Raw genomic sequence first — 51,051 nt, 5'->3', positions numbered from 1 at the left:
CCGCCTCAACATAGTCGAGCACCGGCGTTACGCATGCGTCGGTGCCGGCAAAAATCGCTTCCCAAGCATCACGCGTCTTGGTGGCGAACACATCCTCCAGCATTTCATGCTGCTTCGCGAATGCGGCATGGTCATGCTGTGCACCGTAGGCCTCACGATCGATGGGCAAACGTTCCATCATCGCGGCAAAAAATTGTGGCTCGATGCAGCCAACCGCCATGAACTTGCCATCGGCCGTCATGTAGCAGCGATAAAATGGCGCGGCACCGTCGAGCAAATTTGCCTCACGCTTCGTCCGCCATTGGCCAAGGCCGGCCATGCCGTGGACAAAGCTCATCAGGCTATGCGTGCCATCGACAATCGCGGCATCGACGATATTGCCACGGCCCGTCTGCGCACGCTCAATGATTGCAGCAAGGATGCCGTTGACGAGGAACATGGAACCGCCGCCAAAATCACCGATCATGTTGAGCGGCGGAACGGGCGGCTGACCGTCTTTGCCAATCGCGTTCAATACGCCGGTCATACCGATATAGTTGATATCATGACCCGCCATCTGGCTCCATGCGCCGGTCTGTCCCCAGCCGGTCATGCGGCCATAGATCAAGCGCGGGTTAATGGCGTGACAGACATCGGGGCCAACACCCATACGCTCGGTCACGCCGGGCCGCAGACCTTCGATAAGGACGTCGGCAGTTGCGACAATCTTTAACAGCGCCGCGACAGCTTCCGGTTTTTTCAGGTCAAGAACCATCGACCTTTTGCCCCGCGCATCAATCGCCTTGGGAACAATCGAGCCGCCGGGCCGGTCAATCACAATGACATCAGCGCCCATGTCAGACAGCAGCTGGCCCGCATATGGCCCCGGTCCAATTCCAGCGAGTTCAACGACCTTAATGCCTTTTAAGGGACCCGTTTTTGCTGGAGAATCGGTCATGAAGCTTTTCCCAATATGGCGCATTTAATCGCGCGATTAACGCGTATCTGTTAAGGTGTCGCGGCACTTGACGCAAGCGTCAAGTAAAGGCGAACGCCGGAATTCTAACGCTTTGTCGACGTCACTGGTTTTGCCGTCCCGCAATAAGCGCATCGACAACATTTGGGTCAGCAAGCGTTGACGTATCCCCCAGCGCACCAAAATCATTTTCGGCAATCTTACGCAATATGCGCCGCATGATTTTGCCCGATCGCGTTTTGGGCAGTGCAGTGGTGAAATGGATATGATCGGGCGACGCAATTGGTCCGATTTCAACGCGCACCTGCTGCCGAAGTTCCGCGTGAAGTTCGTCCGACGGCTCTTCCCCGACATTCAGGGTTACGTAGCAATATATGCCCTGCCCTTTTATATCGTGCGGAAATCCAACGACGGCTGCCTCTGCGACCTTGTCGTGCAGCACGAGCGCGCTTTCCACCTCGGCAGTGCCCATGCGGTGGCCCGATACGTTAATGACGTCGTCAACGCGGCCCGTGATCCAGTAATAGCCGTCTTCATCCCTGCGGCAGCCGTCGCCTGTAAAATATTTGCCTGCATAGGTCGAAAAATAGGTCTGCACGAAACGGTCATGATCGCCATAGACGGTGCGTGCCTGCCCCGGCCAGCTGTGCGTAATGCACAAATTACCCGATGTTGCGCCGCCAATATGTTCATCGGCAAGTACGACGCCTTCATTATCCACCAACTGCGGCTGAATGCCAAAGAAAGGCCGCCCTGCGCTGCCCGGTTTCATGCCATGCGCACCGGGCAAGGTTGTGATCATCACGCCGCCCGTCTCTGTCTGCCACCATGTGTCGACAATGGGCAATTTCCCTTCGCCCACCGTTGCGTGATACCAGCGCCAAGCTTCGGGATTGATGGGCTCACCCACCGTACCCAGCAAGCGCAGCGACTTGCGCGAGCGCGCCAGAACCGGCGCATCGCCATCGCGCATCAACGCGCGCAATGCCGTTGGCGCCGTGTAGAATATGTTCACCTGATGCCGGTCAATAATGTCCCAGAAACGCCCGCTATCGGGATAGCTTGGAATGCCTTCGAATATCAGGCTGGTGCCGCCATTTTGTAACGGCCCATAGACGACATAGCTGTGCCCTGTGACCCAACCAATGTCGGCGGAGCAAAAGAAGACCTCTCCGGGACGATAGTCAAAGACATAATGAAATGTGCTCGCGGTCCATACCGAATAGCCACCGACGGTGTGCAGCACACCCTTTGGGCTGCCCGTTGATCCTGAGGTATATAATATGAACAACGGGTCTTCGGCGTTCATGGGTTCGCAAGGGCAATCATCCGACGCGCCAAAGTCGTGATACCAATGGTCGCGGCCAGCCTGCATCGCAACAGGTTCGCTTGTGTGCTGCACAACCAAAACGGCATCGACGCCGTCCACTTTTGTCAGCGCCACATCAATATTCGCCTTTAACGGCACCGACTTGCCACCGCGCAACGCCGTGTCTGCGCAGACCACAAACCGGCTCCCGCAATCTTCTATACGTCCAGCAATCGCCTCAGGCGAAAAGCCGCCAAAAACAACGCTGTGCACCGCGCCGATCCGTGCGCAGGCGAGCATCGCAACCGCGCCCTCAACGCACATGGGCATATAAATTGTAACGCGGTCCCCTTTGCCAACGCCAAGGGTCTTGAGCGCGCCAGCCATGCGCTTAACCTCTGCCAGCAGTTCGGAATAGGAAACCCGGCGCGCATCTTTGGCCGGGTCATCAGGCTCAAAGATAAAGGCGATCGCGTCGCCCTTCCCCGCGGCAACATGGCGGTCAACGGCGTTGTGGCAGAGGTTCAATACACCGTCTTCATACCATTTGATCGACACGGGGTCGAACGACCAGTTGCCAATTTTCGTCGGCGGCGTGAACCAATCGATCCGCTTGGCTTGCTCCGCCCAAAATGCATCGGGCGCGCTGATGCTTTGCGCATACATAAGGTCATAATCTGCAGCGCTGCATTGCGTGTTACGGGCAGCCGTCTCGGGAATTGGAAACCAGTCCTGATGCTCACTCACTTGCTCTCTCCCGTAACGCTGTTAATCCTTGTGGCCTGCTTAATTGGAGTAGGTCCAGTGATTCAAGGCTAAAGAGTGCAAACGCCCTTCACACGGCTCAGATAGCCGCCACACAGCGATGCAGTGGTCAAATATCCTTTGAATACAGGAAACGTACCGAATTGGCGGCGTTGCAATTGCCCTGATGCTCGCGTCCGATGACGCCACCTATATGACCGGAAGCGAAGTGCATCTGGACGGCGGCCTATTGGCGGGGTCTTCAGCGTCTCCGGGCGACTAAGCGTCAATCAACATCGTCGACGGAAACAGCCTCGCCTGTCACGCGCTGGGCCAATGCGGCGGCGATGAAATTGTCTAGGTCGCCGTCCAGCACATCGCTGGGTGTTGGCGACGTCACGCCGGTGCGCAGGTCTTTCACCATTTGATAGGGCTGAAGCACATAAGAACGGATTTGGTGGCCCCAGCCGATTTCGGTTTTGGCCGCATATTCGCCCGATGCGACTTCTTCACGCTTGCGAAGCTCCGCCTCGTACAAGCGCGCCTTCAACATGCCCATCGCGGTTGCGCGGTTCTTGTGCTGGCTGCGATCATTTTGGCTGGCCACGACGATGCCGGACGGTTTGTGGGTAATACGCACGGCGGAGTCGGTCGTATTAACGTGCTGCCCACCTGCGCCTGACGCGCGGTAGGTGTCGATCTTCAAATCGCCTTCGTTGATTTCAATGTCGATATTGTCATCAATGACAGGATAGACCCAAACGCTGGAGAAGCTGGTGTGGCGCTTGGCGGCGCTGTCATAAGGCGAAATGCGGACAAGACGATGGACGCCGCTTTCTGTCTTGGCATAGCCATAGGCATTTTCACCTTTGACCAGCAACGTCGCCGACTTGATTCCGGCCTGATCACCGGCCTGATAATCCACCATTTCGACTTTATAACCGCGCTGTTCGGCCCAGCGATAATACATGCGCTGTAGCATTTCGGCCCAATCCTGGCTTTCCGTGCCGCCTGCGCCAGCGTGAATTTCGATGAAGGTATCATTGCCATCGGCCTCGCCCGACAGCAGCGCCATGACCTTGTCCTTGTCGGCACGATCCGCCAACGCCTTAAGCGATGCGGCACCTTCGTCGCCCAGCTCTGCATCGCCTTCCATTTCGGCAAGCTCAATCAGTTCGACCGTCCCGCTCTTGTCGGCGTCAATTTCGCGCACGGTGCTGATGGCGGCATCAAGGCGGCGGCGCTCGCGCATAACCTCTTCAGCGGCTTTGGGATTATCCCACAAGGTCGGGTCTTCCACCTTTGCGTTCAACTCATCAAGGCGGCGCAATGCGCGGTCCCAATCAAGCGACATCTTGACCAGGTTAAGGGCAGCATCAATGCGGGCAACATAGCCTTCTGCGTCGGCGCGCATGGGGAAACTCCACGGGAATGAAAAATGTCAGGCGCGGCCTTTAACCGAAACGCCCGCGAAGTCAAAGCCAGCTAATTGCGCGAACGTTCTTCGGCTTACCAAATTGGCGCCCCAATATAGGACGAAACGCCCTATATTGGGCGAATGTTTAGTATATCCCGCCCTCTTGCTGGATAAACTCCTGATCGCGTTTTGTCCCGACGCTGGTGCTCGCCGATGTCGACGATCGCGTTGCACTATTGGACTGCGCCTCGGATGCTTCCTTGGGCTTGTCTTCGCGGGCCGCTAGCTCCTCTTGGCGAATGGAGCGCTTCGGTTCGGTCTCGGCCTTGAATGCTTCCCAAATCACCGCGCTCATGGGGTCTCTGCCCGGCCAAGCGCCATAGACGCGCTTGCCGCTCTTTCGGTCGATGCGCACCAGCCGGGTTCCCGCGGGCGCGATAAACGGTGTCTTTGGCATGCCGGCCATCGCGGACCGCGCAAATTGTTTGAAGATGGGGGCTGCAAGTGAACTACCCTGCGCATAGCCACCCATATTCCGCGGCTGATCAAAGCCCAAATAAAGCCCTGCAACCAGATGTGGCGACCCACCAATAAACCATACGTTGGTGGGGCCAGTTGTCGTGCCGGTCTTGCCAAATAACGGGCGATCCAGTTCGCGCAATGTAACCGCCGTGCCGCGTTCAATGACGCCTTCAAGCATGTGGACGACTTGATACGCGGTAATTGGGTCCATGACCTGCTTACCCGCAGCAGCAAAGCGCGGCATGGGCTTCCCGTCCCAATCCTTTGCGCGGCAGCCCTTGCAAGGTTTCCATTTGGCCGGAAAAATGACTTTGCCTTTCCGGTTCTGCGCAAAATCGATGAGCGTCGGCTTCAATTCGCGGCCGTGATTGACCAGCATCGAATAGGCATTGACCATCTTCAGCACGGTCGTGTCACCCGCGCCCAAGGCATAAGAAAGATAATCCGGATAATCGCCGATGCCGAAATCGCGGAAGGTGTCGGTCACATTGTCCATCCCCGATTCCGCGGCAGCACGCACCGTCATCAGGTTGCGCGATTGTTCAAGCCCCCAACGCATCGTTTGCGGCCCTGCACCATTACCGGTGAAGTTCCGGAAGCATTTTTGGCCGAGCGATGCCCCTTGCCACACGCAATATGGTCCATCGACGATGATGGATGTCGGCGTCATGCCGTTATCAAGCGCCGTCGCATAGACGAATGGCTTGATCGTAGAACCTGGCTGACGTTGCGCCTGTGTTGCGCGGTTAAAGCTGGAAATTCGGTTATCAAAACCGCCTTGGATCGCCAAAACGCGGCCATTCAATGGGTTTTGCACCACCATGCCGCCGCCGACTTCTGGAACGCTGCGCACGGCGTAGCTATTCGTACCATTGGGGGCGACAGCGATAACATCGCCGGCTTTCATCGCCGATGGCGCGCCGTCTAACTGCGCAATGCTGCCATCAGCAAAGCCCACTTTGCCTTTGCCCAAAGCAACACCAGCGCGCCATTGGGCGTAATCAATGGCAATATTGGTCGCTGCAAATCGTGACGCCCATTTGTCATCCGACACGTCAATCGTGCCCATATTGGCTTTCCACGCTTTGCCAGCGTTATAACGCAGCAAACCGTCGCGCAGTGCTTGGGTCGCAAGTATCTGGTAATCGGCGTTCATCGATGAACGTACCCACAGACCGCCTGAATAGACGCTATAGGGTCCGTCGGCATCGGTTTCACCAAAGCGCTCAATGAGCTGGCGGCGTACTTCTTCCGCGAAATAACCGCCGACATTTTTATATCCGGTACCGCGCTGGGCAACAAGGCCAAGCGGCTGGGCACGGGCGGCCACGAGTTGCGCGTCCGTGATCCATTCATTCTTGCGCATTTCGCCCAGCACCCAGTTGCGACGGGCAATGGCAAGCTGTGCGTTCTTTGCGCGACCATAACGTTCTGGCGCCTTGGGCAAGATGGCGAGAAAGGCCATTTCATGCAGCTGAAGCTGATCAACGCTTTTCGCGAAATAGGCCTGCGCGGCGGCTTCCACGCCGAACGCCTGCCGACCGAGCGCAATTTCATTGAGGTATAGCGACAGGATCTGCGGCTTGGTCAGCGCGCTTTCAATACGCTTGGCCAAAATCGCCTCTTTGACCTTGCGGGTGTAACTATACTCGTTGGTCAGCAAAAGGTTTTTGGCGACCTGCTGCGTTATTGTCGACGCACCGCGCGAGCGTTTGCTGCTGAAAATATTGTCAAAAATCGCCGAAACGATACCGGGATAATCGATACCGCCATGGCTGAAGAATGTTTTATCTTCTGCCGCGAGATAGGCCCGGACCAGTAATTTGGGGAAGTCGGCATATTCCAGCTGAACGCGCCGTTCGCGGGCGTAGCTGTGAAATGGTTCTCCATTAACGTCGCGTACCACCGTTGGCAGCGGCGATTCATATTCGATCAATGCCTCTGCATCGGGAAGATTGCGCGCAAAAAGCACCCAAAAGAGCATGAGAAACAGAACAAACGCGCCAACCCCGTAGGTAGCGCGCCGAAAACGTTTGCTTTGCCACCAGACCTGCCACTTGCCGATAAATCCTTCGGCTTCGCGTTTCAGCCTGTAGCTGATAGCAGTTGGCTCTTGGGTGGTTGGAGACGAGTTATCCATTATCGGCCCTCTCTAGCCGATTTGCCGGACAGGTCCAGAATCTTGTTCTGCAACTTGGCGCGATTTTTATCGCACCCGATGATTATCGGGCCACGATCCTGCGTGCAAAGTGGACCTGAATGGCATTCGCCACAGCCCGGGCGACTTTTTGACGTCCGGTCGATGATGCCAGAAAGCTGACATCGGATGCATTGCTCAGATAACCCGTTTCGAACAATACCGACGGCGTATCTGGCGCATTGAGCACAATAAAGGACGCAAAGCGGTGCGAATTTCCACGGATACGCATGTTCGGCGTTGCCTCACGCAGCAACAGCTTTGCGAAATCAGCAGACACATTCATGGTCTCGCGCTGCGTCAGGTCAATAAGGATTGACGATACATTGGCATCAGCACCGCCCAGATTAACGCCGTTGAGGATGTTCGCCTTGTTTTCGCGGGCAGCAAGCCGCTGCGCCTCGCGATCGGACGCAATTTCGGACAGCGTATAAACGGTGCCGCCGCTGGCTTGCGGATTGTCGGCGCTGTCCGCGTGAATAGAGATGAACAGGTCGGCATTCAGCTTGCGTGCGATCTGATACCTGTCCTGCAGCACGATAAATTTATCGCTGTCCCGCGTTAACGCAACGCGGACACGGCCGCTTTTGAGCATTTCATCACGCACCGCTTTAGCAATTGCCAATGTGACGTCTTTTTCGCGCTGCCCGCCATGTGGACTGATGGCGCCCGGGTCATGGCCGCCATGCCCTGCATCAATGACGACAAGGGGTAGGCTTGCGTCCGCAGGGCCGCTTATTTTCGGTCGGCCTTTGCCGACGTTCGAGCGAATGGGTGCGGTCACTTGGTAACGCCGCTGTGGTGGTTCAGAGCGAAATGCCATTGATGGCGCGATTTGGGTTGTTCGCGGCCCTACTATCCCCTGCACCGAAACGTGCTGAATGGCTCCGCCAATCGCGGGGGACGCGAAAACCGGCAAGGTGGCAAAAAGCGCAGCAGCGCGTATATAGTACTTAGGGCTTCTAGCCCTTGCCCTCGTCCAGAAAATTTTTTCGTCCACGCCCCGGCTCCGCCTACCTGATGAATGGAGAGTAAGGGGTGGGCGGGTAAACGCTGGTGTCCAGACGAGGTTAATGGCGCATTAAGGCTAAAAACCGGTTTTTCCGTCCATAATAGCAAGCTATTTCGCGCGATGCCCTTGCCGACAACCCGTAGGAGTGCTAGCGAATAGCTACAGGGAATTTCTTTTGATCTTCCCGCCAATCCGCCTTCGGTTCTTTTCCGCTCGGCACATTAACAGGTTGACGCTGCATGAGGCATGATATTTCCACCAACGCCGCCCGCACAGGGACTGGCGCATGGGCTGGAAATCAAGCGCGCGCGATACACGCCCGCCATGCACAAGCAGCAGACGCAATTCATACATTCCCACCATATCGCTTTGCCGACAGGAACGCTGTGCGTCCCGTCTGGCATTGCATCAACAATAAAGCGAGCGGCCTTTGGCTGACAACCGGGCGCCATGCTCGCTGGAGTAATATCAATGACAACGCGTATGCTAATCGATGCGCGGCACCGGGAGGAAACCCGGGTCGCAGTCGTCACAGGAAACCAGATTGAGGAATTTGATTTTGAATCGGCCGAGCACAAGCAGCTCAAAGGCAACATCTACCTCGCAAAAGTAACAAGAGTTGAACCCTCGCTTCAAGCGGCTTTCGTAGACTATGGTGGCAATCGCCACGGCTTTTTGGCGTTTGCCGAAATCCACCCCGATTATTACCAAATCCCACGCGAAGACCGCGAGCGTTTGTTGGCTGAAGAAGCCGAAGCCGCCGCGGAAGAAGCTGCGCTGCGTGAGCAGGAAGAGGAAGAAAGCGACGAGCCTTCGGACATCATGCAGGGTTCTGCAGAACGCGAAGACGACGTTACCGACCTGATTGAAGTCGATAGCGACGACAGTGTCGACACCATCGACATGACCGAGGGCGAAGAACCCGACCTTGGCAGCAATGGCGACGATGCGTCAGACGAAGGCGAAGGCGAGCGCGGCGAAAACGGCCGTAACAACCGCCGTCGTCGTGGCCGTGGTGGCCGCAATGGCGAAACCCGCGCACCAAAGGCCAGCGACGAAGTCCGTGCAAAGCGCATGAACCTGCGTCGCCGCTACAAAATTCAGGACGTCATTCATCGCCGTCAGGTTTTGCTGGTTCAGGTTGTGAAGGAAGAGCGCGGCAATAAGGGCGCTGCCCTGACGACGTATCTCAGCCTTGCCGGTCGTTATTGCGTTCTGATGCCAAATACGTCGCATGGCGGCGGTATCAGCCGTAAAATCCACAGCGCGGCGGACCGTAAGCGTTTGAAGTCGATTATTTCGGACCTGACGTTGCCATCCACTATGGGTTGCATCATCCGCACCGCCGGCCTTGCGCGCACGAAGCCTGAAATCAAGCGCGACTTTGATTATCTCGCGCGCCTTTGGGACGAAATTCGTGAACGGACGCTTCGTGGTGCAGCACCGATGCTGATCCACACCGACAGCGACCTCATCAAGCGTGCCATCCGTGATATCTATAATAAGGACATTGACGAGGTCTTCGTCGAGGGGCCTGACGGATATAAAGCCGCCAAGGACTTCATGAAGCTGCTGATGCCAAGCCACGCAAAACGTGTGCAGCATTATGCAGACCCGGTTCCGCTTTTCCAGCGTTACCATGTCGAAGATCAGCTGAACGCCATGTATCAGCCCATCGTCCAGTTGAAGTCAGGTGGCTATATCGTCATCAACCCGACCGAAGCTTTGGTATCGATCGACATCAACTCAGGCCGTTCGACCAAAGAACATGGCATTGAGCAAACCGCGCTTTCCACCAATTTGGAAGCTGCACGAGAGATTGCTCGTCAATTGCGCCTGCGCGACATGGCTGGCCTTGTCGTCATCGACTTCATCGACATGGAGCATCATTCGAACGCCCGTAAAGTCGAGCGCGCGATGAAGGAAGCTTTGAAACACGACCGTGCCCGTATTCAGGTCGGCCGTATTTCGAGCTTTGGTTTGATGGAAATGAGCCGCCAGCGTTTGCGCACCGGCGTGCTCGAAGCATCCACCCGCGAATGTCCGCATTGTGAAGGCACTGGCCTTGTCCGCACAGCATCATCTGCTGCTTTGTCCGCCCTGCGTCTCATCGAAGATGAAGCGGCAAAGGGTCATGGCAGCCAGATCGTTCTGCAGGCGAGCCAAGAAGCCACAATCTACTGCCTCAACAACAAGCGTGCCGAACTGGCCGCGATTGAAGAGCGCTACCACGTCCGCGTGCTGATTGTGCCCAATGGCGAAACCGAAGGCGCAAAGCTTGCCGTATCAAGCTCCGGTCCACGTCCAGAGCGGCCAGCCGCGCTGCCGCCGATTATCGACATCGAAGAAGATGATATCGACGACGAAATCGACGATTTCGACGACGAAGTCGAAGCCGAAGAGGCTGAGCGCGAACCACGCCGTACGCGCGAAGAGCGCCCACGCGAAGAAGGCGAAGGTGGTGAAGGCCGCAAGCGTAAACGTCGTCGTGGACGTCGTGGTGGCAAGGGTCGTGATCGCGATGGCCGTCCGGAAGGCGAAGATGCTGTTGCGGGTGAAAACAACGCTGCAGATCGCCCAGAAGGCGAAAGCAACGCCGAAACAGTCCAGACTGACGGCGATGTCGAAGGCGAAGCCAAGCCAAGGGCCCGTCGTGGTCGCCGTGGCGGCAGAGGCCGTGATCGCGACCGTGAAACGGGTGCAGGTGAAGCAACAACCGAAGCCCCAGCAGCAGCTGAAGCGGAAGTTGCTGAAGCGCCTGTCGAAGCACCCGCAAAGCCAAAGCGTGCAAGCCGGGCAAAGCCAAAGGCTGAAAAGGTCGTTGTAGAAGCAGACGCACCGGAAGCAAAAGCAACTGAAGCCCCAAGCGCTCCAGAAGAAGCACCTGTTGCCAAAGCAAAGGCGCCCGCAAAGCCACGCAGCCGTGCAAAAGCACCGGTAGCTGAAGCTGAAGCGGTAGCTGACGAAACGGCGGAGGCTCCAAAGGCCAAAGCCAAGGCGCCACGCAAGAAAGCCGCTGCCAAAGATGTTGCACAGGATGTAACATCAACAACCGAAGCTGGTGGAGCGGACGATGGCCCACCCCGTTCAGGTTGGTGGCAACGCACGTTCGGTTAAACCCGATTTACTGTTTCCACATAGCCCCGCCGGTCATGGACTGGCGGGGTTTTGTTTTGCCCAACTTCTTCATTGCGCGTTCATCCAGTTCGCGCCATTCACTGCATATGAACAATTCTGTATTTCGTGCCCTGCGAACAGCATTGGTGCTGTTTCTTGCCATATGGATATCCGTGCGCCCGGTTATGGCGCAGTCCATTTTGCGCGATGCTGAAACCGAAGCTTTTTTCAAAGAAATTTCCGCGCCATTGATTACCGCGGCGGGGCTTGACCCGAACAATGTCGACATCATCCTGATCAATGACAAATCCGTCAACGCATTCGTCGCGGGCGGGCAAGCGGTCTATCTGCACAGTGGATTGATTGACGCCGCGACCACCGCAAACGAAGTGCAAGGCGTGATTGCGCACGAACTTGGCCACGTCGTCGGCGGCCATGCCGTGCGCTTCGACGAAGGCGCTTCGGTCGCGAGCGGCATCAGCATTGCCAGCTTGATACTTGCCGCTGCGGCCATGGCGGCTGGCGCGGGCGAAGCTGGCATGGGCATATTATCCGCGGGCCAGCAAGCCGCGATGGGCAAGTTCCTTGCCTATAGCCGTGGACAAGAAGGCACAGCCGATGCGTCTGGCGCGCAATATCTCTCTACCGCAGGCATTTCGGGCCGTGGCTCCATCAGCTTTTTCAAAAAGCTACAGAATTTCGAATTCCGCCTCGGCATCCCGCAAGAGGACAGCTATGGCCGCACCCACCCCTTGTCGGGCGAACGTATTTCGGTGCTGCAGGACAAATATTCCGCCGATCCGGCGTGGGATGCACCGCTAAATCCGAAGTGGGAGAGTGATTTCAAACGGATCAAGGCAAAGCTGACGGGCTATCTGTCGGACCCGACGGCAACGATGCGCGATTATCCCGAAAGCGACAAAAGTGTGCCTGCCCGCTATGCCCGTGCCTATGCGTGGCATAAGTCTGCCTATCCGCAAAAGGCGCTGGATGAATCATCGGCACTCGTCGCGTCGGCCCCCGAAGATCCCTATTTCCTTGAATTGCATGGGCAAATATTGCTGGAATCCGGCCGCCCAGCAGACGCGATTATACCGTTACGCAAAGCGGTGAGCCTCACGGGAAATCAGCCGCTGATCGCCGCCATATTCGGGCATGCGTTGATTGCCACCGAGGATAAGACAAAACTTGATGAGGCGGCTCAGGTACTGAAAGCCGCCGTCACCAAAGATAATCAAAATCCTTTTGCCTGGTACCAATTGGGCGTCGTTTACGAACAAAAGGGCGATAGCGCGCGCGCGGCCCTCGCCAGTGCGGAGCGTTATTTGATGGAAGGTGCGCCGCAATTGGCGTTGCCGAATGCGCAGACCGCAATGGCTGGCCTGCCCGAATATTCACCCGATTGGATACGCGCTCAGGACATCAACATGGTTGCCGAAGCAAAGCTTGCGCAGCTCAAGAAGCGGAAACGCTGAATTGGCTGGCCACTGGGTGCGGCGGGGGCTAATCGGGCCGCTATGAACAACATGACGTCGCGCACGCCGCTTATCCTTATTCTTGCCGCCACACTTTTGCTGGCAGCCATCGGCGCTTATCTGTTTTGGCCAAAAGATAGCATGTCCGTGCAAGAACCAGCAGGCGCTGCAGCAGAGGAGGCCGCCAAGGCTGCCGCAGCCGCGGGCATGAACGCCAACGACCGCAAAGCGACCGAGGCAATTGTACGCGCATATATATTGGAAAATCCGGAGATTATTACAGAAGCCATTGGCGTCTTGCAAAAGCGTGAGGCAACGCAGCGCCTCAGCGCCGTGGGCGCTAAGCTGACCGAGCCCTTCCCCGGGGCGGAGTTCGGGAATCCCAATGGCGATGTCACGATCGTCGAGTTTACCGATTATAATTGCGGATATTGCCGCTCCAGCGTTGCAGATGTGCAAAAGCTTATCGATAGCGACAGCAATATCCGCGTGGTCATCCGCGAGCTACCGATCCTCAGCGCGACCAGCCGCGATGCAGCCTTATGGGCACTCGCAGCCGCCAAGCAAGGCAAGTATAAGGCATTTCATGACGCGCTGTTCAGCGGTGGCCGCCCCGATGCCCAAAGCATCCGTGCCGCCGCTTTAAAAGCAGGGATGAACCCCGCCGCTGCCGAAAAATTTGCGCGCTCGCGTGAAGCGATTGCCGAGGTCGAAAGCAACCTTGCGATCATGCAACAAGTTGGCTTTGGTGGCACACCAACCTTCATTATCGGCGACCAGATATTGGAAGGTGCGGTTGGCTTTGATGCCCTGAAAGCCGCAGTCGCGAAAGCGCGTAAAGCGGGTTAAGCTTTCTTTCCCTGCGCGATCACATACCATTCCACCGATCCTTTGCGGCTTGCCGGAGGCTTGGCGTGTTTGACCGTGGTGAAGTTGTTTTTCAATATGCTCAGCATCACCGGGTCGGTTCCCCCAGCAAACACTTTCGCGACAAAATCGCCGCCGGGTTGCAAAACCTGAATAGCAAAATCGACGGCCGCTTCGACCAGACCCATTGTGCGTAAATGGTCGGTCTGTTTGTGGCCAACGGTGTTGGCCGCCATATCTGACAAGATGAGGTCCGGTGCGCAGCCGAGTTCGGCAATCAGCCTATCCGGCGCGCTGTCGTGCATGAAATCCATTTGCAGCAACACAACACCTTCCAGCGGGTCGACCGGCAACAGATCGATACCCACGATGGCTGCCTTTGGCTGTTGCCTGCGCACCACTTGTGCCCAGCCGCCCGGCGCGACGCCCAAATCCACCACGGCTTTCTTGCCGCGCAAGATGTGAAACTTCTCGTCCAACTCGACCAGCTTATACGCCGCGCGGCTGCGATAGCCCTCGCCCTGCGCGCGTTTCACATATGGGTCGTTCAACTGCCGCTCAAGCCAACGGGTTGATCCAGCGGTGCGCCGCTTGGCCGTCTTGACCTTCTGTTTACCGGCCAGTGTCCGGCCGGAGTTCTTACCACCGAATAAATTGTCTGCCATTTTCAGTTCCGCCGATTTCTGCGTTTTGCATCGCTCGCCATCAGCGCACGCAAAATGCCCTCGCGAATGCCGCGATCCGCAACGCCCAGCCGCTCACCGGGCCATATATCAAAAATAGCCTCAAGGATGGCGCAACCGGCAACGACCAAGTCGGCACGCTCATGCCCAATGGTCGGAAATTCAGCGCGCCCCTCTATAGTGCGGCCGGCAAGCTCGCGGCTAATTTCGCGCATCGCGGCGGTCGGCAAATACAACCCATCCACAGCGCGGCGGTCATAACTGTTCAGTTTCAAATAGACGCTGGCAAGCGTGGTGACCGTTCCCGAAGTCCCCAAAAGCCTGCGGTCCCCGCCATCCTCCGGCAAACGTGCGGCGAACGCGGCAAAGCTTGCCATCACCTTTGCGCGCATCGCTGCGTAAATGGCGTTCAACCGCTCAGGCGTCTCTGCCTCGGCCCGTTCACTTTCGGTCAACGAAACCACGCCCCATGGAACGCTCACCCAGTCTAATATCTCGGGAACACTGCCACTGGTTGACACCAGCACAAGCTCGGTTGATCCGCCGCCAATGTCGAATATCAGCGCAGGTCCCGTTCCCTGCTCAAGCAAGGCATGGCAACCCATGACGGCAAGGCGCGCCTCTTCCTGTGGGCTGATGATGTCGAGATGAATACCGGTCTCGCGCTTCACACGTTCAATGAACTGCGCGCCGTTGACGGCCTGACGGCATGCCTCAGTGGCGACGGACCTTGCCAGAACGACATTACGCTTTCTCAACTTCTCGGCGCATACCGAAAGTGCCTCAACCGCGCGGTCCATGGCCTCATCGCTCATCCGGCCTGTCGCGGTCAGCCCCTCGCCTAGCCTTACAACCCGCGAAAATGCATCGACGACGGTGAAATCCTCTCCGCCAGCCCGCGCGATCAGCAATCGGCAGTTGTTCGTTCCAAGGTCGAGCGCGGCATATGCTGTCCGATCAAGCCAGTTACGCCGCAAAGCTGCGTTATCTGCAGGAACAAAGTCCTTGGAAGGTTTAGGAGGCGCTTTAGATATGTGTGCACGCGCTGCGCCCTCAGCCGAAGCCTGCTGCAGTTTTGCAGCCTTGGGTGCCGCATTCTTGCGACGGGGCGGCTTTTTACGTTTACGCCCGCGTCCCTGTTGCGGCGATGGCGCGACATTCTCGCCCATAGCCGTAAACTCACTTCTTATTTTCTATCCGGGCAGATGTGCTGCCGGTACCTGACGCCTTGATACGCGCTGCACGTGAAAAATTCAACATTTTTGAATATCGTCGCAACCGGCCAAATTCAGCAGCTTGACCGTGCACGGGCACCAGCATATAGGCCCGCCTTCTATTCCCCGGTCGTCTAACGGTAAGACTACGGACTCTGACTCCGTCTATTGAGGTTCGAATCCTTACCGGGGAACCAACCGCACGCGTCATCAAGATGTCGCTTGGTTTCGTTTCCACCAAATGTCAGACACGCGATGACGCAGCGGTTCTCTCCGAAGCTTTACGAGATGGACGTTGCGCGTTCCTATTTGACGCGCCCGCCCGGCCAACGTTACGGTCAACAACATGGCACTTGGAACGCATGATTTCGTCTCTGATTCGCGCAATGACGCGATCCTCATCAACGTTAATGGTCAGCTTACGCCGCGTGCGCAGGCTATGGTCTCTGTCTTTGACAGCGGCTTCATGCTGGGCGACGGGGTTTGGGAGGGTATCCGCGTTCACGCCGGACGCATGGCCTTTTTGGACCAGCATCTTGACCGTTTGTGGGAAGGCGCAAAGGCAATTGCCATGGACATCGGCATTTCCCGCGCGGAAATGAAGGAACGCCTCTATGCCACCATAGACGCGAACCAGATGGACAAATGCCATATCCGGCTGATGGTCACGCGTGGCATCCGTTCAACGCCGTATCAAGATCCACGTGTGGTCGTCTCACCCGCGACCATTGTCATTATTGCCGAATATAAAGACCCGCTTCCCGCAACGGTTGATCGCGGCCTGTCATTGTTTACCGTCCACGTCCGTCGCGGTGATCCGGCGGTGCAGGATCCCAAGCTCAATTCGCATAGCAAACTCAATTGCATCACCGCTTGCATTCAGGCGGCGCAAGCGGGCGCAGATGAAGCTTTGATGCTCGACCCGCATGGCTTTGTCGCCACATGCAATTCCACGCATTTCTTCATCGTCCGCAAGGGAGAGGTGTGGACCTCCACCGGTGATTATTGCCTCGCCGGCATCACGCGCGCCAACGTCATCCGCATGTGCCGGGAGAATGATATTCCTGTGTTCGAACGCAACTTCTCCATGACCGATGTCTATGGTGCCGATGAAGCTTTTGTTACCGGAACCTTTGCCGGGGTTGTTCCTGCGCATACCATCGATGGCCGTGTCTTGACCGATGGAAAGGGGCCAGTCGTCGAGCGCCTACAAAATCTCTACCGCGCCTTCATCGAGCGCGATATTGCGGGCCAGAGTCGGCCTTGACGCAGCGGATATGCATGTGGTCGGGACCACGAAACATCTCGACGGCTATGATGCGCAGCTTTTCGTCGCGCGCGGATTGCGCCGTCAGTGACGAACCCTTCTACGGCTGTTTCCTTGCACATAGCGGCGAGCCGCACCCCATGGCAGCAGAAGTCATCGCCGATATGGATTGCGACTGGTCCAGCGTAGCAGCCCACCTTTCCGGTCCGGCACCGGGAGGTGCGCCCTTATGGTATCAAAAGCAAATGACCCACCATATGGTCGGCCCAATCCAACCCGATGATTTGACCAACTGCCGCCACGCCTTTCTGGTTCGCGAACCTGCCTATATGGTCGCCAGCTACCGCGTTAAGCGAGAGAGCGTGAACGTCGAAGACCTTGGTTACGCAACCCAGCGTGCGTTCTTTGATCGTATCGCCGACCGGACCGGCCATGCCCCACCCGTCGTCGACAGCGCGGACATTCTTAAAAACCCTGCAAAGACGCTAGCTTTGCTATGTGATGCGCTCAACATCACATGGGATCCCGCCATGTTGTCATGGCCCGCTGGTATCCACCCAGATGACGGCATTTGGGCAAGCCATTGGTATGACGCGGTCGCGGCCAGCACCGGCTTCCAAAAGCCAGATATACGCCCGCTCAACCTCGACGATGAAGCCCGCTACGTCGCAGATGCCTGCATGGCCGACTATGAACATCTGGCCCAACATCGCATTGTTGCACCTTGATTTTTGGCCGCGCGCGTCTTGCAACGGCGCCAATGGCAAACTTATCGCTCGCCTTTGAATGCGCTGAACAGCTCAGGCAGCGGCGGAACAATCGGATCATTTATCCACATGCTTTCAGCGTCCCCGCCCATATATTGACATTGATAATGTCAATATAGCCCATTACACACCATGCCGGACGATGACGGAAGGAACTACGGCCATGTATACGATCAACGGCGCACTCGGATCGCCCTATTCGATGAAGATGCGCGCGCTTATGCGCTATCGCCGCATCCCGCATTTGTGGGTGCATGGTGCAGATTCGCGCGATGCGTTGAGCAAGGTGAAGGCCCCCGTCATCCCCGTGATGGAATATCCCGATGGGACATTTCACAATGACTCGACGCCGCTCATCTATGATCTGGAGGCGCGGCATTCCGAACGCTCGGTCATCCCGGCTGATCCGGCACGCGCCTTTATCGCGCATTTGATTGAGGATTTCGCCGATGAGTGGGTGACAAAGGCGATGTTCGGCTATCGCTGGCTGGAGGAGGTCGACCAGATCCAGATGAGCCGCTGGCTCGCGTTTGACGCGATGAAGGGCGGAGGGCTGGCGACCAGTCAGGGCTATGCCGAACAGTTCCGCGCCCGCCAGGTCGGCCGCATGGCGATTGTCGGCTGCGCCGCCGAAAACTTCCCGCTGATCGAGGCGTCAACCCGCGCGATTTTGGGTGCGCTGGAGGCGCATGTGGTGGACCAACATTGCTTGTTCGGTTCGCGGCCCAGCATGGCGGAGTTCGGGATGTACGGCCAATTGTCACAGCTGGGCGTTGACCCCACGGCGCAGGCGATGATGCGCAAAGATTTTCCCTACAGCTTCCGCTGGCTGCTGCATATTGATGATATGTCGGGAATAACGGGCGAATGGGATAAGGCAGATGCGCCCTTTGCGCCTATTATCACCGCTTGGTTGCAACAGGTGGGCGAAATCTACATGCCCTTCCTGCTCGCCAACGCAGCGGCGATTGAGGCTGGCGAAGATAGCTTCCACATCACCGCGATGGGCCTGCCCTATACGCAAGGTGTTTTCAAATATCAGGTGAAGTGCCTCGCCGATTTGCGCGCGCGCTATGCCGCGTTGGATGCTAATGCGCGGGGGCGCATTGACCCGCTGCTCGCGCAGACGGGCTGCCTTGAGGCTTTGCGGAACCAATGAAGCTGAAAGGACCGGCAAACCTATTGACGGCGCTGGCGTTGCTCAGCCCAGCCACGCTTGGCGCACAGTCCGCGCCCGCAAAAGCCCCCAATATCGTCATCCTATTGGCCGATGATTGGGGCTTTAGCGATGTCGGGGCCTTCGGCGGGGAGATTGCGACGCCCAATATCGACGCGCTTGCCGCCAAGGGTGTGCGTTTTTCGAACTTCCATGTGGCAGGGTCGTGCTCGCCAACGCGCGCGATGCTGCAAACCGGCGTGATCAATCACCGCGCGGGGCTGGGCAATATGCCGGAGACAATTCCACCGGAACATCTCGGCAAACCGGGTTATGAGTCGCATCTGAACAACCGCGTCGTGACGATTGCAGACCAGCTGCGCGCGGGTGGCTATCGCACCTATCTGACCGGCAAATGGCATCTGGGCCACACGCCCGATACCTTGCCGACGGCACGCGGCTATGACCACGCGCTCGCGCTGGCGCAATCGGGCGCCGACAATTTTGAAGATAAGCCCAATCTGCTGATTTATGACAAGACCAAGTGGAGTGATGATGGAAAGCCGGCCAAACTGCCGAAGCGCTTTTACTCCTCAACGCTGATTGTCGACAAGATGATCGGCTATATCTATCGCGGCAGGGCGAGCGGAAAACCGTTTCTGGCGTCCGTCAATTTCATCGCGAACCATATCCCGGTGCAGGCACGCGATGCGGACATTGCGGCTTATGCCGGGCGCTATAATGCTGGTTGGACCGCGCTACGCAAAGAGCGCCGCGCCGCAGCGATTGCGAAAGGCGTGATGCCTGCGGACGTTGCGATGGTGACCATGGGTACCAGTGGTGACTGGTCGAAATTGTCAGCAGAGCAAAAGCGGCAACGTGCGGGTGCGATGGCCGCTTATGCTGCCATGGGCACGGCGATGGACCGTGAAATCGGCCGGTTGATTACGCATTTGAAGGCCATCGGTGAATATGAAAACACCATCTTCGTGTTTCTGTCGGACAATGGCGCGGAAGCGACTGATCCCATGCACATGGGCGCATTTACGCGCTGGAACGCCAATCTTCTTTATGATCAAAGCATCGCCCAACAGGGACGCCCGGGTTCGCTGACCGCACAAGGTGCGGGATTTGCCAGCGCATCGGCATCGCCGCTGCGTGGTTACAAGTTTACCGCGAACGAAGGTGGCTTGCGTGTCCCGATGATCATAGCCTGGCCGGGCAACCCGGCGATTAAGGGTGGCCGCATTACATCAGGTTTTGCGCATGTCACCGATATGCCGCTGACTTTGCTAAAGCTCGCAGGTGTCGCGCCGCAGCAAGGCAGTTTTTCGGGACGCCGCGTCGAGCCCATGATTGGGATGGACCTGACACCGATGCTCACAGGGGCTGCATCGTCCGTCCATTCGGCGGACAAGCCATTGGGCTATGAATTGTCGGGCAATGCGGTGCTTTTCAAAGGCGATTATAAGCTCGTCAAAAACCTGCCGCCTTATGGCGATGGCCGCTGGCGGCTGTACAACATTACCACCGACCCCGGTGAGACCAACGATCTGTCCGGTTCAGACCCGCAACGTTTTGCGGATATGCAATCCGATTATGCCGCCTTTGCCAAGGCAAACAACGTGCTGCCTATGCCGGACGGTTACACCGCGCCCAAACAGATTTTCACAAACGCCGTGCGCACGTTGCTGATACCGCGGCTTATCGCGTTATGGCCGGTGGGCGGGCTATTATTGATAGCAACAGCGGCCGTTATCTGGTGGCGCAGACGGCGCGCTACAAGTTGAAGGGCTATTGGCCCAGTCCCTGGCCCTGCGAGGACGGTGGCCCTCGGCGGTTACAGTCAACGCCCGATCCCCTGGCCCTGGCAGAGCCTAATAGTCTGCGGCTCACGGCGACCTCGCGGCGCCGGTTGATGACGACGATGACCGTGCTAGGCGATCCGGGCGAGATTTTTCTGCTGGCCCATCAGGCGCTGCGATCGCAGATCGGATTGCCTACCACCGCGCAGGTCGAGCGTATCGATCCGTTGACGCTGCGCCCTATCGCACGCAGCCCCCGCCTCGACGGCGGCCCGATGTGGCCGGGCGGGATGGCCATTCACCGCAATGGCGACCTTTACACCGTCTACGGGCGCTACATCCATCGCCTAGCCCGCGCAGATCTAACTGTCCGCGCAGCAGCCAGATTGCCGGTCGATCAGCCCTATAACAGTTTCGTGATCCTAGATTCGGGGTTGATCGTCACGAAGAATCTCTCCGATCGTTCCACAGCGCAACTTTGCGTGATTGATCCAGAAGATTTAACCATGGTCTGCCCGCCGCTTGATTGCACAGAGCCATCGGTGGCGCGGCTCAGCGCCGTTGGAAATACCGTCTATGTCGTGGGTGTGCGTACATTAACCCGCTATCATTGGGATGGCACTGCCCTGCGGCGTGACGATAGCTGGGCCTGCCCCTATATCGGCAACAGCCAGCGTAGCCATGGCTGGGATGCCGTGATCGGAGACCGTCACCTCTGGCTGATGGACAACGGCCAGCATCGTTACCGCACAAGCATGGTCGGGCGCGGCGTTGCGCAGGCACCCAATCGGCTCATTCGCGTTGCACTTGCAGACGCTGAAGACTGGCAGTGTATCGACGTCAGCGGTTTGCCGGGCGGCAGCATCACCAACCCGCCGCTCTGGGACGAAGCAAGGCAGATCGTCATCGCATATGACAGCGCCAATCGCGTCATCTGCGGCTTCCGCTTCGAGGAAGAGAAGCGCGCGCTCGTGCCATTATGGAGGAAAGATGGTTTGGGCTGCGCCAGCCATATGCTGCATTTTCCCGAAAGCGGTCTAATTTGTACCAATGATTATCAGCGCCGCGAAGCGATCGTCCTGCTCGATATCACCAGCGGAGCGACCGTTGCGCGCGTTGAAACAGGTGGGTTCATGCAAGGCGTGGTGTTTCCGTCACCCGGTTGGAATCAAGATTTCTATTGTTGCTCAATGGACCAAGTGACGCGGGTCGCATTTACGTGATCCGCGCCGCTGAAGAATAGCCCGGTATTTAACCGCCGGACTTACGCCTAGGCAGCGATGAAATTGCGGATCAACGCGACCAGCTGTTCCGGCTGATCTTCCTGACAAAAATGGCTGGCGTCGATCCGGCAATGCGGTTGCCCCTTTGCGCCGGGGATGCGTCGTTGAATTTCCGTATCGAGATGACCGAGCACCTTGTCCTGATGGCCAAAGCAGGTGAGCACCGGTTTGTCGAAGCGTTCAAGCTGTGCCCATGCCGCGACGTTTTCGGCGACTGACAGATGGTCCGGGGTCACGGGCACGAGCACAGGAAACTGGCGCGCGCCGGCCTTGAAACTCTCATCAGGGAACGGCGCATCATAAGCGGCGATCTCGGCGCTCGTCAGTGCGCGGTTACAACCGCCGTCAACGATCCGGCCGCTCTTGAATTCGGGCGTAGCCTGGCTGAATGCGCGCCAGCCATCGAAACCCGGACCAATATTCTCCCCAACGGGCAGATAGGTGTTTGAAATCACCAGCCGCGCAAAACGATCGGGAAAAGCCGCAACCAGCCGCAGCCCGATCAACCCGCCCCAATCCTGACAGAACAGCGTGATGTTGTTCAGATCAAGCTGCGTCAGCCAGTCGCTCATCCACGCGACATGGCGTTCATAGCTATAATCGTCGCGGCTGGCAGGCTTGTCAGACTTGCCAAAGCCGATCAAATCAGGTGCCAGCACGCGGTGCCCGGCGGCGGCGAGCGGGGGTACAAATTTGCGGTAGAGATAGGACCAGGTCGGCTCTCCATGCAGCAGCAGGATCGGCGCAGCGTCGCGGGGGCCTTCATCGACATAATGCAACCGCAAGGGTGGCGTGCCCTGCGTTTCAACCTCAACATAATGTGCCGCAAACGGATAGTTCGGAAGGTCGGCGAAAGCGGCCTTGGGGGTGCGCAAGACCTTCATGACTATCGCACTTTTAGGATGCAGTCGACGAAGCCTTGCGGATCATTTTCCTGAATGAAGTGACCGCCCTTCAACGTGCAATGCGGCTGGCCCGCAGTGCCGGGAACGCGGCCGATGAAACGGCTCTCGCCCCCGCGCGTGACGGGATCGCCGTCGCTAAAGCAGCACAGGAATGGCTTGTCCCATTTCTCAAACACTTCCCACGCACGTTTCTGGTCGGGGATCGCCACATTGTTCTCGAACGGAACGAAGCTCGGGAATATCCGCGCTCCTGCCTTGTAGCTACTGTCCGGAAACGGCGCGTCATAAGCGGCGATCTCAGCCGCGCTGAGTGCACGCTTTGCGCCGGCGTTGACGATCCTGCCGATGGGGAAAAACGGGCTCCATTTGGAAAAGGCACGCCAGATAGCAAAAGCGCGCGGTGGCGGGCCGCCTTCGGGCAAGCCGCCATTGGACAGCACAACGCTGGCAAAGCGATCCGGCATTTCTGCGACAAGGCGAAGCCCGATCAGCGATCCCCAATCCTGACAGACGAGCGTCATGTTGCTCAGGTCAACCGCCTCAATCCACTGGCGCATCCAGCCAACATGGCGTGCATAGCTATAGTCGGTTTTTTTCGTGGGCTTGTCCGATTTACCGAAACCAATCAGGTCAGGCGCGACAACGCGAAAGCCCGCCGCGACGACTGGGCCGATCATGTGACGGTACAAATAGCTCCAGCTTGGTTCGCCATGCATCATCAGCACCACTGGCGCATCGCGGGGGCCTTCATCCACATAATGCACACGCAACGCCGTGCCGTCCGAGGGATCGGCAATCTCCACATAATTTGGCGCAAAAGGAAAATCGTCGATTGCGGCAAAGGCGCTGTCGGGTGTGCGTAGGACTTTCATGCATTAATCCCTAGAAATGGTTATATTGGCACTTAAAGTGTCATATTATCAATGGCGGGTCAAGACGCTGGCCCAGCCTTCTTCGTATCGACCAGCCGAAACCCGATATGGTCGGTGCCTAGTCCGCGTTCCTGAAACTGACGCGCCGCGGGACGATAGCGCGCGCAATAATTGGCCGCGCAAAGATAGGATCCGCCTTTTATGATATTAACCGGTTCGCTGGCATCGGCGCGCGATCCGCTGCTGCGTGTCCATTCCCAGACATTGCCGATCATATCATACAGACCGTATCCGTTCGGTTTGAAACAACCCACCGGCGCGCGACCGATATAGCCGTCGGTGTTGAGGTTTTTGACCGGGAAGACGCCTTGATAGTAATTCGCTTGCGGTTTGCCCTTTGCATCAACCGGTTCCGGCAATGCCACCGCGCCGCCGCGCGCAGCATATTCCCACTGCGCCTCGCTCGGCAATTCCTTGCCAGCCCACCGCGCATAGGCCTCTGCATCCTGATAGGCGATCTGGACAACGGGTTCGTTGTCGCGGCCAACGATGGACTCTTTCGGGCCGGAAGGATGGCGCCATTGCGCCCCCACGACCCAGCGCCACCAACGCGGGTCGTCGTCCGACGGGATATTGAACACGGCAGAACCCGGGACCAACATTTCTGGCGGCGCACCGGGCAGCTTGGGCGGATCGCGCTCCGATATGGTCTTGTAACCGGTCGCTTTTACAAAGGCCGCGAATTGGGCGTTGGTCACTTCATGTGTGTCGATCCAGAACCCCTTAACGGCCACCGTCTGCGGCGGACCTTCCTCTGCATAATGCGGATCATCCCCCATCACAAAGCTACCGCCCGGGACCCAGACCATTTCATTGTCTTGCAAACCGGTGCACATTTTTTCGGGCGGCACATCTGCATCGCCGCAGCCAGGCAGCAGCAGCACCAGACCAAAAACGAGACCAAAGCGCTGCATCATTCCTCCGGCATGCCGGACATGGCATCGCTCAGCAAACGACGCACAACAGCCTTGGCATCCTCAAAAGGCAGTTCCTGATCATGCCTTAACAATCGCCATGTCTGGAAACTCAATATCACATTGAGGCTGCGGGTACCGACCACATCAGCCTTTACCGACACCGGCAAATGCGCCTCGGTGCTGTCGGATTCGAGCCGCAGCATCCGGCGATAGTCCTGCATCAAATAGGGCGATTGGAAGCGTTTGAGATTGGCCGAAATCCGGTAAGGCAGGATGGTTTCGAAAACCACTGCCCGCCGGTCCGCAATGTCGAACAGCTTTTCCTTCCAGCTAGCGCCGCTTGGTGGTTCGAGGATGATGGGCATCACCTGCGCCGCAATCACCTCCCCCATTTCGCGGTACAGCTCGTCCATATCGTCAAAATGTCGGAAAACGGAGCGAAGCCCAACACCCGCAACCTCCGCAACACGCGCGGCGCTGGGCGCTACATCGCCCTTACCGACCAGATCGACCATCGCTGCGACTATCTTCGATCGGCTAGACCGGCTGCGTTCCCGCCGACCATCGGCCAGTGGCGCTTCTGCGCGTGATGTCATTTTGTGCGATGCGTTGGTCATGGGGGCATGTTTTGCGGCAAACGGCCGCTGGTGCAAGCGACAAAAGCGATTGCAAATATATTTTGGCACAATTAATGCCAATAATATTCCGCCGCTTCGTTGCGGGACGCAAAAGATAACTGGGTGAAGGAAAAGACAAGGATGTCAAAAGCAGTCTTCATTTTGACGGCGTCCGCGCTGATACTCTCAACTGCACCACTGTCGGCGCAAGACAATGTGCGCCAAGCGTGCATGCCCGATATTCGTAAATACTGCTCTGCAGAGTTGGCGACTTTTAGCCGCGACAATGTCCGCGCCTGCCTTATCAAGAATATCAAGAAAACATCACCCGCCTGTAAAGAGGCAGCAAAAGCCCAGCGCGATGCCGAGCGCGCCAAAAAGAAGGGTAGTTAGAGCCATGACAGCATGGATAATCTGGGGAACAGCGTTGCTCGCTTATGGCGTATTTCGGCTCTGGTACGATAATTGGTCAGGCCCGCTGAAACCTGACGAAATTGATGCGTTTCTTGCGCAAATGGCGGGACGTTTCGAAGGCACTGGAAATAGCCAGCAGGTTATGCGCGCGTTCCTTGAAGCCGATGACGGCCGCGAGTTTGTCATGCTCAATCTGGTGAAAGCGCAGATGGAGCAAGTGGAAGACCCCAAAACCGGCCAAATGGTTCAAGGCTTCGATCTGCTGAAGCGCTATTCGCAACGCTTTATGCCGGCTCTATTTCGCAATGGCGGCCATCCCGGCATGGTCGGACGCAAGGTTGGTGGATATATTGATGCTTGGAACACCGAGGCGGATCCCGATTGGACGATCTTTGGCCTCATGCGTTACCGCAGCCGCCGCGACATGATAAAGCTGGTTAGGGACCCCGCTTTTATGGAGGGCCATCCCGATAAGCTGCTTGGTACGCTTGCGACATTTTCATTCCCGACACAGCGGGTTGTGTCGTTTTACGTCAGCCCGCGCGTCACCGTTGCGCTCATCTTGGCGCTGGCGGCAGCGCTTGCACATCTGGCCGTCTTAACGGTCGCCGGATGAACGCTTTCCTGCCACCCAGTACAAATATCCACTATCGTGGATCCCGTTACGCTGCGTGGTTTTTGGCCTTTTATGGCATTGGCTGGATCGTACCGGGGATGATCCACAGTTTCCTGCCTGATGGCGGTGCGGGCGTGATTGCAGGGCTTGATCTCAGCCATAATCCAACGATGATTTTCGGCATGTTTGCCTGGGCGGGCGCGACGCAGATTGCGCACGGCATTGTCACCCTCTTGGTCGCATTGCGCTACCGCGCGCTCGTGCCGCTGTTCCTTTTGGTGTCTCTGATCGAGCGCCTGTTGCTGAGCTGGTCCGGCTGGATAAAGCATGTGCCCGTCAGCGGCCATCACCCGCCTGAACATTATGCCAGCCTGATTTCGCTGCCGATAATATTATTGTTTCTGTGGCTATCCGTGCGGCGATCAAGCAAAACCCAACCGGAGAGCCCAGAATGAAAAAATGGACATGGATCGGGGCATTGGCGCTGTTGATCGGCGCGGGCTATTTGGGTTTTCAGCAATATAAAATCTACATTCCCGGCATCATCAGCGAATGGCGCGAACCGATTGGCGAAAATCGTCCCATTGCATGGGCGCAGGGCCCTGCGGTCGCACCCTCTGGCCAACGTCCGCCCAACGTCATCCTGATTGTTGCCGACGATTTGGGCGTGAATGACATTTCGCTGTACGGTGGCGGGGTTGCTGGTGGCGCGGTGCCGACACCCAATATCGATTCCATTGCCAAACAGGGCGTTAGCTTTGCCAACGGCTATGCCGCGAACGCCACCTGCTCGCCTTCCCGCGCGGCGCTAATGACGGGGCGTTATCCGACACGGTTCGGTTTTGAATTTACCTCAATTCCAGCGGCATTTGCCTCAAATCTGGCACATAATGATGGAGATTCTCCTTATCCAACCATCTATCATGAAGAACTGAACCGCGACCTGCCGGCCTATGCCGATATGGGCGTGCCCAATGCGGAAATCATGTTGCCCGAAATACTGAAAGCCCAGGGGTATCACAATATCCACATCGGCAAATGGCATCTGGGTGAAGCCAAACCATTGCGACCAACGTCGCAGGGGTTTGACGAAAGCCTTGGCATACGGGCGGGCGGCGATTTGTTTATGGCCGAAGATGATCCGCAGGTCGTCAATGCAAAACTGCCATGGGACCCGATAGACCGCTTTTTATGGGCGAACCTGCCATATGCGGTCTATTGGGGGGACAGTGCGCGTTTTCGCCCCAAAGGCCACCTGACCGACTATTTCACCGACAATGCATTGGCCGCAATAGAGGCGAACAAGAACCGGCCCTTCTTCATGTATCTGGCCTATAATGCGCCGCACACCCCGCTGCAGGCGCTGAAATCGGACTATGACGCGTTGCCACAGATTAAGGACCATACCCAGCGGGTCTATGGCGCGATGATGCGTCAGCTTGACCGGCGGATTGGCGACGTGCTGCAAAAGTTGAAGGACACAGGGCTCGACAACAATACGCTTGTTATCTTTACCAGCGACAATGGCGGGGCTTGGTATACCGGTATCAAAGATCACAATACGCCCTATCGCGGCTATAAAGGCACCTTCTTTGAAGGCGGCATTCATGTGCCGATGATGATGCGCTGGCCCGGCAAGATCGCACCGGGGACGGTTCGCAGCGATGTCGCGCAGCACCTTGATATGTTTGCAACCATTGCAGCGGCAACCGGTGCGCGCTTACCCACCGATCGCAAAATGGACAGCTTCAACCTGTTTGGCACTGGACCGAAACGCGAAGTGACCTTCTGGCGTTCGGGGCATTACCGCGTTGTGCGCGCAGGCGACTGGAAATTGCAAGTTTCCGAACGGCCCAACAAGGTGTGGCTATTCAACCTCGCCACCGATCCCACCGAACGTGTCAATTTGGCGGCCAAGGATCCGGCGCGCGTGGCGGAACTGCGCAAGTTGATTGACGCGCAAAACGCCGGTTTGCCCAAGCCCCTTTGGCCCGGCTTACTAGAAGGCGCGATCCGGATCGATGTTCCGTTGAATGCCGCATGGAAACAAGATCAGGAATATGTCTATTGGGCCAACTGATCGCGCGCTGATGTCGCCGGAAATTCAGCCTACGCCGGTTTGCATCACAAAAGCATTTTGCAATGCATCCAACACTGGGTCAGCCCCGCCATTTTTGAGCGTGATTGCGCTTACGTCATAGCGTGCCGCATAGCTTGGGTGCATCGGCACGACCGTCAGATTGAGCGCACGTGCGTCCCTATGGGCGAAGGAAGCAGGCAATAATGTGATCATGTCGCTGTCGGCGACCAACGCCAAGCACGACACGAGGCTTAAAACGCGGTAATGCGGGAAACCGGCGTTGCGATATTTTTCTTCTATGTCCGTCGGAATGGCCGAGCGGTAGATTTTCCCATAGCCGGGAATGGCCCATTTATATCGCAGCATCTCATCAATGCTGAAGTCGCGGTGCAACGCGGGATGGTCCTGACGCATAACCGCGACATAGGGCTCGTCGATTATCCTGCTTATCTGAAACAACCGCTTTTCGGGAATGGCGCTGACGGTCGTTGAATGGAAAAGCAGCAAGTCCGCTTCCCGTTGGCGCAACCGTGCTGCGGCGATGTCTAACGGAAGCGTTTCCGCCGTCACGCGGATGTTCGGATGTGACTTGTAAAATGCAGCAAGTGCAGGCGCCAATGATGCTTCGATGACCGCAGGTCCGGCAATCAGCCGCAAATGTCGGCTACCGGTTAAGACCTCATCGCCGATTTGGTCCGCTAGCGCCAAAAGTTCCTCAGCCCTTTGCGCAAGACGGTTGCCGGCATCGGTGGGGACAACGCTGCGCGTGGTCCGGTTGAACAATTCTGCGCCTAGTTCTTGTTCGAGCAGCTGCACCGACTTTGTCAGTGCCGAATGCGTCATGCCAAGCTCGCTGGCGGCGCGGCTAAAACTCTTGTGGCGATAAACCACGACGAACCGGGATAGCCTATTCAGATTTATATTCATGTTCCAATAATTACATAATATGCATTTATTATTCAATTTTTTAAATCGCCAACCAGACTATTCCTTTTATTAATCGCGGGGGAGAATTTTGTGACAGTTACGCAGCTCATCAACCAAAATTGGGTCATCATATCGCTTACTGTTTTTGGGCTGGGCATTTTGTTTGAACTGGGTGCCATTCGCTTCCTCAAACGTAAGGGCAACGTCCCGGCCAAAGACTCCTTGCTGTCCATATTTCTGGGGCTCGCAAGTGACCCGGTAAATGCCATCTTTGCGTTCATCACCACCGCTGCTTTATTTGCAGCGGCGCCCTTTGCCATTGGCGAAATACCGATCACCTGGGGATCGTTCTTATTGTGCTTCGTGCTCGATGATCTGCGATTTTACGTGCACCACCGCATATGCCACCGCGTCCGTTGGGGTTGGGCCATGCATGTGGTCCATCACTCATCCACCAATTTCAACATGCCCATTGCGCTGCGCCAAAGTTGGATGAAGCACTTTACCGGAACGATGATGCTCAAAATTCCGCTAATTTTAATCGGCTTTGATCCGGCATTGGTTGTTTTTTGCGGGATCCTTAACGCAACCTACCAATTCTTCCTCCACACCGAAACGATCGACCGTTTGCCACGGTGGTTTGAATATATTTTCAATACGCCGAGCCACCACAGGGTGCACCATGGCCGCAATCCAGAATATCTGGATGCCAATTTTGCCGGTACGCTGATCATCTGGGATCGCATGTTTGGCACATTCGTCGAGGAAGACCGCGCCGTACCGGTTGACTATGGCTTGGTCAAAAACCTTGAGACGTTTAATCCATTCACAATTTTAACCCACGAATATGTCGGGATAGTGCAGGATGCGTCGCAGCGCGGGTTGAGCCTGTGGCAGCGTTTTTGTTACATTTTTGCGCCACCCGGTTGGAGCCATGATGGATCACGGTTGACGTCCGAAGACATTAAACGGGAGGCGGGTTTGCTCCCCAATAGCAATACGCCAGAATCCGTGACGAGCGTATGATGCCCGCCCATTATGCTTTATCCGACGCGGCCATTGTGTTGGTCACGATTATCGCCGGAAATGCGCTTTGGCGAAATGGCCGATATTTACCGGCATTTGCGATGGCCTGCTTTGGCGTTGCAGCCTCCATCGGCGTGGTGCGTTTTGGGGCTGGTTTGCAGGATGCGCTCGCCGCTTTGCATGCGGGTGCGTCTCAATTGTTGGGCCTTGCGGGTGCCGTGGCCATATTATCCAGCTATCTGTTCCGTCCCGCGGATAGACACATAATATCGATAATCGCGCTCATCCTGTGCACCGCGACCGCGATCTTTTTGTTCGCGCAACCGCTGCTCGGCCCTGTTTTCCTATTGGCGTTAGTGCTCGTATTTCTTGCCTCAATCGTGCGACCCGGCCCGTCGGGGCGGACGTGGCTTGTGCCAATTGGTTGCGCCGTGATGCTTGCAAATACGTTGTTCATTCGGCGTGCGGCGTGGCTTGATGAGGCTGTGGCTTGGCACATATATCACGTGCTCATCGCCTTAGCTCTCGCTGCACTCGCCAAGGGTTTGATGTCCACCGAACGGGGCGCGCACTGATCCAGCGTCGTTCGATGTGCGCCACAATTGTCTATAATTGACGCGCAATCTCGAGCAGATCCGCTTCGCTTGGCGTCCAAGCGCTCGCCATTATGCCACCGGCACTGAACAATGCGGCAGATATGCCGTGCGCCCCTGCTTGGGCCCATGTTGCTTTCAAAACCTCTGCCAAAGGATCATCTACAATGCCATTGTCCCCGCGAATATGGCATAGCCATCCGCTGATGGCGGTCAGGATAGACGGGCATCGTTTCCCCCTCGCCTGTTGGCTGGCCAGCGTTGCCAACCAGCGCTGGGGGATTTTCTGGCTGCCATCCATCGCAATCTGGATGAGCCGGTGGTTGAGCGCGGGGTTTTGAAACCGCGCGATCAATGCGTCGGCATATGCGTTGAGATCTTGTCCCGGCGCGGGCTCCAGACTGGTCGCTGCTTCATCGCGCATCAGGGTGTTTGCCAAGCGCGCCAATTCAGGATCAGCGATGGCCTGATGCACAAATTCATGGCCGCGCTTTAAACCCAAATAGGCGAGCGCGGAATGCGCGCCGTTTAGCAGACGCAGCTTGGCCTCTTCATAAGCGTGGACATTCGACGTCATCAACGCGCCATGCTTTTCCCAAGCCGGCCGCGGCCCCGCAAAATTGTCTTCGATCACCCATTGGCTGAACGGTTCTGTCACCACCATCGCATCATCGCGCAGGCCGGTGAGTGCCTCGGCGCCCTTCCGATCAGCTTCGGTAGTTGCCGGAACGATGCGGTCGACCATCGTCGATGGGCACGCACATTTTTCCTCGAACCAGCTGACAAGCTCCGGCGCATGACGATGGAGATATGCGGTCATCAGTCGCTTCAACTGCGCGCCATTTCCCGCAAGATTGTCGCAACTCATCAACGTCAGGCCGGGTGATCCGGCGTCACGTCGCCTCCGGAATGCTTCCGCCAGATAGGCATATACCGAACCACCATCCGCCACATCAAAGTCGATTGCGCCGTCCGGCGCGCGGCAATAGCCTTTTTCGGTGATGGTGAAGCTGACGATATGGGTCGCTGGATTCGCCAAGGCCGCGATAAGCCGGTCGCGTTCCTCCGCAGCAACGATCACATCTGCAACCGAACCGATGACGCGGACCTTGCTGCCATCTGCGCTCTGTTCGACGAGCGCATAGAGGCCGTCTTGCGGACGCATTTGGTCGCGCACATTGCCCGAACGCAGCGACACGCCCAAGATACGCCAATCACCGCTTTCTGCGGCCATGGCATCGTCGGTATAGGCTGCCTGATGCGCGCGATGAAACGCGCCGATACCGAAATGCACGATGCCAACGCCGCGCGTATCGCGGTCATATGCGGGCCTCGTAACCGCCACGGGCAAATGCGCGAGGTTAGCGTCAGAAAGCCTCATAATTTATACGCTGCTTTTGCCAGATTATAGCTCAGGTCCACCGCGAGCTCGGCGGCTTCCCATTCTTCCATGCGGTGTTCGGCAACCAATTGCGCCAGAAAACCGCAATCGATCCGGCGGGCAACATCGTGGCGCGCCGGTATCGACAAGAATGCGCGGGTGTCGTCATTGAAGCCGACCGTATTATAAAAACCGGCGGTTTCCGTCATCTGGTTGCGGAAGCGGCGCATACCTTCGGGGCTGTCATGGAACCACCATGCGGGCCCAAGCTTCAGCGCTGGATAGTGCCCCGCCAACGGTGCCAATTCGCGCGCGTACGCGGTCTCGTCGAGCGTAAAGAGAATGATTGTCAGGTCGGCATTGTTGCCGTGCTTGGCCAGCAATGGGTGCAGTTCATGCACATAGCCAGTGGACGTCGGAATATCCGCCCCCTTGTCGCGTCCGAATTGATGGAACAGCGATGGATTGTGGTTGCGGAACGCGCCGGGATGAATTTGCATGACCAAGCCGTCGTCAACGCTCATGCCCGCCATTTCGGTCAACATCTGCGCGCGGAACAATTCTGCGTCAGCGGCGGAGCATGATCCACGCACGACACGGGCAAACAGCGCCTCTGCGTCGGCCGGCGACAAATCCGCCGTACGCGCGGTAGGGTGACCATGATCGGTGGAGGTCGCCCCCATCGATGCAAAGAAGGCGCGGCGCTGGCGGTGCGCGGCCAAATAGCCAGTCCAGCTGAAACAATCCTCACCGGTCAATGCCGAAAGGGTTTTCAGATTATCGACAAAACCTTCGAATTCGGGGTCAATAACCGGATCAGGGCGATACGCCGTTATGACACGACCGGACCAGCCGCTGTCGCGTATCGCTTGATGGTGGCGCAAATCGTCGAGTGGGTTCTCGGTTGTGGCGATAACCTCAATATTATAGCGTTCGAACAATGCCCGCGGCCGAAACGCACTGGTTTCGAGCTTTGCGGTAATCGCGTCATAATAATGATCTGACGTGTCGGCCGACAACAGAACGTCCAAGCCAAAGCTTTCGGCAAAGACCCAGTCGAGCCACATACGCGAGGGCGTTCCCCGAAACAAATGATAGCGTTCGGCGAACAGCCGCCAGCTTTCGCGTGGGTCAGCATCGGCATTGCGGATGCCCAGCGCCTCAAGCGGAACACCTTGCGAATATAACATGCGCAGGACGTAATGATCGGGATGCAGAAGCAATTCCGTTGCATTGCCAAAAGACGCATCGGTCGCCCACCATTCGGGATCGGTATGGCCATGCGGGCTGATGATCGGCAAGTCAGCCACTTCGGCATATAGCCGGCGGGAGATATCCCGAACGGCAGGGTCCGTCGGGAAAAGCCGGTCAGGATGAAGTTTCAGGGGCGTAGTCAAGGTAAAGCCTCATAGGTGAAATTGCGAAAGCGGACTTCGCCTTGTCCGGCGGCATAGAGCGCTGGACGCAGCGAAAGGAAATCATAAGCGACATTATGGTGATAGCCCGATACTTCCATTTGGACGTCGAACTTGCGCCATGTCTTGCGGCCATCATCGCTGGTGTGAATGGTCAGGATGTTGCGGTCGTTGGTCAGACGGATCGACAGTTTCGACACAGCGCTGCCGCCGGGGTCGCGCTGTCCTGGAATGGCGCCGCGTGGCCGTTGCAGGCCATAGCGATGCATGACAAGGCCCTTACTGCCAAAGCCCAATCCTGCATAAAGCCGGCGATTGTAGAACAGCAATATACCGCCTTCCGCTCCGGGATCGGTTTCAATATCCACAATGACGCGGTACGCCTGATCGCCTGCCAACGCGCATAAGGGCGCGCAATCTGACGGCGTCTTGCCCTTGGCCGCCATATGCAGGGTGCCGCCAACCCGCTTCAGCCTATTGGCTTCTTCATTGGCCGGATCATAAAACGCCCATTGCGTGCCCATTTTGTCCGTCGAAAAATCATCCGACAATGGCGCGCCATGTGGTTGAGGGCCAATATCGCGCGGCTTCTTAATCGGGCGGGACAGATCACCACCCAATGGACGCGGCCAGCCATCAGCGTCCCATTTTACGGGCTCAAGCAGCGTCTGCCGGCCCAACGTCCAATAGCCATTTTCATAGCCATGATACATCATCCAATATGTGCCGCCCGGGCCTTCGAACAATGTCGCATGGCCGCGCGACCACCATTTTTCACGCGCTGATAAAGTCCGGATTATCGGATTGCGCGGACAATTCTCCCATGGGCCAGCGAGCGATTTGCTGCGCGCCATGATGACCATATGACCAGTAGGCGGGCCAGCGGTGCCGCCCACCGCAGTCGTCATATACCAATAGTCACCGCGCTTCATGATCTTAGGACCTTCGGGCGCGAATGTTTCAACCACCCATTCTTCCGGATAACGCCACGGGTCGTAAACATGCTCGACATCGCCGACGGTCGATAAGCCGTCGCCTGATAGCTGAACACGGTCTCCACCGGAAAGAAACAGCCAACGCGTGCCGTCGTCGTCTGCCACATGCGCAGGGTCGATATGCAGGGGCAAATTCAGGTCAACCGGGTCGCTCCACGGCCCTTCGATCTTGTCCGCGGTGATGACGTAGATCGATTTCTTTTCAGGGGTTCGCGCCGGAATGTAGCAATAGAAACGGCCCTCATGTTTCACCAGATCTGGTGCCCACACTGAACCAATTGGTTTTGTCAGTGCGGCAGTAACGGGTCGCCAGTTCACAAGGTCTCGGCTGTGCCAAATGACAATGCCGGGATATGCGTCAAAGGTGGAGAAAGTGAGATAATAATCCTCTCCGTCACACACCAATGACGGATCGGGATGATCGCCCGCAAAAATGGGATTAAGGAAACGACCATTGCCCAAATCGGCACGGCGTTGGCCTTCAAACCCCTTCGCCCAACGCATCGCTGCATGTGGATCAAGGCTGGAGGTAGCGGCCGATCCTTGCGCGCGGGCTGCGTAAGGCAGCAGTGGCGTGGAACCCAAAAGCAAAAGGCTCGTGCGGCGGCTAATCATCGCTTCATTCCTTTTAGGGTTGCCCAAGGTAACCGGTGTCATTCGCACTTTGCTGTGAAGTCCGCTGCCTGTCAATGGAACACCGCATGAAGATCTGGTTCCAACCCTCAGACGGGTTCAAGCGGCCTCGGTTGCGGTGGCATCGGCCAGTGGCAGTTCAATAATGAACCGTGCGCCTTTACGGCTCGATTTGGCGCGCAAAACGCCGCCCATGTCGCGGATGATGCCATAGCTTATCGATAGTCCAAGCCCGGTCCCTTCCTTGGGCGGCTTAGTCGTAAAGAAGGGTTCGAATATCTTGGGCAAGACATCTGGGGGGATACCGGGGCCGTTGTCCGCCACTATGATCACCGCCGACCGCTCATTACGATCAATGGTGATTTTTATCTCACCTTCTGCGCTATCGCCGACATCATGCCGACCATGAATGGCATCATTAGCATTGATGAACAGGTTCAGAAGAACCTGCTCCAGCATCACGGGCAACGCCCGCACGTAGATGTCGGATGCTTTCACTTCAGTGACCAGTTGTGTCCCGTCGAGCTCCATCTGTGGTTCGGCCATTAAGATGGCCGCTTCAACCGTATGTTGAATATTGATCGCGGACGGTGCTTCCTTCGACGTCCGGCCAAATATCCGCATTTGCAGCAATATGGCAGAGGCACGTTCGACCTGCGCCAGAACATTTTCAAGCTTGGGAATGAACTTTTCCGCGTCCAAGCGCCCCCGCACCGCGTTTTCACGCAGGTTTGATGCTGCCATTTTGATAAAGTTCAACGGCTGGTTTAGCTCATGCGCGGTACCGGAAATCATCCGGCCAAGGCTTGCCATCTTGTCCGATTGCAAAAGCTGATCCTCGGATGCCTTTCGTTCGGAAATATCCATGATGATGCCAACGGCTTCTTGCTCTGCCCCCTGCGCCGTGGGCTCCACAGATAGCGTGTCATATACCCAGACATAGGGGCCATTTTTGTGCCGGAGGCGATATTCAGCCGCGTACACTTTTCCCGGCTCCAAATGCCTAAATGCAGCCATGCAGTAATCATAGTCGTCCGGATGAATGGAACTGCTCCACCATTTGTCCGTCAAACCTTCGGCCGTCGAATAGCCCAGCATTTGTTCAAGTGACGGGCTGACATAGGTCATGTCCGTCCCTTCGCCATTCGCGACATCAACAGCATAGACGATGATCGGAGCATGCTGCGCGATGCTGTTCAGCCGGCGTTGATAGCTTGCCAACGCGCCGCGCTCGCGTCCGAACGAAGCCGCTGCCATCGCTATAGTTCCCGAAATTTCGCTAACTTCCTCAATAAATATCTGGTCGGACGCAGGTTTCCCCGCCTCAAACTGCGTAAGGTCTGCTGCTGACTGCGACACACGCCGCAATATTTTCGACGCCTTCTTGCTCATGCGCGATGCAAGCAGCCCAATCAGAAAAACAAATGCAATGAGCGCAACAAATTGAAGCAGTTGTCCCTTGCGCGCCTTAAGCACCGCCGGTGCCAGCGGAAGCACTGACGCAACTTGCCATTCAGGCAGCGCAGCGATGGGTCCCACGCGAACGATTTGCGAGTCACGCAGATCGTAAGTGATTGCACGCCTATAATCGACGTCACTTATAAGAACGGGTTTCGTAACTGCAGTCGCCTGCTGACTTTGGGGCATGGAACCGACAAGGGTGCGCACGTTTGTGGTGACATGAGTCAGGGCGAACGTCCCTTGGGCAGGGCTGATCACAAAAATATTGTCCATGAAATGCTGGCCGGGGATTTCGACAAGGTCATGCAAGGTTGCCGGTCGTAATATTGCGACAATATAGTCCGCTTTGCCGTTCCGAACATGCGGAACGACCAATGCAAAATCGACATTCGATCGCCCTTGCCCAAGATTTAACGCAACCAAGCGCGCACGCTTGTCCGTCAAAGGCGATAAATCCGCTTTGGCCCGCGTTGCTCCGATAACCGAACCACCTTCCGCCGATGCAAATTCCGCCAGGCTTTGATTGGGGAGCAAGACAGCAATTTTTTGAAATTCAGCCGAAAATTCCTTCGGCAAACGAACATCGGATTGGCCGCGGGGAAGCGCACCATTATCTGCATAGCCGCGCAGCAACATAGTTCGGGAATCCACCCACGCACTCAACTTTGCGTCCGCGACGCTCATGCGCGATTCAAGGTTTCTGTTAACCTCGTCCATCGCGGCACCTTCACGCGACGGCGCATCCAGCGCCATATACACCGTCGCCGGGATCAGCACCGTTCCCATGAATAACATGACCGTAAAGCATTCCACCCTAAGCTTTGGCCAATGTCCGAATTTTCCGAACGGATTTCCGCTCAGAAGGGAGACATATATCAACTCACCAAGAACGACGTTCAATATCCCGTTCGCGACCTGCTTTGCGACCACAAGGGCAAGCGACAGCTGATCCATTTTCAGGATGCCGCCATAGAATAGGAACACCAAAGGCGCGCCTGCCACTATCCAGTAAATGACGACGCTGCGGACAGGTGAGGTGCGGCGCGCAACGATCGCGATAAACATCGCCTCGCATACCCACACGATCCAAGCCCATGGGTGGTTCCACAAGATGATCGACCCGATGCTTGACACTGAAACCGCAAGCACCAGAGACTGCGGCGCCAACATGCGCACAAATGCATATACCAGCACGTTTCCGAGTACAAAATTCATGCCCCAGCCAAGCTTAAGCTCGAAAGTGTTCAGAAAAAGTCCTACAACACCCAGCAATAGGGCAATCAGAAGTTCTGTTTTGGGAATATCCCGGGTCGCCGGGAATTCGGTCCAGCGGCGGTTCAACACACCAATACCGTGCGGATAGCCGCGACCAATGCGTCCGTGTCCGCTGGCTTTAGAAAGATGGGAATGTCGGCCAAATCGTCGCCTAGCTGCGTGCTGGCGTCGCCCGTCAGTATCATGAAATCCACATGACGCCCTTCCGGCAGGGCAGCGCGCACGCCTTTAATCATGCTGATGCCATCCAAATGCGCCATGCGCAGGTCGGTGATGACAACCGCAATGTCGGGCGCTTCAAGCACCATTGCCATGCCTTGAACGGGATCAGCGCAAGTCAACGTTCTGAACCCCGCGAGTTCGAAAAATTCCTGATATTCGGGCAGGATTTCGTACTCGTCATCGATAAGCAAAATGCTTGAGGACGAATGAAATGGTTGGGCGCCAGCCCCTTTCAGCAGTGAATTCATGAAGCATCCCAATTATGCATTTTCTGCTAGAGGATATGCATAGCTGATTTCAACCTGTTTTGCATCTAAAACAGGCATCGCAGCGCAACTGACCCTCGCGTTTTAGCGCTTCCTTTGTTTACCCGTTGATATTCGGAGAAAACACCCGACCGATGCCGAAACGCCACATGATCACATTCGAATAGACTTGCCCTGGACGAAGAACAATTGACGCAAAAGAGGGTTGGTTGAGTGCGTCCGGAAACATTTGCGGCTCAAGCGCAATCGCATCGCCGATACCATAGCTTTTGCCTGCCTTGCCCGCTGTCGTTCCGTCAAAGAAATTGCCAGAATAGAACTGCAGCCCCGGCTGGTTAGACAGCAACGTCATAGTCCGGCCGGACACGGGATCTTCCAAATGTGCCATCAATCGGGGTTCGCTGGTGACTTGCGCACCCATGATCCAATTATGGTCATATCCGCCGCCATGGGTCAGTTGAATGTCGGTGTTGCTGCGAACATATTTGCTAATCGGCATGGGCTCACGAAAATCAAATGGCGTTGCAACAACGCTGCGGCGTTCTCCCGTAGGGATCAGCGTCGCGTCCACCGGCAGAAATTGTTCGGCGGCGATCGTCAGCACATGATCCATCGCATCATAGGCAGCCCCCTCGCCCCCCAAATGCCAATAAGCATGGTTCGTCAGGTTCACGCAGGTCGGCGCGTCGGTGACGGCTTCGTAATGCACCGACAGCGCATTGTCGGGGTGCAATTGATAGGTTGCGGTAACCGTCAATATGCCCGGATATCCCTGATCACCATCGGGGCTAATATGCGACAGCGTCACCGATAACGCCTCTTCATCACAATCCGTGATCGTCCAGTTCATCTTGTCGAACCCGACATCGCCGCCGTGCAGCGCATGCGTGCCGTCATTGGCGGGAACGCTGTAGATCTTGCCATCAAGTTCAAAACGCGCGCCGGCAATACGGTTGGCGACCCGGCCGACGGTCGCGCCGAAATATTGCCGCTGCGCGACATATTCCGCAATATCGGCATAGCCCGTTGTAACGTCCGCAAAGTTACCCTTGGCGTCGGGTACACAGACCGACTGGATAGACGCGCCGTAGCTGATGATCCGGACCGACATGCAAGCAGCATTGGTCAGCGTCACCGCGTGGACAGCTTCACCACTGGCCAGCGTTCCAAAAATGTCACGCTGTAAGCTAGGTTGGGTCACGCCGTTTTCCTGTGCATGTCGTGGGCAATCGATAGCAACCCGCGTTTACATTATTACGGGATTACACGCCCTGACCATTTTCGGCGGCGTTATCATAGCGTATTTCAAGATACCGGCCACGCACCGCTAATTTATCGAGCTCACCGCGCGAAATCTGGCCGGTCATCGTCTCGATCTCGCGGTCTATGGTCTTCAGGCCATCGACCAGCTGCTGCGCGGGTGTCTTTCCGGCATGCTCCTTATGGCGAAGGCTATCAGGAATGCGCTTATAGCCGTTAATCAGCTCGGGCAGATGTTCCCCCACAAGTTTCCGGACTTCACGGGCCGCAGGGTCATTATCGTCGAGCGTTTGCAGTTGCGGCGCAAGCTGGTCCAACCGGACACCGATATCTTGCATCAACGACACTGCTGGCGCTGGCAATGCAGGACGCTGTGCCTCAAGCCAAATCTCTGTTTTTCCCGCCAATGTGCCCAGATCGGTGATCTTCAGGCTCTCCGCAGTGGGCATCGGCATTTGCGGGAAACGCATCAGGACATAGGCTGCGGTTGTCACGAGCAGGGCGGTGATCATCACGCCCCAAAAACCGATGCCGCCAATGATGCCGCCGATGATGCCTGCGCCAATTAAAACAGCACCGACCGCCATTGTCGCTTTGCTGAGTTTACCCCAGAAATGTGCGCGGCGCAGGGCCTGCGACTTTGTCCCGATGGGGGCAAAGCGGACATTGCGCAGCGACCGTGCCGCGCCGTTAAGGATGTCGTCGGAATTGGATGCAGGGCTATTCATATTGTACCTTGATGTGCAAACCGTAGTGCTGAGCCTGTCGAAGTACGTCCAGCCGACAAGCGCCCTTCGACGGGCTCAGGGCTACGGTGAAATATCGTCACGATACCTCAAGTGACAGCAAACCGCTGTCCTGCACCGACTTGGTCGCCTGCGCCTGCCCTTCGGCACGCGCGATATAGCCCTTCGACTTTTCGACTTCCTTCTCAAGCGCTTCGGACGTTTGCTTCATGCTGTCGAGCGCCTTCATCTTGAAGGTGTCGATGGCATCCATCGTGTCGTAAATATTCTGGAACGCACGGCTCAACGTTTCCAACGGGATGGTGGCGCCGGCGGCTTGTTCATGAATAAGCCCCGTATTGTCGCGCAGCAACTGACCGGTGCTGTCGATGATATTTGCGGTCGTCGTGTTGAGCGCGGTAATCTGGTCCAAAACGAGCTTCTGGTTCGTCATCGCCTGCGCCACGGTAACGGCTGTACGCAATGCGCCAACGGTGGTGGTCGATGCGCGGTCAACGCCTTTGACCAGTTCGACATTGTTCTTTTTAACCAGATCGAGCGCGAGATAACCCTGCACCGTCACGGCCATTTGCGTCAGCAAATCTTGCGTACGTTGGCGCACATAGAACAACGCGCTTTCCTTTATCGCACGCGCTTTGGCGGGGTCAGACAGTTCAAGCTCAGCGGCTTTTTCTTCCAGTTTCGTATCCAACTGCTTGGACATGACAATCATCTGTTCCAGCTTGCCCATGGCAACCCACAGATTCTGCCGCTCAACGTCGATCGCGGCATTGTCCATCAACAGCTCATCCTTGCCATTGCCAAGACGCGCGAGAACCGAACTGATATGCGTTTGCGAACTTTGATAGCTGTCAAAATAATTGCGCAGCTTGTTGCCGAATGGGATGATGCCAAACAGCTTTTGCTTGGTCATCAGATTGCCCTTTTTGGACGGGTCCAGATCTTCAACAACGCGGCGCAATTCGGCGAGATCCGCGCCGACGCCGGAGCTTTCATCCATGCGGCGAATGGGCTTATCGAGGAAGCGGTTCGACTGGGCCGATGCTTCCATAATTTCCTTGCGGCCCATGTTGGTCAATTGGTCCACGCGCTTGCCAAATTCAGGGCTGTTCACATCCTGCGCGACCAAATCAGCGACATAGGCTTCAACGCGCTGCGCAAGCTTGCTTTGCTGTTCATCGGTCACCGGAACCAAGCCCATCGCCTGTTGCGGCGCGACGGTCGGCACGGGGTCGGGCGGCGTCAGTTTCAGCTCTGGTACGGTTTGGGTAACGGTTTCAGTCGACATCGCTAAATCCCTCTGTCCTTTGATCGTGTAACAGATGGAGCGCGTGCCTGACCATTTCAAGCACTTAGCGTCCCCAGCTGTATTATTTTTCTAATACAGCGTCGCCTTATTCCTTCAAAGCAGCTTCGACCAGCGGCGATAATCCTTCGACAACCCGCGACACCCCTTTGGCATTGGGATGAATGTTATCGGGCAGCATCAACGCGCCATCGGTCACCACGCCTTCGAGGAAAAACGGATATAATGGCGCGTCATATTGCTTTGCGAGTTGCGGGAATATCGCATTGAAAGCATTGCCATAATCCTGACCCAGGTTCGGCGCGGCTATCATACCTGTTAGCATAACGGGAATGTCGCGCCGCTTAAGCTCGTCCAGCATCGCGACCATATTTGCTTTGGTTTCTGCAGGCTTGATACCGCGCAACATATCGTTCCCGCCAAGGCCAAGCACAACCAAGTCCGGCTTGCGCTCCAGATTATCCAGCACAAATGCCAGCCGCGTTTTTCCCGCCGCTGTTGTGTCGCCTGATACGCCAGCATTGTGGACCCGGGCATTTATGCCATCGGCCTGCAACGCTGCCTGCAATTGTGGCGCGAGCCCTTCATTGGGGGCAAGCCTGTAGCCTGCGTACAGGCTGTCCCCAAAGGCCACGACCAGCCGGTCATATGCCTGAACCTTCGCCGTTTCCTGCGCTTGCGCCTTATTTTCCGCTACAGGGTTAGACCCGCATGCAACCAGCCCTTGGATTGCGACAATAAGCGCACCATATAGCCAAAAACCTCTATTCATAAGGATGCTTCCTTGCACGCTCCGGTTAACATGAAAACGGATATGGCAATCCGTGCGGCAAATGTCACCCTCAGCCTTGGCTCCAACGATGCCGAGGTGTCGATTTTACGCGGCGTCGACCTTGAGGTGCCGTATGACAGCAGCGTTGCATTGCTTGGCCCATCGGGCTCGGGCAAGTCGTCGCTCATGGCGGTTCTCGCAGGGCTTGAACAAGCCACTGGCGGCACTGTTCTGGTCGATGGTCTGGACTTTACGAAACTGGATGAAGACGCGCTGGCACGCGCACGGCGCGGGCGTATCGGCATTGTGCTGCAGGCGTTTCATTTGTTGCCAACGATGACCGCGCTCGAAAATGTCGCAATCCCGATGGAACTGGCGGGGATGGATGATCCGTTCGGTCGCGCAAAGGCCGAGTTGGAAGCGGTTGGCCTTGGGCATCGCTTGACGCATTATCCATCGCAGCTGTCAGGCGGCGAGCAGCAACGTGTTGCCATTGCCCGCGCCATGGCCGCTGGCCCCAAAATCATATTTGCGGATGAGCCGACGGGCAATCTGGATGGGTCGACCGGTACGTCGATTGTCGACCTATTATTCGCCCGCCGCGCGGCATTGGGGGCAACGCTGCTGATCATCACGCATGACCCGGAACTCGCACGCAAATGCGACCGTGTCATTGTGATGCAAGATGGCCATGTGGTGGAGCGTGTAGGTTGAGCCTACCCCTCGCTGCCATTTGGCGCATATCGCGCCGTGATCTGTCCGCACGCATTCGCGGGCTTCGGCTGCTCGCGATTTGCCTGTTTCTGGGTGTCGCGACATTGGCGGCTATTGGCAGCCTAACGGCCGGGATTTCGGACGAGCTTTCGCGGCGCGGCCAGACGATCCTGGGCGGGGATGTCGAAATTGGCATTGCACAACGCGAAGCGAACGCCGCCGAAATGGCCGCGATGCGCAAGGCGGGCGCGGTTTCCGAAACCATCCGCTTGCGCGCAATGGCGATTGGTAACGATAGCCTGCTCGCGGAACTCAAGGCCATCGACAATGTCTATCCGCATTATGGCGTGCTGAAGTTGCGCGAAGGTGGCCCGGCCAAAGCGCCCGCAAAGGGTGAAATCTACATCGGGCCAACCTTGTCCGAACGGCTTGATATCGCAACGGGCGGCACCGTCCGGTTTGGCGAAGCGACGTTCAAGGTTGCCGGCATCATCGCGGACGAACCCGACCGTTTGGGGGAAGGCTTCACGCTTGGTCCAGTCGCCATCATCAACATGGCGTCGCTGCCGGACACCGGACTCATCCAGCCGGGCAGCATGTATGAGAGCAAATATCGCATCAAGCTTGGCCCGCAAGAGGATGCCGCAGCCGTCGCCAAAGCGCTTGAGGCCCAATTTCCCTCCGCAGGATGGGATATTACCGACCGGTCAAACGGCGCGCCGGGAACACGGCGCTTCATTGAGCGCATGGGGCAATTCCTAACACTTGTCGGCCTCGCCGCATTGGTCATCGCCGGTATTGGCGTCGGCAATGGCGTGGGCAGCTATCTTGCCAGCAAACGCGCAAGCATCGCGACATTGAAGGTCACGGGCGCGGACAGCCAGACGATATTCCGCATCTATATGTTGCAAATCCTTGCGGTCGCGTCCGTCGCGATATTGGTTGGCCTTGGCGTCGGCAGCGTCATGCCGATGGCGATTGGTTGGGTCGCAGGCGACATCCTGCCCGTTGCGCCGGGCTTCAATGTGCATCCGCTCCCCTTGGCGGTCAGTGCGATCTACGGCCTGTTGATCGCCTTGGCCTTTGCCCTGCCCCCGCTTGCGCGTGCCCGCACGGTGCCAGCGGCCGGCCTGTTCCGCGCGATCGTTGAAGGTAACAGCCGCATCGACCGCAAAAGCACCATCTGGGTTATTGGCGCGATTTCCGCAATCGTGGCGCTGGCTGTTGTCACTGCACGCGAGCCGATGTTCTCGCTTGCGTTCATTGGCGCGGCGTTCGGCCTGTTGCTTTTGCTCACCGGCATCGCATTCCTGCTGCGCTTCATTGCCATTCGCCTGCCCCGTCCAAAGGCCCCACTGCCCCGGCTGGCGCTCGCCAACTTGCATAGGCCAGGTGCACAGACGCAGGCGCTGGTCGTCGCTTTGGGCCTTGGGCTGACCTTATTTGTCACACTGGCGGCCATTCAGACTAGTATAAATAACGAGATCAAGAACAGTGTCCCCGAACGCGCACCAAGCTTTTTCGTGCTTGATATCCCACGCGACGGGGCTGCGAAGTTCACGACCATGGTCAAGGACGCAGATTCTGCCGCCACGATCAACCTCATCCCCGCGCTGCGTGGCACGATCATCGAATATGGCGGCCAACGCGTCGATCAATTGGAGGAGCTACCGGAAGGCGCATGGGTGCTGAATGGCGACCGCGGCCTGACATACAGCGCGACGGTGCCAAAAGGCAGCGAGATCGTCGAGGGCGAGTGGTGGCCAGCCGATTATAAAGGGCCCGCGTTGGTCAGCCTTGATGCCGAAATCGCTGAAGTGCTGAATGTTGGCATTGGCGATAGTCTGACCATCAGTCTGCTTGGCGTCGAAGTCCCCGCCAAGATTGCGTCACTGCGCACCGTCAATTGGGAGAATTTCGGCCTCAATTATGTGATGGTGTTTTCACCCGGCAGCCTCGACGCCGCGCCGCACAATATGGTTGCAACGCTGACGGTGTCAAAGGACGCCGAGCGCGTCTTGGCTAAATCCTTACCGCCCGCATTCCCTTCATCCTCCCTGATTGAGGTTGGCGAGGTCACCGCGCAGATCACCAATTTGCTGAGCCAAATGGCGCAAGCCATCGCGGCGGCTGCCTCCATCGCAATATTGGCGGGCATCGCTGTTCTGGTCGGTGCCATCGCTGCTGCGCGCCAGTCGCGTATCTATGACGCGGTGATTACGAAGATGCTGGGCGGCACACGCAGCCAGATATTGGGCGCGCAGGCGATGGAATATGGCATCTTGGCCGTGGTCCTCGGATTGCTCTCGCTCGCGCTTGGCATGGGCGCCGCATATTATGTCGTCGTGCACATCTTCGATTTCAGCTTCGCGCCCGATTATGGCATATTAATGCTAACGTTGGTCGGTGGCGCTGGGCTGACATTCATACTCGGCATGGTCGGCTCATTGCCAATATTGGCCGCGCGTCCTTCGGAGGCGCTCAGGAGCCTCTAAATATTCACCGTAGAACTACGGTTTTTTGTCCGCAGCCAAATGCGTCGCCATAGGCGCCGACAATATCAACTGCGCCATATGGTACGCCAGCGTCGGTAACAGCACCATGCCAGCAATCGCTGGTGGAAATATCGTTGCGGCCAGCGGCGCGCCAATGGCGATGCTTTTCTGCCCGCCTGAAAACAGCATGGTAATCCGGTCACCGCGCGGCAGTTTCATGATCCCGCCCAGCACCCACGCACCGCCAAAGCCGATGACCAGCATGATCGACAGCGCCACCGACAGCCAAGCCAGCTCGTCACCGCGCACAATGCTCCAGATACCCGCAACCACTGCGCCTGAAAACGCGACATAGACCGCAATCGCAATCGACACGCGGTCCATCCATGTCGCGAGCGACTTGTGCCCATCAACCCATGGCTTGAACCAACGCTGCATCATCTGGCCAAGTGCAAAGGGCAGCAGCAAGATCAATGCAATCCGACCCACCGCTTCGCCCGACACGCTGCCTTCGCCCACATGCGCCAGCACAGCGAACAGCACGGGCGAAAGGATCACACCGACAAGGTTAATCAACGCGGCAGCAACCACCGACGCTGCAACATTGCCTTTGGCCAATGCGCAATAGGCGGCGGCCGACTGCACCGTTGATGGCAAAATGCCGGTGAACAATATGCCGAGCGCCAGCGTGGCCGGCAGGACATTGTCGAAAATATGCGACAGCATTAATCCAGCGGCGGACATCACCCCAAATACAAACAGGAAAATCGCGCCCTGCAGCCGCCAATTGCGCACGCCGTTGACAACCTCTTGCCGCGGCAACCGGACACCGTTCAGGAAAAAGAGCACGAAAATCGCGGCGGACGAGATCATGGCCGCAATGTTGGCAGCCGCCCCACGCACGGGTAGAAAGCTTGCCAGCAATATCGTGCCAAGCAGCAAAAGAACGAAGCGGTCAGCAAAGATACGGGCAATCATGGCGACGCTTTGACCTGAACAATCGCCTATTGCAACACCAGCGATGTTGCGCCGCAACACATATTGGGTTAAGGGCCCGCGAGAATCTGGTGGCATGTGGCTACCATGAAGACCTTCCAAAAGGCCCATTTCTAAATGTCATTGCGTAATATCGCCATCATCGCGCACGTCGATCACGGCAAAACCACCCTTGTTGACCAACTGTTTCGTCAGTCTGGCACCTTCCGCGACAACCAGCGCATCGAAGAACGCGCTATGGATTCGAACGACCTCGAAAAAGAACGCGGCATCACCATTCTTGCCAAGTGCACATCGGTAGAATGGAACGATACCCGCATCAACATCGTCGACACCCCGGGCCACGCCGACTTTGGCGGCGAAGTTGAGCGCATCCTCTCGATGGTCGACGGCGTTATCCTGCTCGTCGATTCCTCCGAAGGCGCGATGCCACAGACGAAGTTCGTTACCGGAAAGGCGTTGGCGCTTGGTTTGAAACCAATCGTTGTCGTCAACAAGATCGACCGTCCTGACGAGCGTATTCAGGAAGTGTTGGACGAAGTGTTCGACCTTTTCGTTTCGCTGGATGCGACCGATGAACAGCTCGATTTCCCTGTGCTCTATGCATCGGGCCGTAATGGCTATGCGTCGGCAGATCCAAGCTTGCGCGAAGGCACGCTGACCCCGATGTTTGAAACCATCGTCAGCCATGTTCCAGAGCCAAAGGCCGACGTTGATGGCGAGTTCAAGATGCTTGTCACCTTGCTTGACCGCGACAACTTCCTTGGCCGTATCCTGACTGGCCTCGTGCTGTCCGGTACCGTCAAGGTGAACCAACAGATCCACGCATTGAACCCGGACGGCAAGATTGTCGAAACCGGCCGTGCATCGAAGATCATGTCATTCCGTGGCCTTGAGCGCGTTCCTGTTGACGAAGCCAAGGCTGGCGACATTATTTCGATCGCCGGTCTGACCACCGCGACTGTCGCCGACACGATTGCCGAACCCACGGTGACCGAGCCATTGCAGGCGCAGCCTATCGATCCGCCAACATTGTCGATGCGCTTTTCGGTGAACGACAGCCCGATGGCTGGCCGTGAAGGCACGAAGGTCACGAGCCGCATGATCCGCGACCGTTTGATGCGCGAAGCCGAAAGCAACGTCGCCGTCCGTATTACCGAAGCCGAAGACAAGGACAGCTTTGAAGTGGCTGGCCGCGGCGAACTTCAGCTGGGCGTTCTTATCGAAACGATGCGCCGCGAAGGCTTTGAACTTGGCATCAGCCGCCCGCGCGTGCTGTTCCGCGAAGACGAAAAAGGCCAGAAGACCGAGCCATATGAAACGGTCGTCATCGACGTTGATGATGAATATTCCGGTACCGTCGTTGAAAAAATGGCCGTGCGTAAGGGCGACCTTACCGACATGCGTCCTTCAGGTGGCGGCAAGACCCGCATCACCTTCAGCGCGCCATCACGCGGCCTGATCGGTTACCATGGCGAATTCCTGTCCGACACGCGCGGCACGGGCATCATGAACCGCTTGTTCGAAAAATATGGCCCACATCGTGGCGCAATCGAAGGCCGCAAGAACGGCGTTCTGATTTCAAATGGTGCGGGTGAAGCCGTTGCGTACGCGCTTGGTCCATTGGAAGAACGTGGCATCTTGATGGTATCGCCCGGTGAAGCTTTGTACGAAGGCATGATCATCGGCGAAAACGCCAAGCCAGATGATTTGGAAGTGAACCCAATGAAGTCGAAGCAGCTGACGAACTTCCGTTCGACCGGCAAGGACGACGCCATCCGCCTCACCCCGCCAAAGCGTCTCACGCTTGAACAAGCCATTGCTTATATCGATGACGATGAAATGGTTGAGGTCACGCCAAAGAACATCCGCTTGCGCAAGCGTTTGCTTGATCCAAACGAACGGAAAAAAGCATCACGCGCCAAACAGGCTGCATAAACACAAAAGGGCGCCGATTTGGCGCCCTTTTCTTATTCGGAATGTCCGGTTCGCTTAGAAACGGAATGCCGCGGTTAAACGGATATTGTGCATATCGAAATCGCTGTCGCTGCGACGCATATCGGTTCCGCCCGATACGATCAGGAACGGATCCGTCACCGCCGCTGTACCTGGTCCGACCGACACGACATAATCATCGTCATCGAAATTGGTGTAGAGATATTCAAGGCCAAGCGAGAAGTTCTTCGCAAGCTTCACTTCTGCGCCGCCGCCATAGGAATAGCCCCAGCTTTTGCTGTTGCCATTGTCGGTAAAGCTGTTGACGCCATTGGTGGTGGTAAAGCTGTTGTTGATCTTGGCATAGGCTGCACCACCGGTTGCATAGAATAATGCACCGCGCGCGGCATATCCGAGACGCGCACGGGCTTGCAGCGAATAGTCGATTTCGCGGGTTAGCGTGTAGGTGTCGGGCGTGTCGCTGAATGCTGTCACGCTGTCACGCGATTCATTCATGCCGCCTTCAAGCACAAAACCATATACGATGTTACCCGACTGTACGTCATAGCCAGCGCGGATGTTGTACTCCAATCCGTCCTTGTCACTCAGGCAGCCATCGGTTGGCGCGGTTCCCGTCGATGCGCCGCCACAAAAGCCGGGTGCGAAGGCATCAGCGGCCAAAATTGTGTTTACGCTGTTGTCGAATGCACCGTCACCATCGGTGTCAAAAACAACGCTCTCGTTGCGATCATTGCTCTGTGCGCCGATGCCGATCGATCCGCCGATATATGCGCCTTCCCACTGTTCATCTTCTGACTGTGCAAATGCAGGGGGTGCAAATGTTGCGAGCGCGGATGCGCCGATCAATAATATTTGGGAGATTTTCATGTCGATTTCCTTGTTGGTTCGTTAGTCACCAACCAGAAAACGCGAGAATCTCAATTTGGGTGCATCCAAATGTGCTAAAAATGGAACTGCGGCTTTAATATCACGGACACACGTGCATGTTCGCGCGTTTAAACCGCCTCACCCGCAGCAACGCCGCTCGCCCATGCCCATTGGAAGTTATAGCCACCCAGCCAGCCCGTGACATCCACAGCCTCGCCGATGCAATACAACCCCGGTATTTTCTTGGCTTCCATTGTTTGTTGCGACAGGCCGTCGGTGCTGATCCCGCCAAGCGTCACCTCCGCCTTGGCATAGCCCTCACTGCCATTGGGGACGAATGGCCAACAATCGAGCAATGCGCCTGCCTCTGCCAGCTTGACGTCGCTTTGGTCGGCCAGATTCCCGTGCAGCGCAAGCTTATCGGCCAAAGCCTCCGCCAACCGGGATGATAGGACGCGATCAAGCGTCGACTTCAGCGTCGCCTTTGGTCGCGCACGCTTTTCCGACAAGAGCCATGCCGGCGCATCATGATCCGGCAGGAAATCAATCCCAACACGATCGCCTGGCCGCCAATAGCTGCTGATTTGAAGCACCGCAGGGCCACTTAGTCCGCGGTGGGTGAACAGGGCTGCTTCGCGGAATGCCGTTTTACCATGCTGCGCAACGACTTCGGCCGATACGCCAGACAGTTCGCGGAACAGGACATCATCCCCGCCAAGCGTCAGCGGCACCAAAGCCGGCCTTGGCTCGATAATCTTCAGCCCAAATTGCCGGCCCAGATCATACGCGAATGCGGTAGCGCCCATTTTCGGAATACTTGGGCCGCCCGTGGCAATGACCAAAGACGCGGCAGATGCGCGCAGGCCGTTATACATGACATGATAGACGCTGCCGTCGTGCGATGTCTCGCCAACGGGGGAATTGAATACAAAGTCCACACGGCCGCCAAGCGTTTGTGACCGGTCGCATTCTTCCATGAGCATTTCGACAATCTGGCGCGCGGATCCGTCACAAAACAGCTGACCAAGCGTTTTTTCATGAAAGGCGATGCCGTAGCTGCGCACCAGTTCGATAAAGTCCTGCGGTGTGTACCGTCCCAATGCGGACTTGGAAAAATGCGGGTTGGCGGACAAATAGCGTTCTTGCGCATGGACCGTTGTCGCGTTGACGTTGGTGAAATTGCACCGGCCGCCGCCCGAAATCAGGATTTTCTTACCCGGCCCTGTTGCATGGTCAATGATCAGCACGCGCCGTCCGCGTTGCCCTGCGGTCAGCGCACACATCAGTCCAGCGCCGCCAGCGCCCAAAATTATTACATCATAGTTGTTCGAAATTGCCATTTTGAACCCCCTGCACTGCCCGCGCCATATTGCCAAGTGCTATGCTTTGCGGCAAAGCCGCGCGCATGACTGAAGAGACCAAAGCTGCAGGGGCAGATACCCCACCCGATCACTTGTCGATTAACCCGATGAGC

At 56.8% G+C, this 51,051-nt stretch carries 41 protein-coding genes, 1 tRNA gene and 1 pseudogene; 19 read left to right on the top strand and 24 right to left on the bottom strand.

What is annotated here, in order from left to right; translation table 11 throughout:
* On the bottom strand, positions 1–937 hold a 937-nt coding region (locus tag ACILQA_RS00215), incomplete at its 3' end, for a CaiB/BaiF CoA transferase family protein (RefSeq protein WP_395627864.1).
* Positions 938–1,058: 121 nt separating this feature from the next.
* Positions 1,059–3,011, bottom strand: coding sequence for an acetate--CoA ligase (gene acs / locus ACILQA_RS00210; RefSeq protein ID WP_395627863.1), 1,953 nt, complete (start codon positions 3,009–3,011; stop codon positions 1,059–1,061).
* Between the two features lie 172 nt (positions 3,012–3,183).
* On the opposite strand from acs, the pseudogene ACILQA_RS00205 reads away from it, so the two are divergent.
* Positions 3,184–3,291, top strand: a pseudogene (locus ACILQA_RS00205) (short-chain dehydrogenase); the annotation flags it as partial.
* Between the two features lie 3 nt (positions 3,292–3,294).
* Here the strand turns inward: ACILQA_RS00205 and prfB are convergent.
* The 3 genes from prfB to ACILQA_RS00190 form a co-directional block, all read right to left on the bottom strand.
* On the bottom strand, positions 3,295–4,422 hold the full coding sequence (gene prfB, locus ACILQA_RS00200) for a peptide chain release factor 2 (protein WP_306063984.1): 1,128 nt from the start codon (positions 4,420–4,422) through the stop codon (positions 3,295–3,297).
* A gap of 148 nt (positions 4,423–4,570) precedes the next feature.
* Positions 4,571–7,087 (bottom strand): penicillin-binding protein 1A, encoded by a 2,517-nt coding sequence (locus tag ACILQA_RS00195; RefSeq protein ID WP_395627862.1) that lies wholly within the window; start codon positions 7,085–7,087, stop codon positions 4,571–4,573.
* A gap of 82 nt (positions 7,088–7,169) precedes the next feature.
* Positions 7,170–8,144 carry an N-acetylmuramoyl-L-alanine amidase gene (locus ACILQA_RS00190; protein WP_395627861.1) on the bottom strand — a complete coding sequence of 325 codons (975 nt, stop codon included), beginning with the start codon at positions 8,142–8,144 and terminating at the stop codon, positions 7,170–7,172.
* Positions 8,145–8,627: 483 nt separating this feature from the next.
* Here ACILQA_RS00190 and ACILQA_RS00185 point away from each other — a divergent pair, with 483 nt between their 5' ends.
* The 3 genes from ACILQA_RS00185 (at position 8,628) to ACILQA_RS00175 (ending at position 13,597) form a co-directional block, all read left to right on the top strand.
* Positions 8,628–11,273 carry a ribonuclease E/G gene (locus tag ACILQA_RS00185; protein WP_395627860.1) on the top strand — a complete coding sequence of 882 codons (2,646 nt, stop codon included), beginning with the start codon at positions 8,628–8,630 and terminating at the stop codon, positions 11,271–11,273.
* 107 nt (positions 11,274–11,380) lie between these two features.
* The gene (locus tag ACILQA_RS00180) at positions 11,381–12,748 is read left to right on the top strand and encodes a M48 family metalloprotease (protein ID WP_395627859.1); all 1,368 of its coding nucleotides are present in this window, start codon (positions 11,381–11,383) and stop codon (positions 12,746–12,748) included.
* A gap of 42 nt (positions 12,749–12,790) precedes the next feature.
* Entirely contained in the window at positions 12,791–13,597 is an 807-nt protein-coding gene (locus tag ACILQA_RS00175; RefSeq protein WP_395627858.1) for a DsbA family protein, read from the top strand.
* Here ACILQA_RS00175 and ACILQA_RS00170 read toward each other — a convergent pair.
* The gene (locus ACILQA_RS00170; protein WP_395627857.1) at positions 13,594–14,280 is read right to left on the bottom strand and encodes an RlmE family RNA methyltransferase; all 687 of its coding nucleotides are present in this window, start codon (positions 14,278–14,280) and stop codon (positions 13,594–13,596) included. The two genes, ACILQA_RS00175 and ACILQA_RS00170, sit on opposite strands and share 4 nt — an antisense overlap.
* 2 nt (positions 14,281–14,282) lie before the next feature.
* Positions 14,283–15,467 (bottom strand): Ppx/GppA phosphatase family protein, encoded by a 1,185-nt coding sequence (locus ACILQA_RS00165; RefSeq protein WP_395627856.1) that lies wholly within the window; start codon positions 15,465–15,467, stop codon positions 14,283–14,285.
* 168 nt (positions 15,468–15,635) lie between these two features.
* Between ACILQA_RS00165 and ACILQA_RS00160 the strand changes: the two genes are divergently transcribed.
* The 6 genes from ACILQA_RS00160 (at position 15,636) to ACILQA_RS00135 (ending at position 21,730) form a co-directional block, all read left to right on the top strand.
* Positions 15,636–15,709: transfer RNA gene (locus ACILQA_RS00160), tRNA-Gln, on the top strand.
* 149 nt (positions 15,710–15,858) lie between these two features.
* Positions 15,859–16,779: an aminotransferase class IV gene (locus tag ACILQA_RS00155; RefSeq protein WP_395627855.1), complete on the top strand. Its 921-nt coding sequence runs from the start codon at positions 15,859–15,861 to the stop codon at positions 16,777–16,779.
* A gap of 14 nt (positions 16,780–16,793) precedes the next feature.
* Positions 16,794–17,507 (top strand): HAD family hydrolase, encoded by a 714-nt coding sequence (locus tag ACILQA_RS00150; RefSeq protein WP_395627865.1) that lies wholly within the window; start codon positions 16,794–16,796, stop codon positions 17,505–17,507.
* 202 nt (positions 17,508–17,709) lie between these two features.
* Positions 17,710–18,705 carry a glutathione S-transferase N-terminal domain-containing protein gene (locus ACILQA_RS00145; RefSeq protein ID WP_395627854.1) on the top strand — a complete coding sequence of 332 codons (996 nt, stop codon included), beginning with the start codon at positions 17,710–17,712 and terminating at the stop codon, positions 18,703–18,705.
* A complete protein-coding gene (locus ACILQA_RS00140; RefSeq protein ID WP_395627853.1) occupies positions 18,702–20,492 on the top strand; it encodes an arylsulfatase in 1,791 nt (596 codons plus the stop codon). Before ACILQA_RS00145 ends, ACILQA_RS00140 begins: the two co-directional genes overlap by 4 nt.
* A 128-nt stretch (positions 20,493–20,620) precedes the next feature.
* Positions 20,621–21,730, top strand: coding sequence for a hypothetical protein (locus ACILQA_RS00135; protein WP_395627852.1), 1,110 nt, complete (start codon positions 20,621–20,623; stop codon positions 21,728–21,730).
* Between the two features lie 47 nt (positions 21,731–21,777).
* Here the strand turns inward: ACILQA_RS00135 and ACILQA_RS00130 are convergent, their stop codons facing one another.
* The 4 genes from ACILQA_RS00130 to ACILQA_RS00115 are packed head-to-tail and all read right to left on the bottom strand — an operon-like array spanning position 21,778 to position 25,161.
* Entirely contained in the window at positions 21,778–22,674 is an 897-nt protein-coding gene (locus tag ACILQA_RS00130; protein ID WP_395627851.1) for a haloalkane dehalogenase, read from the bottom strand.
* A 2-nt stretch (positions 22,675–22,676) separates the two neighbouring features.
* Positions 22,677–23,567: a haloalkane dehalogenase gene (locus tag ACILQA_RS00125; RefSeq protein WP_395627850.1), complete on the bottom strand. Its 891-nt coding sequence runs from the start codon at positions 23,565–23,567 to the stop codon at positions 22,677–22,679.
* Positions 23,568–23,626: 59 nt separating this feature from the next.
* Positions 23,627–24,544: a formylglycine-generating enzyme family protein gene (locus ACILQA_RS00120; protein WP_395627849.1), complete on the bottom strand. Its 918-nt coding sequence runs from the start codon at positions 24,542–24,544 to the stop codon at positions 23,627–23,629.
* Positions 24,541–25,161, bottom strand: coding sequence for a TetR/AcrR family transcriptional regulator (locus ACILQA_RS00115; RefSeq protein ID WP_395627848.1), 621 nt, complete (start codon positions 25,159–25,161; stop codon positions 24,541–24,543). The genes ACILQA_RS00120 and ACILQA_RS00115 overlap by 4 nt, the downstream gene beginning before the upstream one ends.
* 123 nt (positions 25,162–25,284) lie before the next feature.
* Between ACILQA_RS00115 and ACILQA_RS00110 the strand changes: the two genes are divergently transcribed.
* Genes ACILQA_RS00110 through ACILQA_RS00095 form a run of 4 tightly spaced genes read left to right on the top strand, consistent with a single transcriptional unit; the run spans position 25,285 to position 28,271 of the window.
* On the top strand, positions 25,285–25,554 hold the full coding sequence (locus ACILQA_RS00110; RefSeq protein WP_395627847.1) for a hypothetical protein: 270 nt from the start codon (positions 25,285–25,287) through the stop codon (positions 25,552–25,554).
* 4 nt (positions 25,555–25,558) lie between these two features.
* Positions 25,559–26,191: a hypothetical protein gene (locus ACILQA_RS00105; protein ID WP_395627846.1), complete on the top strand. Its 633-nt coding sequence runs from the start codon at positions 25,559–25,561 to the stop codon at positions 26,189–26,191.
* A complete protein-coding gene (locus ACILQA_RS00100) occupies positions 26,188–26,646 on the top strand; it encodes a hypothetical protein (RefSeq protein WP_395627845.1) in 459 nt (152 codons plus the stop codon). Before ACILQA_RS00105 ends, ACILQA_RS00100 begins: the two co-directional genes overlap by 4 nt.
* Positions 26,643–28,271 carry a sulfatase-like hydrolase/transferase gene (locus ACILQA_RS00095; RefSeq protein ID WP_395627844.1) on the top strand — a complete coding sequence of 543 codons (1,629 nt, stop codon included), beginning with the start codon at positions 26,643–26,645 and terminating at the stop codon, positions 28,269–28,271. Before ACILQA_RS00100 ends, ACILQA_RS00095 begins: the two co-directional genes overlap by 4 nt.
* Positions 28,272–28,295: 24 nt before the next feature.
* On the opposite strand, the gene ACILQA_RS00090 is transcribed toward ACILQA_RS00095, so the two are convergent.
* Positions 28,296–29,198, bottom strand: coding sequence for a LysR family transcriptional regulator (locus ACILQA_RS00090; RefSeq protein ID WP_395627843.1), 903 nt, complete (start codon positions 29,196–29,198; stop codon positions 28,296–28,298).
* Positions 29,199–29,288: 90 nt separating this feature from the next.
* Here ACILQA_RS00090 and ACILQA_RS00085 point away from each other — a divergent pair, with 90 nt between their 5' ends.
* Both ACILQA_RS00085 and ACILQA_RS00080 read left to right on the top strand, forming a co-directional pair.
* Positions 29,289–30,224, top strand: coding sequence for a sterol desaturase family protein (locus ACILQA_RS00085; protein ID WP_395627842.1), 936 nt, complete (start codon positions 29,289–29,291; stop codon positions 30,222–30,224).
* Positions 30,221–30,799 (top strand): hypothetical protein, encoded by a 579-nt coding sequence (locus tag ACILQA_RS00080; RefSeq protein WP_395627841.1) that lies wholly within the window; start codon positions 30,221–30,223, stop codon positions 30,797–30,799. Before ACILQA_RS00085 ends, ACILQA_RS00080 begins: the two co-directional genes overlap by 4 nt.
* A gap of 31 nt (positions 30,800–30,830) precedes the next feature.
* Here the strand turns inward: ACILQA_RS00080 and ACILQA_RS00075 are convergent, their stop codons facing one another.
* The 9 genes from ACILQA_RS00075 to ACILQA_RS00035 form a co-directional block, all read right to left on the bottom strand.
* Positions 30,831–32,198, bottom strand: a complete 1,368-nt coding sequence (locus tag ACILQA_RS00075; RefSeq protein ID WP_395627840.1) for a mannitol dehydrogenase family protein — start codon at positions 32,196–32,198, stop codon at positions 30,831–30,833.
* On the bottom strand, positions 32,195–33,595 hold the full coding sequence (uxaC, locus tag ACILQA_RS00070; RefSeq protein WP_395627839.1) for a glucuronate isomerase: 1,401 nt from the start codon (positions 33,593–33,595) through the stop codon (positions 32,195–32,197). Before uxaC ends, ACILQA_RS00075 begins: the two co-directional genes overlap by 4 nt.
* Positions 33,592–35,223 (bottom strand): family 43 glycosylhydrolase, encoded by a 1,632-nt coding sequence (locus ACILQA_RS00065; protein ID WP_395627838.1) that lies wholly within the window; start codon positions 35,221–35,223, stop codon positions 33,592–33,594. Before ACILQA_RS00065 ends, uxaC begins: the two co-directional genes overlap by 4 nt.
* Before the next feature lie 117 nt (positions 35,224–35,340).
* Positions 35,341–37,917 carry an ATP-binding protein gene (locus ACILQA_RS00060; protein WP_395627837.1) on the bottom strand — a complete coding sequence of 859 codons (2,577 nt, stop codon included), beginning with the start codon at positions 37,915–37,917 and terminating at the stop codon, positions 35,341–35,343.
* A 122-nt stretch (positions 37,918–38,039) separates the two neighbouring features.
* Complete coding sequence (locus tag ACILQA_RS00055) at positions 38,040–38,447, bottom strand: response regulator (RefSeq protein ID WP_395627836.1); 408 nt, start codon at positions 38,445–38,447, stop codon at positions 38,040–38,042.
* Positions 38,448–38,565: 118 nt separating this feature from the next.
* Positions 38,566–39,666, bottom strand: coding sequence for an aldose epimerase family protein (locus tag ACILQA_RS00050; RefSeq protein WP_395627835.1), 1,101 nt, complete (start codon positions 39,664–39,666; stop codon positions 38,566–38,568).
* Positions 39,667–39,727: 61 nt separating this feature from the next.
* Positions 39,728–40,453 (bottom strand): hypothetical protein, encoded by a 726-nt coding sequence (locus ACILQA_RS00045; RefSeq protein ID WP_395627834.1) that lies wholly within the window; start codon positions 40,451–40,453, stop codon positions 39,728–39,730.
* 97 nt (positions 40,454–40,550) lie between these two features.
* A complete protein-coding gene (locus tag ACILQA_RS00040) occupies positions 40,551–41,759 on the bottom strand; it encodes a toxic anion resistance protein (RefSeq protein WP_395627833.1) in 1,209 nt (402 codons plus the stop codon).
* 106 nt (positions 41,760–41,865) lie between these two features.
* Positions 41,866–42,549 (bottom strand): arylesterase, encoded by a 684-nt coding sequence (locus tag ACILQA_RS00035; RefSeq protein ID WP_395627832.1) that lies wholly within the window; start codon positions 42,547–42,549, stop codon positions 41,866–41,868.
* A gap of 30 nt (positions 42,550–42,579) precedes the next feature.
* On the opposite strand from ACILQA_RS00035, the gene ACILQA_RS00030 reads away from it, so the two are divergent.
* Complete coding sequence (locus tag ACILQA_RS00030) at positions 42,580–43,263, top strand: ABC transporter ATP-binding protein (RefSeq protein ID WP_395627831.1); 684 nt, start codon at positions 42,580–42,582, stop codon at positions 43,261–43,263.
* Positions 43,209–45,758 (top strand): ABC transporter permease, encoded by a 2,550-nt coding sequence (locus tag ACILQA_RS00025; RefSeq protein WP_395627830.1) that lies wholly within the window; start codon positions 43,209–43,211, stop codon positions 45,756–45,758. Before ACILQA_RS00030 ends, ACILQA_RS00025 begins: the two co-directional genes overlap by 55 nt.
* 15 nt (positions 45,759–45,773) lie before the next feature.
* Here ACILQA_RS00025 and ACILQA_RS00020 read toward each other — a convergent pair whose 3' ends face one another.
* Complete coding sequence (locus ACILQA_RS00020) at positions 45,774–46,832, bottom strand: bile acid:sodium symporter family protein (protein WP_395627829.1); 1,059 nt, start codon at positions 46,830–46,832, stop codon at positions 45,774–45,776.
* A 39-nt stretch (positions 46,833–46,871) separates the two neighbouring features.
* Here ACILQA_RS00020 and typA point away from each other — a divergent pair, with 39 nt between their 5' ends.
* Positions 46,872–48,692 carry a translational GTPase TypA gene (typA, locus tag ACILQA_RS00015; RefSeq protein WP_395627828.1) on the top strand — a complete coding sequence of 607 codons (1,821 nt, stop codon included), beginning with the start codon at positions 46,872–46,874 and terminating at the stop codon, positions 48,690–48,692.
* Between the two features lie 54 nt (positions 48,693–48,746).
* On the opposite strand, the gene ACILQA_RS00010 is transcribed toward typA, so the two are convergent.
* On the bottom strand, positions 48,747–49,577 hold the full coding sequence (locus ACILQA_RS00010) for an outer membrane protein (RefSeq protein ID WP_395627827.1): 831 nt from the start codon (positions 49,575–49,577) through the stop codon (positions 48,747–48,749).
* A gap of 128 nt (positions 49,578–49,705) precedes the next feature.
* A complete protein-coding gene (locus tag ACILQA_RS00005) occupies positions 49,706–50,917 on the bottom strand; it encodes an NAD(P)/FAD-dependent oxidoreductase (RefSeq protein WP_395627826.1) in 1,212 nt (403 codons plus the stop codon).
* Between the last annotated feature and the right edge of the window lie 134 nt (positions 50,918–51,051).

This window comes from Sphingorhabdus sp., from assembly GCF_044239005.1.
Taxonomy (GTDB): Bacteria; Pseudomonadota; Alphaproteobacteria; order Sphingomonadales; family Sphingomonadaceae; genus Sphingorhabdus_B.
This window is presented reverse-complemented; position numbering and strand designations above follow the sequence as displayed.

Coding starts and splice junctions, on each gene's coding strand:
- prfB (WP_306063984.1), bottom strand. CDS start 4,422: ATGCGCGCCGACGCAGAAGGCTATGTTGCCCGCATTGATGCTGCCCTT.
- ACILQA_RS00195 (WP_395627862.1), bottom strand. CDS start 7,087: ATGGATAACTCGTCTCCAACCACCCAAGAGCCAACTGCTATCAGCTAC.
- ACILQA_RS00185 (WP_395627860.1), top strand. CDS start 8,628: ATGACAACGCGTATGCTAATCGATGCGCGGCACCGGGAGGAAACCCGG.
- ACILQA_RS00180 (WP_395627859.1), top strand. CDS start 11,381: ATGAACAATTCTGTATTTCGTGCCCTGCGAACAGCATTGGTGCTGTTT.
- ACILQA_RS00175 (WP_395627858.1), top strand. CDS start 12,791: ATGAACAACATGACGTCGCGCACGCCGCTTATCCTTATTCTTGCCGCC.
- ACILQA_RS00170 (WP_395627857.1), bottom strand. CDS start 14,280: ATGGCAGACAATTTATTCGGTGGTAAGAACTCCGGCCGGACACTGGCC.
- ACILQA_RS00165 (WP_395627856.1), bottom strand. CDS start 15,467: ATGGGCGAGAATGTCGCGCCATCGCCGCAACAGGGACGCGGGCGTAAA.
- ACILQA_RS00155 (WP_395627855.1), top strand. CDS start 15,859: ATGGCACTTGGAACGCATGATTTCGTCTCTGATTCGCGCAATGACGCG.
- ACILQA_RS00150 (WP_395627865.1), top strand. CDS start 16,794: ATGTGGTCGGGACCACGAAACATCTCGACGGCTATGATGCGCAGCTTT.
- ACILQA_RS00145 (WP_395627854.1), top strand. CDS start 17,710: ATGTATACGATCAACGGCGCACTCGGATCGCCCTATTCGATGAAGATG.
- ACILQA_RS00140 (WP_395627853.1), top strand. CDS start 18,702: ATGAAGCTGAAAGGACCGGCAAACCTATTGACGGCGCTGGCGTTGCTC.
- ACILQA_RS00135 (WP_395627852.1), top strand. CDS start 20,621: ATGACGACGATGACCGTGCTAGGCGATCCGGGCGAGATTTTTCTGCTG.
- ACILQA_RS00130 (WP_395627851.1), bottom strand. CDS start 22,674: ATGAAGGTCTTGCGCACCCCCAAGGCCGCTTTCGCCGACCTTCCGAAC.
- ACILQA_RS00125 (WP_395627850.1), bottom strand. CDS start 23,567: ATGAAAGTCCTACGCACACCCGACAGCGCCTTTGCCGCAATCGACGAT.
- ACILQA_RS00120 (WP_395627849.1), bottom strand. CDS start 24,544: ATGATGCAGCGCTTTGGTCTCGTTTTTGGTCTGGTGCTGCTGCTGCCT.
- ACILQA_RS00115 (WP_395627848.1), bottom strand. CDS start 25,161: ATGACCAACGCATCGCACAAAATGACATCACGCGCAGAAGCGCCACTG.
- ACILQA_RS00105 (WP_395627846.1), top strand. CDS start 25,559: ATGACAGCATGGATAATCTGGGGAACAGCGTTGCTCGCTTATGGCGTA.
- ACILQA_RS00100 (WP_395627845.1), top strand. CDS start 26,188: ATGAACGCTTTCCTGCCACCCAGTACAAATATCCACTATCGTGGATCC.
- ACILQA_RS00095 (WP_395627844.1), top strand. CDS start 26,643: ATGAAAAAATGGACATGGATCGGGGCATTGGCGCTGTTGATCGGCGCG.
- ACILQA_RS00090 (WP_395627843.1), bottom strand. CDS start 29,198: ATGAATATAAATCTGAATAGGCTATCCCGGTTCGTCGTGGTTTATCGC.
- ACILQA_RS00080 (WP_395627841.1), top strand. CDS start 30,221: ATGATGCCCGCCCATTATGCTTTATCCGACGCGGCCATTGTGTTGGTC.
- ACILQA_RS00075 (WP_395627840.1), bottom strand. CDS start 32,198: ATGAGGCTTTCTGACGCTAACCTCGCGCATTTGCCCGTGGCGGTTACG.
- ACILQA_RS00065 (WP_395627838.1), bottom strand. CDS start 35,223: ATGATTAGCCGCCGCACGAGCCTTTTGCTTTTGGGTTCCACGCCACTG.
- ACILQA_RS00060 (WP_395627837.1), bottom strand. CDS start 37,917: ATGAATTTTGTACTCGGAAACGTGCTGGTATATGCATTTGTGCGCATG.
- ACILQA_RS00055 (WP_395627836.1), bottom strand. CDS start 38,447: ATGAATTCACTGCTGAAAGGGGCTGGCGCCCAACCATTTCATTCGTCC.
- ACILQA_RS00045 (WP_395627834.1), bottom strand. CDS start 40,453: ATGAATAGCCCTGCATCCAATTCCGACGACATCCTTAACGGCGCGGCA.
- ACILQA_RS00040 (WP_395627833.1), bottom strand. CDS start 41,759: ATGTCGACTGAAACCGTTACCCAAACCGTACCAGAGCTGAAACTGACG.
- ACILQA_RS00035 (WP_395627832.1), bottom strand. CDS start 42,549: ATGAATAGAGGTTTTTGGCTATATGGTGCGCTTATTGTCGCAATCCAA.
- ACILQA_RS00030 (WP_395627831.1), top strand. CDS start 42,580: ATGAAAACGGATATGGCAATCCGTGCGGCAAATGTCACCCTCAGCCTT.
- ACILQA_RS00025 (WP_395627830.1), top strand. CDS start 43,209: ATGCGACCGTGTCATTGTGATGCAAGATGGCCATGTGGTGGAGCGTGT.
- ACILQA_RS00020 (WP_395627829.1), bottom strand. CDS start 46,832: ATGCCACCAGATTCTCGCGGGCCCTTAACCCAATATGTGTTGCGGCGC.
- typA (WP_395627828.1), top strand. CDS start 46,872: ATGTCATTGCGTAATATCGCCATCATCGCGCACGTCGATCACGGCAAA.
- ACILQA_RS00010 (WP_395627827.1), bottom strand. CDS start 49,577: ATGAAAATCTCCCAAATATTATTGATCGGCGCATCCGCGCTCGCAACA.
- ACILQA_RS00005 (WP_395627826.1), bottom strand. CDS start 50,917: ATGGCAATTTCGAACAACTATGATGTAATAATTTTGGGCGCTGGCGGC.